This window comes from Promicromonospora sp. AC04, from assembly GCF_003058225.1.
Classification (GTDB): Bacteria; Actinomycetota; Actinomycetes; order Actinomycetales; family Cellulomonadaceae; genus Promicromonospora.
In genome coordinates this window covers 111965-168502 of record NZ_QBUG01000015.1, presented here as the reverse complement: position 1 = coordinate 168502, position 56538 = coordinate 111965, and the positions used below count along the sequence as shown (strand labels likewise).

General features: G+C 72.3%; 49 protein-coding genes. 33 read left to right on the top strand and 16 right to left on the bottom strand.

Going from position 1 to position 56538, the window contains the following annotated elements; genetic code table 11:
* Nucleotides 1-383 precede the first annotated feature (383 nt).
* The 5 genes from C8K30_RS28905 to glcF all read left to right on the top strand — a co-directional run bounded on the left by C8K30_RS28905 (nucleotide 384) and on the right by glcF (nucleotide 7033).
* A complete protein-coding gene (locus C8K30_RS28905) occupies nucleotides 384-1130 on the top strand; it encodes an IclR family transcriptional regulator (RefSeq protein ID WP_199230751.1) in 747 nt (248 codons plus the stop codon).
* 112 nt (nucleotides 1131-1242) lie between these two features.
* Nucleotides 1243-2829 carry a malate synthase A gene (aceB, locus tag C8K30_RS28900; RefSeq protein ID WP_108496345.1) on the top strand — a complete coding sequence of 529 codons (1587 nt, stop codon included), beginning with the start codon at nucleotides 1243-1245 and terminating at the stop codon, nucleotides 2827-2829.
* A gap of 99 nt (nucleotides 2830-2928) precedes the next feature.
* Nucleotides 2929-4422, top strand: coding sequence for an FAD-linked oxidase C-terminal domain-containing protein (locus C8K30_RS28895; RefSeq protein WP_233257550.1), 1494 nt, complete (start codon nucleotides 2929-2931; stop codon nucleotides 4420-4422).
* Nucleotides 4422-5714, top strand: coding sequence for an FAD-binding oxidoreductase (locus C8K30_RS28890; RefSeq protein ID WP_108496344.1), 1293 nt, complete (start codon nucleotides 4422-4424; stop codon nucleotides 5712-5714). Before C8K30_RS28895 ends, C8K30_RS28890 begins: the two co-directional genes overlap by 1 nt.
* The gene (glcF, locus tag C8K30_RS28885; protein ID WP_108496343.1) at nucleotides 5714-7033 is read left to right on the top strand and encodes a glycolate oxidase subunit GlcF; all 1320 of its coding nucleotides are present in this window, start codon (nucleotides 5714-5716) and stop codon (nucleotides 7031-7033) included. Before C8K30_RS28890 ends, glcF begins: the two co-directional genes overlap by 1 nt.
* Nucleotides 7034-7136: 103 nt before the next feature.
* Here the strand turns inward: glcF and C8K30_RS28880 are convergent, their stop codons facing one another.
* Nucleotides 7137-8702: a hypothetical protein gene (locus tag C8K30_RS28880; RefSeq protein WP_108496342.1), complete on the bottom strand. Its 1566-nt coding sequence runs from the start codon at nucleotides 8700-8702 to the stop codon at nucleotides 7137-7139.
* A 3-nt stretch (nucleotides 8703-8705) separates the two neighbouring features.
* On the opposite strand from C8K30_RS28880, the gene C8K30_RS30845 reads away from it, so the two are divergent.
* The 14 genes from C8K30_RS30845 (at nucleotide 8706) to C8K30_RS28815 (ending at nucleotide 24783) form a co-directional block, all read left to right on the top strand.
* Complete coding sequence (locus C8K30_RS30845; protein WP_158281160.1) at nucleotides 8706-9722, top strand: hypothetical protein; 1017 nt, start codon at nucleotides 8706-8708, stop codon at nucleotides 9720-9722.
* Nucleotides 9719-10726, top strand: coding sequence for an HAD-IIA family hydrolase (locus C8K30_RS28870; protein ID WP_108496341.1), 1008 nt, complete (start codon nucleotides 9719-9721; stop codon nucleotides 10724-10726). Before C8K30_RS30845 ends, C8K30_RS28870 begins: the two co-directional genes overlap by 4 nt.
* A 339-nt stretch (nucleotides 10727-11065) precedes the next feature.
* The gene (locus C8K30_RS31075) at nucleotides 11066-11242 is read left to right on the top strand and encodes a hypothetical protein (RefSeq protein WP_165919737.1); all 177 of its coding nucleotides are present in this window, start codon (nucleotides 11066-11068) and stop codon (nucleotides 11240-11242) included.
* Nucleotides 11243-11253: 11 nt separating this feature from the next.
* Complete coding sequence (locus tag C8K30_RS28865) at nucleotides 11254-12291, top strand: TlyA family RNA methyltransferase (RefSeq protein WP_108496367.1); 1038 nt, start codon at nucleotides 11254-11256, stop codon at nucleotides 12289-12291.
* Nucleotides 12288-13235 (top strand): NAD kinase, encoded by a 948-nt coding sequence (locus C8K30_RS28860; protein ID WP_108496340.1) that lies wholly within the window; start codon nucleotides 12288-12290, stop codon nucleotides 13233-13235. Before C8K30_RS28865 ends, C8K30_RS28860 begins: the two co-directional genes overlap by 4 nt.
* An 8-nt stretch (nucleotides 13236-13243) precedes the next feature.
* Nucleotides 13244-14998, top strand: a complete 1755-nt coding sequence (gene recN, locus C8K30_RS28855; protein ID WP_108496339.1) for a DNA repair protein RecN — start codon at nucleotides 13244-13246, stop codon at nucleotides 14996-14998.
* Nucleotides 14999-15003: 5 nt separating this feature from the next.
* Nucleotides 15004-16227 (top strand): putative cytokinetic ring protein SteA, encoded by a 1224-nt coding sequence (steA, locus tag C8K30_RS28850; RefSeq protein WP_108496338.1) that lies wholly within the window; start codon nucleotides 15004-15006, stop codon nucleotides 16225-16227.
* Nucleotides 16228-16318: 91 nt separating this feature from the next.
* Complete coding sequence (locus C8K30_RS28845) at nucleotides 16319-17272, top strand: copper transporter (RefSeq protein ID WP_108496337.1); 954 nt, start codon at nucleotides 16319-16321, stop codon at nucleotides 17270-17272.
* Nucleotides 17273-17386: 114 nt separating this feature from the next.
* Nucleotides 17387-18412 (top strand): hypothetical protein, encoded by a 1026-nt coding sequence (locus C8K30_RS28840; RefSeq protein ID WP_233257549.1) that lies wholly within the window; start codon nucleotides 17387-17389, stop codon nucleotides 18410-18412.
* Nucleotides 18409-20163, top strand: a complete 1755-nt coding sequence (gene murJ, locus C8K30_RS28835; protein ID WP_108496336.1) for a murein biosynthesis integral membrane protein MurJ — start codon at nucleotides 18409-18411, stop codon at nucleotides 20161-20163. Before C8K30_RS28840 ends, murJ begins: the two co-directional genes overlap by 4 nt.
* A gap of 126 nt (nucleotides 20164-20289) precedes the next feature.
* Complete coding sequence (locus C8K30_RS28830) at nucleotides 20290-21966, top strand: CTP synthase (protein ID WP_108496335.1); 1677 nt, start codon at nucleotides 20290-20292, stop codon at nucleotides 21964-21966.
* A gap of 85 nt (nucleotides 21967-22051) precedes the next feature.
* Entirely contained in the window at nucleotides 22052-22684 is a 633-nt protein-coding gene (locus tag C8K30_RS28825; RefSeq protein WP_108496334.1) for an NUDIX domain-containing protein, read from the top strand.
* Between the two features lie 269 nt (nucleotides 22685-22953).
* The gene (locus tag C8K30_RS28820; RefSeq protein ID WP_158281159.1) at nucleotides 22954-23736 is read left to right on the top strand and encodes a DUF4230 domain-containing protein; all 783 of its coding nucleotides are present in this window, start codon (nucleotides 22954-22956) and stop codon (nucleotides 23734-23736) included.
* Nucleotides 23737-23799: 63 nt separating this feature from the next.
* A complete protein-coding gene (locus C8K30_RS28815; RefSeq protein ID WP_233257548.1) occupies nucleotides 23800-24783 on the top strand; it encodes a hypothetical protein in 984 nt (327 codons plus the stop codon).
* A 96-nt stretch (nucleotides 24784-24879) separates the two neighbouring features.
* Here C8K30_RS28815 and C8K30_RS28810 read toward each other — a convergent pair whose 3' ends face one another.
* Nucleotides 24880-26970 carry a glycoside hydrolase family 48 protein gene (locus C8K30_RS28810; RefSeq protein ID WP_108496365.1) on the bottom strand — a complete coding sequence of 697 codons (2091 nt, stop codon included), beginning with the start codon at nucleotides 26968-26970 and terminating at the stop codon, nucleotides 24880-24882.
* Nucleotides 26971-27131: 161 nt separating this feature from the next.
* Here C8K30_RS28810 and C8K30_RS28805 point away from each other — a divergent pair, with 161 nt between their 5' ends.
* Together C8K30_RS28805 and C8K30_RS28800 are read left to right on the top strand one after the other, a co-directional pair.
* Nucleotides 27132-28307 carry an FAD-dependent monooxygenase gene (locus C8K30_RS28805; protein ID WP_108496332.1) on the top strand — a complete coding sequence of 392 codons (1176 nt, stop codon included), beginning with the start codon at nucleotides 27132-27134 and terminating at the stop codon, nucleotides 28305-28307.
* A gap of 158 nt (nucleotides 28308-28465) precedes the next feature.
* Nucleotides 28466-32065 (top strand): BTAD domain-containing putative transcriptional regulator, encoded by a 3600-nt coding sequence (locus C8K30_RS28800; protein ID WP_108496331.1) that lies wholly within the window; start codon nucleotides 28466-28468, stop codon nucleotides 32063-32065.
* Between the two features lie 32 nt (nucleotides 32066-32097).
* Here the strand turns inward: C8K30_RS28800 and C8K30_RS28795 are convergent, their stop codons facing one another.
* The 5 genes from C8K30_RS28795 to C8K30_RS28775 form a co-directional block, all read right to left on the bottom strand.
* Nucleotides 32098-32919 carry an ABC transporter permease gene (locus tag C8K30_RS28795; protein ID WP_108496330.1) on the bottom strand — a complete coding sequence of 274 codons (822 nt, stop codon included), beginning with the start codon at nucleotides 32917-32919 and terminating at the stop codon, nucleotides 32098-32100.
* Nucleotides 32916-33920: an ATP-binding cassette domain-containing protein gene (locus C8K30_RS28790; protein WP_108496329.1), complete on the bottom strand. Its 1005-nt coding sequence runs from the start codon at nucleotides 33918-33920 to the stop codon at nucleotides 32916-32918. The genes C8K30_RS28795 and C8K30_RS28790 overlap by 4 nt, the downstream gene beginning before the upstream one ends.
* 61 nt (nucleotides 33921-33981) lie before the next feature.
* Nucleotides 33982-34716 carry an ABC transporter permease gene (locus C8K30_RS28785; protein ID WP_146197636.1) on the bottom strand — a complete coding sequence of 245 codons (735 nt, stop codon included), beginning with the start codon at nucleotides 34714-34716 and terminating at the stop codon, nucleotides 33982-33984.
* Nucleotides 34713-35501, bottom strand: coding sequence for an ABC transporter permease (locus C8K30_RS28780; RefSeq protein WP_108496327.1), 789 nt, complete (start codon nucleotides 35499-35501; stop codon nucleotides 34713-34715). Before C8K30_RS28780 ends, C8K30_RS28785 begins: the two co-directional genes overlap by 4 nt.
* Nucleotides 35498-36211: an ABC transporter ATP-binding protein gene (locus tag C8K30_RS28775; protein ID WP_108496326.1), complete on the bottom strand. Its 714-nt coding sequence runs from the start codon at nucleotides 36209-36211 to the stop codon at nucleotides 35498-35500. The genes C8K30_RS28780 and C8K30_RS28775 overlap by 4 nt, the downstream gene beginning before the upstream one ends.
* A 131-nt stretch (nucleotides 36212-36342) precedes the next feature.
* Between C8K30_RS28775 and C8K30_RS28770 the strand changes: the two genes are divergently transcribed.
* Both C8K30_RS28770 and C8K30_RS28765 read left to right on the top strand, forming a co-directional pair.
* Complete coding sequence (locus tag C8K30_RS28770; protein ID WP_199230750.1) at nucleotides 36343-37278, top strand: sensor histidine kinase; 936 nt, start codon at nucleotides 36343-36345, stop codon at nucleotides 37276-37278.
* Nucleotides 37275-37979 carry a response regulator transcription factor gene (locus tag C8K30_RS28765; protein WP_108496324.1) on the top strand — a complete coding sequence of 235 codons (705 nt, stop codon included), beginning with the start codon at nucleotides 37275-37277 and terminating at the stop codon, nucleotides 37977-37979. Before C8K30_RS28770 ends, C8K30_RS28765 begins: the two co-directional genes overlap by 4 nt.
* A gap of 12 nt (nucleotides 37980-37991) precedes the next feature.
* Here the strand turns inward: C8K30_RS28765 and C8K30_RS28760 are convergent, their stop codons facing one another.
* The 4 genes from C8K30_RS28760 to C8K30_RS28745 all read right to left on the bottom strand — a co-directional run bounded on the left by C8K30_RS28760 (nucleotide 37992) and on the right by C8K30_RS28745 (nucleotide 42526).
* Entirely contained in the window at nucleotides 37992-38915 is a 924-nt protein-coding gene (locus tag C8K30_RS28760) for a heme A synthase (RefSeq protein WP_108496364.1), read from the bottom strand.
* A 173-nt stretch (nucleotides 38916-39088) separates the two neighbouring features.
* Nucleotides 39089-40315 (bottom strand): S8 family peptidase, encoded by a 1227-nt coding sequence (locus C8K30_RS28755; RefSeq protein ID WP_108496323.1) that lies wholly within the window; start codon nucleotides 40313-40315, stop codon nucleotides 39089-39091.
* Nucleotides 40316-40622: 307 nt separating this feature from the next.
* Nucleotides 40623-41414 (bottom strand): ABC transporter permease, encoded by a 792-nt coding sequence (locus C8K30_RS28750; protein ID WP_108496322.1) that lies wholly within the window; start codon nucleotides 41412-41414, stop codon nucleotides 40623-40625.
* Nucleotides 41411-42526 carry an ABC transporter ATP-binding protein gene (locus tag C8K30_RS28745; protein ID WP_233257547.1) on the bottom strand — a complete coding sequence of 372 codons (1116 nt, stop codon included), beginning with the start codon at nucleotides 42524-42526 and terminating at the stop codon, nucleotides 41411-41413. The genes C8K30_RS28750 and C8K30_RS28745 overlap by 4 nt, the downstream gene beginning before the upstream one ends.
* Before the next feature lie 220 nt (nucleotides 42527-42746).
* On the opposite strand from C8K30_RS28745, the gene C8K30_RS28740 reads away from it, so the two are divergent.
* The 10 genes from C8K30_RS28740 to C8K30_RS28695 all read left to right on the top strand — a co-directional run bounded on the left by C8K30_RS28740 (nucleotide 42747) and on the right by C8K30_RS28695 (nucleotide 51472).
* Nucleotides 42747-43538, top strand: coding sequence for a metalloregulator ArsR/SmtB family transcription factor (locus C8K30_RS28740; protein WP_199230749.1), 792 nt, complete (start codon nucleotides 42747-42749; stop codon nucleotides 43536-43538).
* The gene (gene sufB, locus C8K30_RS28735) at nucleotides 43538-44974 is read left to right on the top strand and encodes a Fe-S cluster assembly protein SufB (protein WP_108496321.1); all 1437 of its coding nucleotides are present in this window, start codon (nucleotides 43538-43540) and stop codon (nucleotides 44972-44974) included. Before C8K30_RS28740 ends, sufB begins: the two co-directional genes overlap by 1 nt.
* 1 nt (nucleotide 44975) lies before the next feature.
* Nucleotides 44976-46181, top strand: a complete 1206-nt coding sequence (gene sufD / locus C8K30_RS28730; RefSeq protein ID WP_108496320.1) for a Fe-S cluster assembly protein SufD — start codon at nucleotides 44976-44978, stop codon at nucleotides 46179-46181.
* Nucleotides 46178-46522 carry a non-heme iron oxygenase ferredoxin subunit gene (locus tag C8K30_RS28725; protein WP_108496319.1) on the top strand — a complete coding sequence of 115 codons (345 nt, stop codon included), beginning with the start codon at nucleotides 46178-46180 and terminating at the stop codon, nucleotides 46520-46522. Before sufD ends, C8K30_RS28725 begins: the two co-directional genes overlap by 4 nt.
* Before the next feature lie 46 nt (nucleotides 46523-46568).
* A complete protein-coding gene (sufC, locus tag C8K30_RS28720) occupies nucleotides 46569-47339 on the top strand; it encodes a Fe-S cluster assembly ATPase SufC (protein WP_108496318.1) in 771 nt (256 codons plus the stop codon).
* Nucleotides 47340-47369: 30 nt separating this feature from the next.
* Nucleotides 47370-48707: a SufS family cysteine desulfurase gene (locus C8K30_RS28715; protein ID WP_233257546.1), complete on the top strand. Its 1338-nt coding sequence runs from the start codon at nucleotides 47370-47372 to the stop codon at nucleotides 48705-48707.
* Between the two features lie 28 nt (nucleotides 48708-48735).
* Nucleotides 48736-49215 carry a Fe-S cluster assembly sulfur transfer protein SufU gene (gene sufU, locus C8K30_RS28710; RefSeq protein ID WP_108496317.1) on the top strand — a complete coding sequence of 160 codons (480 nt, stop codon included), beginning with the start codon at nucleotides 48736-48738 and terminating at the stop codon, nucleotides 49213-49215.
* A gap of 10 nt (nucleotides 49216-49225) precedes the next feature.
* The gene (locus C8K30_RS28705) at nucleotides 49226-49606 is read left to right on the top strand and encodes a metal-sulfur cluster assembly factor (RefSeq protein ID WP_255415799.1); all 381 of its coding nucleotides are present in this window, start codon (nucleotides 49226-49228) and stop codon (nucleotides 49604-49606) included.
* Between the two features lie 392 nt (nucleotides 49607-49998).
* Nucleotides 49999-51144, top strand: a complete 1146-nt coding sequence (gene xerC, locus C8K30_RS28700; RefSeq protein ID WP_158281158.1) for a tyrosine recombinase XerC — start codon at nucleotides 49999-50001, stop codon at nucleotides 51142-51144.
* Between the two features lie 106 nt (nucleotides 51145-51250).
* The gene (locus C8K30_RS28695) at nucleotides 51251-51472 is read left to right on the top strand and encodes an excisionase family DNA-binding protein (protein WP_108496315.1); all 222 of its coding nucleotides are present in this window, start codon (nucleotides 51251-51253) and stop codon (nucleotides 51470-51472) included.
* A gap of 264 nt (nucleotides 51473-51736) precedes the next feature.
* Here C8K30_RS28695 and C8K30_RS30550 read toward each other — a convergent pair whose 3' ends face one another.
* The 5 genes from C8K30_RS30550 to C8K30_RS28675 form a co-directional block, all read right to left on the bottom strand.
* Nucleotides 51737-52498, bottom strand: a complete 762-nt coding sequence (locus C8K30_RS30550; protein ID WP_146197635.1) for a hypothetical protein — start codon at nucleotides 52496-52498, stop codon at nucleotides 51737-51739.
* Between the two features lie 133 nt (nucleotides 52499-52631).
* Nucleotides 52632-53255: a hypothetical protein gene (locus tag C8K30_RS28690; protein WP_108496314.1), complete on the bottom strand. Its 624-nt coding sequence runs from the start codon at nucleotides 53253-53255 to the stop codon at nucleotides 52632-52634.
* Between the two features lie 693 nt (nucleotides 53256-53948).
* Nucleotides 53949-54524, bottom strand: coding sequence for a hypothetical protein (locus C8K30_RS28685; RefSeq protein ID WP_108496313.1), 576 nt, complete (start codon nucleotides 54522-54524; stop codon nucleotides 53949-53951).
* 150 nt (nucleotides 54525-54674) lie between these two features.
* Nucleotides 54675-55769, bottom strand: coding sequence for a hypothetical protein (locus C8K30_RS28680; RefSeq protein WP_146197634.1), 1095 nt, complete (start codon nucleotides 55767-55769; stop codon nucleotides 54675-54677).
* 210 nt (nucleotides 55770-55979) lie between these two features.
* Nucleotides 55980-56510: a hypothetical protein gene (locus tag C8K30_RS28675; RefSeq protein ID WP_146197633.1), complete on the bottom strand. Its 531-nt coding sequence runs from the start codon at nucleotides 56508-56510 to the stop codon at nucleotides 55980-55982.
* Nucleotides 56511-56538 lie beyond the last annotated feature (28 nt).

Genomic DNA, 56538 nt, shown 5'->3' with positions numbered 1-56538 from the left:
GGCCGAACCGAATGTTGCACGCCCTCCGGGGGATCGGACCGAAGGTTGATGGTCCACACGGGCGGCGATCGACGCGCGTCCTGCGGCTCGGCCACTGCGACGACCGGCAAGTTGCGGTTCGGCCGCTGGGACGGCCGGCAGGTTGCGGTTCGGCCGCTGGGACGACCGGCGCGTTGCGGTTCGGCGTCTGCGACGACCGGCAGGTTGCGGTTCGCCCGCTGGGGCGGTCGGCAGGTTGCGGCTCGGCCGCTGGGGCGGTCGGCAAGTTGCGGCTCGGGCCTGGGTTCTTGCTGGGTTCGGGGGCCTCGGCGTCCGCAGGTTCCGCCTTGTGGAATGCTGTTTCCGTCAACCGGTAGTTCCGGGGTTCCGATGGGGAGGGTGACGTGGCAGAGCCTGGCGTGCAGTCGGTCGAGCGAGCGCTCGATCTGCTCGAGATTCTGGCGGAGGTCGGCGGTGATGCCGGCCTGAGCGAGCTCTCGGAGCAGTCGGGCCTCCCGCTGCCGACGATCCATCGGTTGATGCGCACCCTGGTCGCCCGTGGTTATGCCCGGCGGCTTCCTTCGAGACGTTATGCGCTCGGTGCTCGGATGATGGGCCTTGGCGATGCGGCCGGCCGCCAGCTCGGAGCCGGCGCGCGGCGACACCTGGCGCGCGTCGCACGGGAGCTGGGGGAGACGGCGAACCTGGCGATGCTCGACGGAGAGATGGCCGTGTACGTCGCGCAGGCGGCGTCGTCGCACTCGATGCGGATGTTCACCGAGGTGGGGCGACGAGTGCACCTGCACAGCACGGGCGTCGGGAAGGCGCTCCTGGGCGAGCTGCCCGACGCGACGGTGCGCGACATCGCGATACGAGCGGGCCTTGAGCCCGCGACGGACCGGACGATCACCGACGTCGAGGCGCTCTTGGCGGCGATGGCCGAGATACGCGAGCGCGGGTACGCCGTGGACGACGGCGAACAGGAGATCGGTGTGCGGTGCTTCGCCGTCGTCGTGCCGGGTGCGCCCGTGCCGACGGCGCTGTCCGTGTCGGGTCCTGCGGCGCGGGTCTCGTTCGAGTTCGGGGAGCGGGCAGTGCCGTTGCTGCACGAGGTTGCAGGGCAGGTCGCCGCGGAGCTGTCCGGGGGCTGAGCCCGCGTTGACCCGGCGCCATCGGGCACCTAGTGTTTTCGCTAGGAAGTATTTGGTTTCCGTATCGTGGAATTGCGGCCCGGAGCCAAGTCGCTCGACCAAGGGAAGACACGTGGATACTCCAGAGGGCCTCACCATCACAGGCGACATCGCGCCGCGCGCGGAGGAGGTGCTGACACCCCAGGCGCTGGAGCTGATCGTCGCCCTCCACCGCGAGCTGGACGACCGTCGGCTCGAGCTCCTCGCAGCCCGGCAACGGAGGGTCGAGAACCTTGCGGCGGGCGGCACCCTGGACTTCCTGCCCGAGACCAAGCACATCCGCGACGATCCGACCTGGCGTGTCGCCCCGCTGGCGCCCGGGATCGAGGACCGTCGCTGCGAGATCACCGGTCCCACCGATCGCAAGATGACCATCAACGCGCTGAACTCCGGCGCGAAGGCGTGGCTCGCGGACCACGAGGACGCGAACACCCCGCAGTGGAGCGCCGTGGTGGGCGGGCAGCTCAACCTGCTCGACGCGATCAACCGCACCATCGACTTCACGGGCGACAACGGCAAGCACTACGCGCTGAAGCCGGACGAGGAGCTGGCCACGATCATCGTGCGCCCGCGCGGCTGGCACCTGCCGGAGAAGCACATCCTGGTGGACGGCCGACCGGTGTCGGGCAGCCTGGTGGACTTCGCGCTCTACCTGGCCACCGCGGGGCTGCGGCAGAACGAGAAGGGGCAGGGGCCGTACTTCTACCTGCCCAAGATGGAGTCGCACCTGGAGGCGCGGCTATGGAACGACGCGTTCGTGCTGGCCCAGGACTTTCTCGGGATCCCGCAGGGCACCATTCGCGCCACCGTGCTCATCGAGACCTACCCCGCGGCGTTCGAGATGGAGGAGATCCTCTACGAGCTGCGGGAGCACAGCTCCGGCCTGAACGCGGGCCGCTGGGACTTCATGTTCTCCGTGATCAAGTCGTTCCGGACGCGCGGCACTGAGTTCATGCTGCCCGACCGCAACGCCGTCACGATGACCGTGCCGTTCATGCGGGCCTACACCGAGCTGCTGGTCAAGACCTGCCACACCCGGGGCGCGCACGCGATCGGCGGCATGGCCGCGTTCATCCCGAGCCGCGACGAGGCGGTCAACACGGCCGCGTTCGCGAAGGTGCGCGACGACAAGACCCGCGAGGCGAACGACGGCTTCGACGGGTCCTGGGTTGCGCACCCCGGCATGGTCGACCTGTGCAAGGAGGTGTTCACCTCGGTGCTGGGCGACAAGCCGAACCAGATCGACCGTACGCGCGAGGAGGTGCAGGTCACCGCGGCGCAGCTGCTGGACGTCGCCGCGACGCCCGGGGACGTGACCGAGGCGGGGCTGCGGAACAACATCTCGGTGGGCATCCAGTACCTCAAGGCGTGGCTCGGCGGGCTCGGCGCCGTCGCGATCTTCAACCTCATGGAGGACGCGGCGACCGCCGAGATCTCCCGGTCCCAGGTGTGGCAGTGGCTGCACAACGACGTGACTCTCGCCGATACCGGCCACCAGGTCACGCGCGAGCTGATCGACCGGATCGTCGAGGAAGAGATCGCCAAGCTGCCGGGTGAAGAGGCAGACTACACGGAGGCGAAGCAGACGTTCCTCGAGGTGGCGGTGGCTGACGACTACGCGGACTTCCTGACCCTCCCGGCATACGAACGCATGCCTTGACCCGGTGTTGAGTGCTGGATATTCGCCCTCCAGGCGGTCCCTGGAGGGCGAATATCCAGCACTCAACGACAGAAGTGGCCAGCGACGAGGAGGTTGCACATGCCCGCGAGCATGTCGATGACGCCAGGCGGGCCTGCGGCGCTGGACGCCGTTATTGCCGAGCTTGTTGCTGAGCTCGGCGGTGAGCAGGTGATCACGGACCGGCAGCGCCGTCGTACCTACGAGTGTGACGGGCTGGCGGCGTACCGGGTGGTCCCGGGCGTGGTGGTCCTCGCGCAGGATGCGGGCGACGTCGCGACGGCGGTGCGGGCCTGCGCGCGGCACGGCGTGCCGTTCGTCGCGCGCGGGTCGGGCACGGGCCTGTCGGGCGGGGCGCTGCCGCACGCCGCGGGGGCGCTCGTGGTCATGTCGCAGATGCGGGCGATCCGGGAGGTGGATGTCGAGGGCCAGCGCGCCGTCGTCGACCCCGGGGTGATCAACCTGCAGCTCACCGCCGCGACCAGCCCGGACGGCTACTACTTCGCACCGGACCCGTCGAGCCAGTCCGTGTGCTCGATCGGCGGGAACGTCGCCGAGAACTCGGGCGGCGCGCACTGCCTCAAGTACGGCTTCACCACCAACCACGTCACGGGTCTGGACCTGGTGACGCCCGGCGGCGAGCAGGTCGAGATCGGCGGCAAGGCGCCGGACGCGCCCGGGTACGACCTGCTCGGCGCGCTGGTGGGCAGCGAGGGCACGCTCGGCATCGTCACCGCGGCCACGGTGCGCCTCACGCGCCTTCCGCAGGAGGTCCGGACGCTGCTGGCCGCCTTTCGTTCCATGGACGACGCCGGGGCCGCCACCTCCGCGATCATCGCCGCCGGGGTGATCCCCGCCGCGATCGAGATGATGGACGCCCTTGCGATCGAGGCCGCCGAGGCGGCAGTGCACTGCAACTACCCGGCCGGCGCGGGCGCCGTCCTGGTTGTCGAGCTGGACGGGCCGTCGCCCGACGTCGCGGGCGAGTTCGACGACGTCGTGCGGCTGTGCGAGGCGGCCGGCTCCTTCGAGGTACGGGTGGCGGCCGACGACGACGAGCGCGCCCTGATCTGGAAGGGCCGCAAGTCCGCGTTCGCGGCGGTGGGCAGGATCAGCCCGGACTACATAGTGCAGGACGGCGTGATCCCGCGGACGGCGCTGCCGCTGGTCCTGCGGCAGATCGCCGAGCTCGGCGAGAGCGCTGGGGTGCGGGTGGCGAACGTGTTCCACGCCGGCGACGGCAACCTGCACCCGCTCGTGCTGTTCGACGGCTCGGTCGAGGGTGCCGTCGACCGAGCCGAGGCCGTGGCGGGCGGGATCCTCGACCTGTGCCTGGAGCACGGCGGCTCGATCACCGGCGAGCACGGCGTGGGCGCCGACAAGGCCAAGCACATGCCGCGCATGTTCACCGCCGACGACCTCGACACCATGCAGGCCGTGCGCTGCGCGTTCGACCCGGACGGCATCTCCAACCCGGGCAAGGTGTTCCCGACGCCCCGGCTGTGCGGGGAGCGGCCCGGCCGGCACCAGGGCGCGCACCCGCTCGCCGAGTCCGGCGTGGCGGAGGTCTTCTGATGGCGGACCTGCAGCGGCTCGATGACGCGCTCGAGCAGGACGGTGGTGAGGTCCGCGAAGCGGGTCCGGGGGACGCCGTGGACGGGGTACGCGCGACGGCGGTCGCCCGGCCGGCGTCGGCGGACGGCGTGGCCGCCGTGCTGCGCGAGGCGACCGCCCAGGGGCTGGTCACCTTGGCGCGCGGGGCCGGGACGGCGCTGGACTGGGGCGCGCCGCCCGAGCGCGTCGACCTGATCCTGGACACCACTGGCCTGGACCGGCTCGTGGAGCACGGCGCGGGCGACCTCGTGGTCGTGGCCGAGGCCGGGCTGCCGGTCGCGGCCCTCTCAAAGAGCGTCCGGGCCGCCGCGCAGGAGCTCGTGGTGGACCTGCCGCCGGAGCGGCTGGCCGGCGGCTCTACCGTTGGCGGCGCGCTGTCGACCGGGGCGTCCGGGCCGCGCCGCCTGCAGCGCGGCGGGATCCGCGACCTAGTGCTCGGGGCCACCGTGGTGCTCGCCGACGGGACCATCGCGTCGTCGGGCGGCAAGGTCGTCAAGAACGTCGCCGGGTACGACCTGGCCAAGCTCCTGACGGGCGCGTACGGCACGCTCGGCGTGGTGGTGCGGGCGGCGTTCCGGCTGCATCCGGCCCGGCCGGACCGGGCGTTCGTCGTGGCGACCGGACCGCTGGCCGACGTCGCCGCGCGGGCCCGCGACGTGGTCGCCTCGCAGCTTGCGCCTGCCGCGGTCGAGATCGACCGGCCCGCGGGGAGCGACGACGCCGCCGTGGCGGTGCTGCTGGAGGGTACCGGAGCCGCCGTCGGGCAGCGGGCTGCCGCGGCGGCCGAGCTGCTGGGCGGGCGGGTCCAGGACGAGCCGCCCGCGTGGTGGGCGGCGCTGCCGGGTGACCCGGCGGGTTCTGTGGGCGGGAGCGGCTCGGCCGGTGGGCAGCCGGTCGAGACCCTCGCCAAGGCGACCGCCACGCTGACCGGGGTGGCCGATCTGCTGGCGGCGGCGCGCGACGCCGAGCAGCGGTACGGCGTCGGCGTGGCGCTGCGCGGGACCGCCGCCGGGGTGTTGCATGCCGTGGTGACGGGGACGCCCGAGGCGACCGCGTCCGCCGTCGGGCACCTGCGGGGGGCCGCGCCCAGCCCGCGGGACGGGACCGTTACCGTGCTGCGCGCATCGCGCGAGGTGCGCGCGGCGCTCGACGCGTGGGGGCCTGTTGGCGGGCTCGACCTGATGCGCGCGGTCAAGCGGCAGCTCGATCCCGGGCGCAGGCTCGCGCCCGGCCGATTCGTGGGAGGCATCTGATGACCGAGGCGAAGCCGGACCTGCTCGGCGCCTTCGACGAGCACCATCCGCCCGCCCGGGAGCTGGTCGACGACTGCGTGCACTGCGGATTCTGCCTGCCGGCCTGCCCCACGTACTCGCTGTGGGGCGAGGAGATGGACTCGCCGCGCGGGCGGATCTACCTCATGAAGGAGGGGCTCGAGGGCGAGCCCATGTCGGCGTCGCTGGTGCAGCACGTCGATGCGTGCCTCGGCTGCATGGCGTGCGTGACGGCGTGCCCGTCGGGGGTGCAGTACGACAAGCTCGTCGAGGCGACCCGGCAGCAGGTCGAGCGGCGCGGCGCCGAGCATCGCACGCGCGGGCAGCGGCTGCTGCGGTCGGCGATCTTCTCCCTGTTCCCGCGGCCCGAGCGGCTGCGGCGGGTGCTTCCGCTGCTCGCGCTGTACCAGCGCACGGGGCTGTCGAGGCTGGTGCGGCCGGTGCTTGCCCGGATCTCGCCGACGCTGGCGACGATGGAGGCCATCGCGCCGCCCGTGGGTCCGCGGATCCCGGTGCCGGCGCTGGTGCCGGCCGTCGGGGCGCGGCGGATGACTGTCGGGCTGCTGCTGGGCTGCGTGCAGCGGGAGTTCTACCCGGGCGTCAACGCGGCGACGGCGCGGGTGCTGGCCGCGGAGGGGTGCGACGTCGTCGTGCCGCCCGACCAGGGGTGCTGCGGCGCGCTGTCCGTGCACGCCGGACGCGAGGCCGAGGGACTCGACTACGCGCGGGCGCTCATCGACACGTTCGCGGACGCGGGCGTGGAGCGGATAGTGGCCAACTCGGCCGGGTGCGGGTCGACGATGAAGGACTACGCGGACCTGCTGGCCGACGATCCGGCCTATGCGGAGCGGGCCGCGGAGTTCGCGGCGAAGACCCGCGACATCTCCGAGGTGCTGGCCGAGCTGGAGCCCGTCGCGCCGCGGCATCCGCTGCCGATGACGGTGGCGTACCACGACGCCTGCCACCTGCGGCATGCGCAGGGTGTGAAGGCGCAGCCGCGCGCTGTGCTCGCGACGATCCCCGGGTTGGTGGTCAAGGAGATCGCCGAGGGCGACATGTGTTGCGGGTCGGCCGGCATCTACAACCTCACCAACCCGGAGCCCGCTCGGGAGCTGGGGGACCGGAAGGCTGCGAACGTGGCGGCGACGGGGGCTTCGCTGCTGGTGACTTCCAACCCGGGGTGCTTGTTGCAGATCACGGACGCGCTGCAGCGGCAGGGGCGAGAGATGCCGACGGCGCACATGGTGCTGGTGCTCGACGCGTCGCTGCGCGGTGTGGGGCCGGGGGAGCTGCTGGGTTAGCTGCCAGGGGCGGCTTGGCTTGCAGCGAGCTCGGTTCTGGCCTGCGTGCAGCCGGCCGAGCTCGGCGTCGGCGGGGCAGCTCGGCCGGTCTTGGACGCGCACGTCACAGGCTTTCGACCCCGGGGGATGCCTGCTCGCGTGGGAGAATGTGCGGGCATCTGTCATCGAAGGGAACACCGTGAACGAAACGCCCCGTGACCAGGGGAACGACCGCGAGGGCGACCGCCGCGGCGAGCGCAAGAGCGCCAACCGCAGCGAGGGCCATGGGCCGCGCCGCGAGGACCGCGGCGGGGAGCGCGGTGGTGACCGGGGCCGCCGGTATGACGGCGCCCGTGGCGGTGACACCCACCGGCGCGACGACGACCGCCCGCGCCGGCAGTACGAGGACCGGGGCGCCGCAGGCCCGCGCCGCGATGACCGTGGTACCGGTGGTCCGCGCCGGGACGATCGGGGTGCCGCTGGTCCGCGCCGCGATGACCGGGGCGCCAGTGACCGTTCGCCCCGGCGGAACGACGACCGGCCCCGCAACACCTACGGGGACCGCGACAACCGGGGCGGCCGCGACGACCGCGGCGCACGCTCCGACCGCTCGTATCGCGGGAACGACGGCGACCGGCCGAGCCGGCCGTACGAGGCCCGGGACAACCGTGGTGGCGACCGTCCCGCGCGCCGGGACGACGACCGTCCCCGTCGAACCTTCGACCGTGACGACAAGCCGCGCCGCTCGTTCGGCGACCGTGATGACCGCCCGCGCCGTAGCTTCGAGGACCGCGGCGGGAGCCGTCCGGCTCGTCCGGACCACGACCGTCCGCGCCGCTCCTTCGACGACCGCGGCGGCAGCGACCGCCCGCGCCGCGACGACCGCAGCGACCGCCCGCGTCGGGATGACGGTGGCGCCGACCGCCCTCGTCGGGACGACCGTGGCGGCGACCGTCCGCGTACCAGTGACCGTGGTGGTGACCGTCCGTTCCGCCGGAACGATGACGACCGGCCTCGCCGTTCGTTCGGTGACCGTGATGACCGTCCGCGCCGCTCGTTTGACGACCGTGGTGGTGACCGTCCGCGTCACGATGACCGTGCCGGTGACCGTCCGCGTACCGGTGACCGCGGTGGTGACCGCCCGTTCCGCCGGAACGACGACGACCGACCCCGCCGCTCGTTCAACGACCGGGACGACCGGGGCGCTCGGGACAGCCGTGGCCGGGACGACCGTGGCGCCCGTCCGTTCCGGGGCAACGACGGCGACCGGCCGCGTCGTGACGACCACCGCACTGGTGGTCCGCCCCGGGATGACCGGGGTACCGGTGGTCCGCGCCGGGATGACCGAGGTAGCGGTGGTCCGCGCCGGGATGACCGCGGCACCGGTGGTCCGCGCCGTGATGACCGCGGCACCGGTGGTCCCCGCCGCGACGACAGGGGCACCGACCGGCCCCGTCGCGACGACCGTGGTGGCGACCGTCCGCGTCAGGACGACCGCGGGCCGCGCCGCTCGTTCGGCGACCGCGACGACCGGCCGCGCCCGGACAAGCGCGATGAGCGCGAGGAACGCGCTCCCCGGCCCCCGGAGCCGGAGATCGCCGAGGACGTCTCGTTCAGCCAGCTCGACCGTGACGTACGTTCGCGCCTGCGCGGGCTGAGCAAGGAGCACGCCGAGTACGTCGGGCTGCACCTGGTGATGGCGGGCCGGCTGCTCGACGTCGACCCGGAGCGTGCCTACGAGCACGCCCAGGCGGCGGTGCGCGGCGCGGGCCGCATCGACATCGTGCGCGAGGCCGCCGGCCTGGCCGCGTACCACACCAACCGCTTCGCGGAGGCGCTGCGTGAGCTGCGCACGGTCCGCCGGCTGAACGGCTCGTCGGAGCACCTGCCGATCATGGCCGACGCCGAGCGCGGCCTCGGCCGCCCGGAGCGCGCACTGGCGCTCGCCGCGTCGGAGGAGGCCGCGACGCTCGACGCGACCGGACGCGTCGAGCTCGCGATCGTCGCGAGCGGTGCCCGCTCGGACCTGGGCGAGCACGACGCCGCCCTGGCCGTGCTGGACAAGATCGCGGCCGAGGACGCCAAGGGCGATCTCGGGCTGCGTGTGTTGCAGGCGCGAGCCGTGGCACTCGAGGTCGCGGGCCGGGCCGACGAGGCCGCCGCCCTGCTGGCGTCGGTCGACAGCAAGGCGCTCGAACGGGCCATCGGTGCGGAGGCTCCGGACGAGGACATCACGGTGTTCGACGTCGAGGAGGACGCGGCGCTCGCCGAGGAGGAGTACGCCGCCGACCATCCCGAGGAGTTCGCGGACGACGAGGAGCCCGACGACGAGGACGACTCTGACGAGGACGACTCTGACGAGGACGACTCTGACGAGGACGACGAGCCGGATGACGAGCTCGACGACGAGTCCGCGGACTCGGCCGACTCGCCAGACTCTGCGGATTCCCCGGACTCTCCGGATTCCGCTGACTCCGCCGATTCTGCTGACTCCGCCGACTCGCCCGATTCTGCCGACTCGCCTGACGAGCTCGAGCCGGAAGACGACGAGGACTCCGAGGACGATGGCCCCGCGGACGATGCGGACAGCGACGACGTCGCGGACGAGCCCGAGGCGGACGCCCTGGACGAGCCGAGCGCCCCGGAGTCCGACGAAGGGGCCGACGACGAGCCGGCCGCAGAGTCCGACGCCGGGCAGGAGAAGGCGTGAGCGCGAGCGCCGGCCTCCTGGCGAGCGACGTCCCGCTCGCCGCGGCCTTTGACCTCGCGCTCGTCGACCTGGACGGCGTGGCGTACCGGGGGCACCTGCCGATCGAGCACGCGGCGGTGAGCCTGGCCGCGGCGCGGTCGGGCGGGATGCGCCTGCTGTTCGTGACGAACAACGCCTCGCGTGAGCCGGAGGACGTCGCGGGCCAGCTCACGGGCCTGGACATCCCGACCGACCCGGACGAGGTCATGACTGCCGCGCAGGCGTGCGCCGCGCTGCTCACGACCCGGCTGGACTCGGGTGCGAAGGTGCTCGTGGTGGGCGGCAAGGGGCTGGTGACGGCGGTGCGGTCGGCGGGCTTCACGGTGGTGGAGTCGGCGGACGACGAGCCGGACGCCGTCGCGCAGGGCTACGCACCCGAGGTGGGCTGGGCCCAGCTCGCGGAGGCTGCTTACGCGGTGGGCCGTGGCGCGTGGCACGTGGCGAGCAACCTGGACCTGTCGCTGCCGACGGCGCGCGGGTTCGCGCCGGGGAACGGCGCGCTGGTGGGCGCCGTCGTGTCGGCGACGGGGGTCACGCCCGACAGTGCAGGCAAGCCGTCGCCAACGATGTACCGGCTCGCGGTCGAGCGGGCCCGGGCGAGCCGAGCGCTGGTGATCGGGGACCGGCTCGACACGGATCTCGCCGGCGCGCGCGGCGGCGGGTATCCGGGGCTGCACGTGCTGACGGGCGTCTCGACGGCGCGCGACGCCGTGCTCGCGGTACCGGGGGAGCGCCCGTCGTTCCTGGGTGCGGACCTGCGGGCGCTGCTCGAACCGCATCCGGCGCCGGTGCTCGCGGACGGCTGGCACGTGTCCGGTGGTGCGGCCGCCCAGGTGGCCGACGGCGGGCTGCGGCTCGACGGCTCCGGGATCGACCTGGTCCGCGCTGCGTGCGCCGCGGCGTGGGCCGCCGTCGACGCGGGGGAGACCCTGGACCCCGAGACGGTACCCGAGCTCACCGCCTGAGCCTGAGGTGCAGGGCAGGGTGCGGGTCGAAGAACGAGGCACGCGCCCGAAGTGGAACCGCAGGTTCGGGCGGGCAGGTGGAGCCTGATCCGAGGGTGGTGCCGGGGGCGACTGTACGAATTCGGAGTGTGTTGCTCTGCGTGGACAATGTCGACGCAGAGCAACACACTCCGCAGACGTAGGCACTTCCCCGGCCACCACCAACAGGACCCGGCCGATTCCTCCAGGGTTCTGTCGGAGGCGACGGGTACCGTGTCTTGCAGCAGGCCGACGGCCCGTGGGTAGCGGGCGTTGGGTGGCCGACGAGCACGGACGAGCACAGTGGAGCGTTGACGCACGATGGACGAGTTCTACGAGATCGAGGAACCCGCGAGTGGCCCGGCTGACCCCGAGGTGGGCGTCCGGCACGCGCTCGACGCGCTCGACGGGCTCGACGACCTGCCCCCGGCCGACCACGTCGCCCGGTTTGAGGCGGTCCACGACGCTCTGCGGGCGCACCTGAGCGGTGACGCCTGACGGTGGTGACGATGACAGCGAGCACGCGCGTGGACGCGGAGCTGGTCCGCCGTGGGCTGGCCCGTTCGCGGCGGCACGCCGCCGAGCTCGTCGCGTCCGGCCGCGTGTCGGTGGCGAGCCGGGTGGTGGCCAAGCCGTCGTCGGCGGTGTCCGACGGCGAGGAGGTGTCGGTCGCTCCCGGGCCCGACCCGGAGCACGAGTTCGCGTCGCGCGCCGCCTTGAAGCTGGCCGGTGCGCTGGACGCGCTGGCCCGCGTGCCGGGCGGGCCGGTGGTCGAGGGCGCGTTCTGCGCGGACCTCGGTGCGTCGACGGGTGGCTTCACGGACGTGCTGCTGCGCCGGGGCGCTGCCCACGTGGTCGCGGTCGACGTGGGGCACGACCAGCTCGTGCCGGCGCTGCGCGCCGACGACCGGGTGACTGTCGTCGAGGGCTTCAACGTACGCGACCTGACCCCGGGCGATCTCGCCCGGCTCCCGGATCTCGTGGTCGCCGACCTCTCGTTCATCTCCCTGACCGTGGTGCTGCCCGCCGTGGCTGGCGTGCTGCGCCCGGGGGCGCAGGCGCTGCTGATGGTCAAGCCGCAGTTCGAGGTCGGGCGCGAGCGCCTGGGCAGCGGGGGCGTGGTGCGCGACCCGGCGCTGCACGCCGAGGCGGTGACGACCGTGGCGCGCGCGGCGGAGGGCCTGGGCCTGCGGGTGCGTGCGGTCGTGCCGAGCCCGCTCCCGGGGCCGAGCGGGAACCGCGAGTTCTTCGTGTGGCTGACGCCCGCCGCCGGCCCACGTCCAGGCAGCCAGTCAGGTAGCCGGTTGCGCGGCCAGGCAGTCAACCAGACCGACGAGCGCGAGCAGGCGCTGGCCGTCGCCGTCGGCGCGGCGGTGGCCTGGGACCCGGCGCAGGGCGAGCCCGCCGGCCGGCCCGGCCACCCGCCGGAGCCGCCGGCCGCCGTCGTGCGCGAACCGCAGAGCACCGGACGAAGGACCGGGCGGGATTCCGAGCAGAGCCCCCAGGAGAGCACCCAGCAGGCCGAGCAGAAGGAGCGGGAACCGTGACCCGGCGCGTCCTCATCGTGACCCATGGCGGGCGCCCCCGGGCGGTCGCCGCACTGGCCGAGGCGCTTCGCGAGCTGAAGGCCGCGGGCTTCGAGTACACGCTGCACGACGACGCGCTCGCGGAGGAGTTCGGCGACCACATGGCCGCCAAGCGTGTCGCGGAGGGCGTGCACAACGCCGAGGCGGTGATGGTGCTCGGCGGCGACGGCACGATCCTGCGCGCGGCGGAGCTGACCCGGGGCACGGACGTGCCGCTGCTCGGCGTGAACCTGGGGCACGTGGGCTTCCTCGCGGAGTCGGAGCGCGAGGACCTGCGCGCCGCCGTCCAGCGGCTCGCGGCACGGGACTACGACGTGGAGGAGCGCGCCACGGTCGACGTGACGGTGCACCTGCCCGGCACGGCGGAGCCGGTGGTGGGCTGGGCGCTGAACGAGGCCACCGTCGAGAAGGCCACGCGCGACCGCATGCTCGAGGTGGCTATCGGCGTGGACGGCCGTCCGCTGCTGTCGTTCGGCTGCGACGGCGTGGTGATGTCAACGGCCACGGGCTCCACGGCGCACGCCTTCTCGGGCGGCGGGCCGGTGATCTGGCCGGACGTCGACGCCGTGCTGATGGTGCCGTTGTCGGCGCACGCGCTGTTCGCGCGGCCGCTCGTGATCGGCCCGCGGTCGCGGTACACGGTCGACGTGCTGCCGCAGTCGACGGTCGAGGGAGTGCTGACCTGTGACGGACGCCGGGAGATCCGGCTGCCCCGCGGGTCTCGCGTCGTCGTGCGCCAGGGCGGTACGGTGCGGCTCGCGCGGTTGTCCAACGCGCCGTTCGCGGACCGCCTCGTGTCCAAGTTCAATCTTCCCGTATCGGGCTGGCGGGACCGTGTCGGGTCGGGGCATCCAACGGGGCAGGATGTACCTTCTGACCCAGCCGACACCACACCAGAGAATTAAGGAGTCAGGTGCTCGAGGAGATCGCTATCGAGAACCTGGGCGTCATCCGCTCGGCCCGGGTACCCCTGTCCGACGGCCTGACCGTCATCACGGGTGAGACGGGTGCGGGCAAGACGATGGTGCTCACGGGCCTCAACCTGCTCATGGGCGCCAAGGCGGACCCGCAGTCGGTGCGCCCGGGCGCGTCGTCGGCGGCGGTCGAGGGCCGGGTGCGCGTCTCCGGGCGCGACGCCGTCCTGGGCCGCGTCGACGAGGCGGGCGGTGAGGTGGAGGACGACGGCACCGTCGTGATCCTGCGCACCATCGCCGACGGCCGGTCGCGCGCCCACCTGGGCGGCCGTGCCGTGCCGCAGGGCGTGCTCGCGGAGATCGCCGAGGACCTGTTCACCGTGCACGGCCAGGCGGACCAGCTGCGGCTGCGCACGTCGGCCAAGCAGCGCGACGCCCTGGACACCTTCGTGGGCCCGGCACACCAGCGGGTGCTGGCCGCCTACCGCGCGGCGTGGAGCGAGCGCGGCGGCCTGCTGACCGAGATCGCGAACCTGGAGGCGCGCAGCGCCGAGCGGTCGCGCGAGGTGGAGCTGCTGCGCATCGGCCTGGAGGAGATCGAGCGGGTCGACCCGTCGTCGGGCGAGGACGCCGAGCTGCAGGCCCTGATCGAGCGCCTGTCCAACGCGGAGGGGCTGCGCACGGCTGCCACCGAGGCGCACGAGGCGGTGGCCGGCGAGGACGCCGATGGTGCGCGGGAGAACGCGCTGGCGCTGGTGGAGCGGGCGCGACGCGCGCTGGACTCGGCCGCACACTCCGACGCCGCGCTCGGCGCGCTCGCCACGCGGTTCGCCGAGGTGGGCTACCTGCTGTCCGACGTCGCGACCGACGTCGCCGCGTACGTCGACGACCTGCAGGCGGACCCGGCCGGCCTGGAGACAGCGCACAACCGCATGGCGGAGCTGAACGCCCTGACCCGCTCCTACGGCGAGACCATCGACGACGTGCTGCAGTGGGCCAGCGACGCGGGCCTGCGCCTGCTCGACCTGGACGACGGCGGCGACCGCCTCGACTCGATGCGTGCCCGCGTCGCCGAGCTGGACGGCGAGCTGGCCCGGCTGGCGGAGATCCTCACGGCCGAGCGCACCCGGGGCGCGTCCGAGCTGGCCGCGGCCGTGACGAACGAGCTGCACGGCCTCGCGATGGGCGGCGCCCACCTCGTGGTCAACGCGGAGCGGCTCGAGCAGCCCGGCCCGTTCGGGGCGGACCAGGTCACGTTCCTGCTGGTGCCGCACCCGGGAGCGCCAGAGCGGCCCCTCGGCAAGGGCGCGTCCGGCGGTGAGCTCTCGCGCGTGATGCTCGCGCTCGAGGTGGCGCTGGCGACGTCGGGTGGCGCGGCGGCCGCCCGCACCGCCGACACGCCGCGCAGCACGTTCGTGTTCGACGAGGTCGACGCCGGCGTCGGCGGCCGGGCGGCGGTCGAGGTGGGCCGCCGTCTGGCGCAGCTGGGGCGCAGCACCCAGGTGGTCGTGGTGACCCACCTGGCCCAGGTCGCGGCGTTCGCGGACGCGCACCTCGTGGTCACCAAGAGCTCGGACGACGAGGCCGGATCGGCCGACGGCGACGACGGGATGATCACGGTGACCGGTGTGCGCGAGGTCACTGCGGACGCCCGGGTCCGGGAGCTGGCGCGCATGCTCTCCGGCCAGGACGACTCGGAGACGGCACGTACCCACGCGCTGGAGCTCCTGGAGTCCTCGGTCGTGGGACGATAGGCCGGATGAAGCTGATCTCTCGACCCGAGAAGCGCGCCGACAAGGCCGCAGCGAAGAGCGCGGCCGCGCAGGCCCTGGTACTTCAGGCGGCCGTGGCGCACGGCCCCGCCCGGATCGGAGCGCGCACCAAGGAGCTCACGTCCCGGCTGAACCACGGCGACGTCGCCGTGATCGACCACGTGGACATCGACCGGGTCGCGGCGGACGCCCTCGTGTCCGCCGCGCCCGTCGCCGTGCTGAACGCCGCTCCCTCGACGTCGGGCCGGTACCCCAACACGGGCCCGAACATCCTGGTCGACGCCGGGATCGTCCTGGTGGACGACCTGGGCCCGTCGGTCATGGGGATCGACGAGCACGCGGTCATCGAGATCGTGGGTGGCGAGATCGTCGTCGACGGCGTGGTCGTGGCCAAGGGCACGTTCCAGACGCCGAAGACGGTGGCCGAGAACATGGCGGCCGCCCGTGAGGGCCTGTCGGCCGAGATCGAGCGGTTCGCCGAGAACACCATGACGTACCTGCGCCGCGAGCGGGACCTCCTGCTCGACGGCGTGGGCGTGCCCGACATCCGGACCCCCATCGAGGGCCGCCACGTGCTGATCGTGGTGCGCGGCTACCACTACCGGGAGGACCTGGCGCTGCTGCGGTCCTACATCCGGGAGAACCGGCCCGTCCTGATCGGCGTGGACGGCGGCGCGGACGCGATCCTCGACGCGGGCTGGCAGCCCGACATGATCGTGGGCGACATGGACTCCGTGTCCGACCGCGCGCTGGCCTGCGGCGCGGAGATCGTGGTGCACGCCTACCGCGACGGCAAGGCCCCCGGGCTGGAGCGCGTCAAGGCGCTCGGCGTGGAACCCGTCGTGTTCCCCGCGACGGGGACCAGCGAGGACATCACCATGCTGCTGGCCGACGACAAGGGTGCCGAGCTCATCGTCGCCGTCGGCACGCACGCCACCCTCGTCGAGTTCCTCGACAAGGGGCGCGCGGGCATGGCCTCGACCTTCCTCACGCGGCTCCGGGTCGGTGGCAAGCTGGTGGACGCCAAGGGCGTGTCCCGGCTGTACCGCACGCGGATCTCGAACACCCAGCTCACGGTGCTGTCGGGCGCGGGTGTCGCGGCGGTGCTCGCGGCGCTGGCCTCGACCTCGGCCGGCCAGACCTTCTTCGGACTGATGGGGGCACGCTTCGACGACGTCGTGTCCTGGATCGGTAACCTGTTCGGCGGCTGACCGGCCCGGAGCCCCCTCCTGGACCTCACGCCGCCCCGACCTGATGCCGGGCTTCTACCGCCCGGAACATGCTTAAGGACTCCTCCGTACCGTGATCGACTTCCGATACCACCTCGTCTCGCTCATCTCCGTCTTTCTCGCCCTCGCCGTCGGCATCATCCTCGGTGCAGGCCCCCTGCAGGGCGCGATCGGGGAGACGCTGACGGAACAGGTGGACGCGCTGCGCGAAGAGCGCACCAACCTGCGCACCGAGCTGGACGCCACGCAGAGCGCCCTCGACGGCGACGAGCGCTACATCGAGGCGGTGGGCACGCGGCTCGTGCCGGGGTCGCTCGAGGGTAACCGCGTGGCCGTGGTGCAGCTCGGCGAGGTCTCCGACGAGGTGCGGGAGGGCGTGCTGAACCAGCTGGACACGGCGGGCGCCACGGTCGTGTCCGAGTCGGTGCTCACGGACGCGTGGACCGACCCCGACGAGGAGTCGTCGCGCGAGACCGTCGCCGAGGGCCTGCGCGCCAACCTCGGCGCGGCCGCCCCCGAGGGCGACGCCCCGAGCGCCGTGCTCGGCGCCGCGGTGGCCCTCGCGCTCACGGGGAGCGACGGCGCGGCCGACCGCAGCGCGCAGGCCACGGACCTCGAGGCGCAGCTGGAGCGGTTGGGCTTCGTGGAGCCGGGCGACGAGCAGACCGAGGCCGCGCAGGCGCTCGTGCTCCTCGTGGGCCCGGCCGGGCAGCCGCAGGAGACCGCCGACGGCTCCACCGAGGAGGCGGAGCCGACCCCTGACGTGTGGACCGCCTTCACGCTGGCCGCGCAGCAGGTCTCCGGCGCCGCGGTGCTCGCCGGGCCGACGGAGGACCCGGGCGACGCCGTCCAGGCCGTGCGGGACGACGAGGAGATCGCCGCCGAGGTCACCACCGTCAGCGGCGTCGACCGGCTCGCGGGCCGCATCAACGTCCCGCTCGCGGTCGCGGCGCGGCTGGGCGGCGTCGTCGGCCAGTACGGCCTGGAGGACGACGCGACGGCGGTCCTGCCGCCGCCCGCCGGCTGAGCCGTGGCGCAGCGCGGGGTGCTCACCCCAAGCGGAACCGCAGGTTCAGCCGGTACAGGTGGGGCCTGACCCGAAGCACAGACTCGAAGAATCGACACAGACCGAGGGGTACTCATGGGTGCAGGCAGGTTCATCGCCGCGGGCATCGTGGCCGGCGTCGCGACGGCGCTCGCGCGCCGCAAGCTCGACGAGAAGGTCGCCGAAGGTGCCCTCGGTGGTGCGGACATGTGGACGCGGACCAACCACCGCGGCGAGCCGATCAGCCTGCTGGAGGGCCCGGCGGTCGCCGTGGGCCTCGTGGCCGGCGCGGCGGTCGGGGGCGGCACGGCCCCGGGTGCGACGGCGTTCGCCACGGCCGCCGCGGGCGGCTTCGGCCTGGTCGACGACCTCGCCGAGGACACCTCCGTGCGCACCAAGGGTCTGCGGGGCCACCTCGGCGCGCTCAAGGAGGGCAAGCTGACCACGGGCGGCCTCAAGGTGCTCGGCATCTCGGGCTCCGCACTTGTCGCCTCGGCCGTCGGCACGCCCCGTACGGCGCGCAGCGCGTTCGGCCACCTGGTCGACGTCGGCCTCAACGGCGCCCTCATCGGCGGCACCGCCAACCTGATCAACCTCTTCGACCTGCGGCCCGGCCGGGCGCTCAAGGCCGGCACTGCGGCGAGCCTGCCGTTCGCGCTCGCGGGCACCGGCGCGGCGGGCGCCGTGCTGGGCGCGGCCGCCGCGGCCGCGCCCGGCGACCTGGGGGAGAAGGACATGCTGGGCGACGGCGGCGCCAACGCGCTCGGAGCGCTGGTCGGCAGCCAGATCGCGTTCAACGCGCCCCGGTCGGTGCGGTGGGCGGCGCTCGCCGGCGTCGTCGGGCTCATGCTGGCCTCGGAGAAGGTCAGCTTCTCCAAGGTCATCGCCGGGAACGAGTGGCTCAACAGGGTCGACATGCTCGGCCGGCGTCCGGCGGCGGACTCGCCCGCCGAGCCCGTCGAGCCGGCCGGGCCGGCCGAGCCGGCCGGGCCGGCCGGGCCCGCCGAGACCCAGGACGAGGTCTCGGCGAGCTCGGCCGTCGGTGTGGGGCCGACCAGCGGTGTCGGCCCGATCAGCGGTGCTGGTCCGACCAGCGGACCCGTGGCTTCCCCGGGCGCGTGAGCCGAACCGGAAGCCTGGCGAGCGCGGCACTGCTCGTCACGGTAGTCACCCTCGCCAGCCGCGTGGTCGGCTTCGGCCGCTGGCTCGCGCAGGGCGCCTGGCTCGGGTCCGACGGCGTCGGGACGGTCTTCAACTCCGCCAACCAGCTGCCCAACCTGCTGTTCGAGGTCGCGGCGGGCGGCGCGCTCGCCGGCGCCGTCGTGCCGCTGCTGGCCGGGCCCCTGGCCCGGGCCGCGTTCACCGCCGACGGCACAGCGGCCTCGAAGGAGCAGGCGTCGCGGATCGCGTCGGCGCTGCTGGGCTGGACGCTGGTCTTGCTGGTGCCGCTGGCCGCTCTGATGGCGCTCCTCGCGCGCCCGATCATCGGCCTGACCGGGCTCGACGACCCGGTGCACGTGGACGTCGCCACGGCCTTCCTGCGGGTGTTCGCGGTACAGGTGCCGCTCTACGGCCTGGCCGTCGTGCTGGGCGGCATCCTGCAGGCGCACAAGCGGTTCTTCTGGCCGGCGTTCGCGCCGCTGGTCTCCAGCCTCGTCGTGATTGTGGTCTACGGGGTCTTCGGCCTGCTGGCGAACGGCGACCAGCAGGACGTCGCCGCGCTGTCGGCCCAGGCGCTCGAATGGCTGGCCTGGGGCACCACGGTGGGCGTCCTGTTCCTGGCGCTGCCGCTCGTGGTCCCCGTGTGGCGCACCGGGCTGCGGCTGCGGCCCACGCTGCGGTTCCCCGGCGGGGAGGGGCCCCGCGCCGCACGCCTGGCCTTCGCGGGCGTGGGCGCGCTGGTCGCCCAGCAGCTGTCGGTGTTCCTGACGCTGCGCGCGGCCAACGCCGCCGGCGGCGACGGCACCCTCTCGGTCTACCTGTACGCCCAGCAGGTCTACCTGCTGCCCTACGCGGTGCTCGCGTTCCCCATCGCGACCAGCGCGTTCCCGCACTTCGCGGAGCACGCGTCGGCCGGCCGGACGGACGAGCTGCGCGCGCTGGTCGCGCGCACGACGCGCACCCTGCTGCTCGTGACGGCGGTGGGCGTGGCCGCGCTGATCGCGGCCGCTCCCTTCGTCGAGCGGGTCTTCGACCTCATAGTGCTCGGGGACGCCCCCGGCATGGCCGCCGGGCTCGTCTGGATGGCCCCGGGCCTGATCGGGTTCGCGCTGATCCTGCACCTGTCGCGGGCGCTGTACGCCGTCGACCACGGGCGGGCAGCCGTCGTCGCCACCGCGAGCGGGTGGGGCGTCTCCGCGGTCGGCGCGGCCCTCGTGCCGCTGCTGTTCGCGGGCCGGTCGCCGGGGCCGGGCTGCGCCACGCCGTCCTGCTCGGAGTACCTGCTGCGGACCGATGTCATGGCGGTCCTGGGCGCCGTCGGCACGGCGGGCATGGTCGTGGCCGGGCTGGGCCTGCTCCTGGCCGTCCGCAGGCACCTCGGCCCGGCCGCGCTGGGCGGCGTCTGGCGGGCGCTCGCGGTGCTCCTCGTGGCCGCGGGCGCCGGGGCCGCCGTCGGGCTCGGGGTGCCGTTGTGGCTTGCGCCGCAGAGCCGCTCGTCCTTCTGGTTCGCGGACGGGCCGCAGCCCGAGGTGCCGTTCGACGGCGGCGCGTTCGTCGCCGAGCTGGGCCTCGGGCTCGCGGTCGGCCTGCTGGCCGCGCTGGTCACGCTCGTGATCGCCGTGCTGCTCGACCGCGACCTGCGTGGCCCCGTCGGCGTCCGGCTGGGGAGGGCGTGGGCGAAGCTGCGGAGGAAGTTCTCCAGGAACGCCTGATTTAGCGAGCGCGATGGCCGCAGCGGGGGCAGACTCGACCGGAACCAACCGATAAGCCCGTGTGGCGAGCGCGTGTGCTGGCGGTTACACCGCGAGCACGCCGTACCTCGGATAGGATGGAGTTCCGTGGTCGAACACCGAAGCAGTCTCCAGTCCCGTCATCGGTCCGGCGCCTCCACGCCGACCAAGCACATCTTCGTCACCGGTGGTGTGGCGTCCTCTCTCGGCAAGGGGCTGACGGCGTCGTCACTCGGCCGTCTCCTTCGCTCCCGTGGCCTGAGCGTCACGATGCAGAAGCTGGATCCGTACCTCAACGTGGATCCCGGCACCATGAACCCGTTCCAGCACGGTGAGGTCTTCGTCACCGAGGACGGCGCCGAGACCGACCTGGACATCGGGCACTACGAGCGGTTCCTCGACATCGAGCTCCCCGCCTCGTCCAATGTGACCACCGGCCAGGTGTACTCCCGGGTCATCGCCAAGGAGCGCCGCGGCGAGTACCTGGGCGACACCGTGCAGGTCATCCCGCACATCACCGACGAGATCAAGTTCCGGATGCGCGAGCAGGCCTCCGACGACGTCGACGTGATCATCACCGAGATCGGCGGCACCGTCGGCGACATCGAGTCGCAGCCGTTCCTCGAGTCCGCGCGTCAGGTGCGGCACGAGCTGGGCCGCGACAACGTGTTCTTCCTGCACGTCTCGCTGGTGCCGTACATCGGCCCGTCGGGCGAGCTGAAGACCAAGCCGACGCAGCACTCCGTGGCCGCGCTGCGCACGGTCGGCATCCAGCCGGACGCCATCGTGCTGCGCTCCGACCGCGTGGTTCCGGAGAGCATCAAGAACAAGATCGCGCTCATGTGCGACGTCGACAACGAAGCAGTGATCAACTGCGCCGACGCCCCGTCGATCTACGACATCCCGCGCGTCATCCACGCCGAGGGCCTCGACGCCTACGTGGTGCGCCGCCTGGGCATGCCCTTCCACGACGTGGACTGGGACGGCTGGAGCCGGCTCCTGGAGCGCGTGCACGAGCCCGAGCACAACGTCGAGGTCGCGCTCGTCGGCAAGTACATCGACCTGCCCGACGCGTACCTGTCCGTGACGGAGGCGCTGCGCGCCGGCGGCTTCGCCAACGACGCGAAGGTCGCCATCCGCTGGGTCGCGGCCGACAACTGCCAGACGCCGGAGGGCGCGAAGGCATCCCTCGAGGGCGTCGACGCGGTGCTGGTGCCGGGCGGCTTCGGCGTGCGCGGCATCGACGGCAAGGTCGGGGCGCTGCGCTGGGCGCGCGAGAACCTGGTGCCGACCCTCGGCATCTGCCTGGGCCTGCAGTCGATGGTCATCGAGTACGCGCGCAACGTGCTGGGCTGGGCGGACGCGTCGTCCACGGAGTTCCACCCGACCAGCAGCCACCCGGTCGTGGCCACCATGGCCGAGCAGAAGGCGATCGTCGAGGGTGAGGGCGACATGGGCGGCACCATGCGCCTGGGCGCCTACGAGGCGCAGCTGGTCGCCGGCTCCGTGGTGGCCAAGGCCTACGGCAGCGAGAAGGTCACCGAGCGGCACCGCCACCGGTACGAGGTCAACAACGGCTTCCGGGTCGAGCTGGAGGAGGCGGGGCTGCTGATCTCCGGCACGTCCCCCGACTCGTCGCTCGTCGAGTTCGTCGAGCTCCCGGCCGACGTGCACCCGTACTTCGTGTCCACGCAGGCGCACCCCGAGTTCAAGTCGCGCCCCACGCGCGCGCACCCGCTGTTCGCGGGCCTGATCGCCGCAGCGCTCGAGAAGCAGTCCGCATGAGCCGGAGGCGCAGCGCAGCGTGGGGGCCGAGGAACGAGGCACCCGCCCGGAGCGGAGTCGCAGGCTCATGCGGCGAGGGGACAGCATGACCACCGACGAGGTCACCGACGTCATCGACCGGCGCCCCGCGCGGCGCCTGGACGTGCCGTTCCAGGGCGTAGTGGTCGACATGGTCTCCGACGAGGTCGACCTGGGCGAGGCCGGCGGCATCGTGCGCCGGGAGTATGTCGACCACCCGGGGGCGGTGGTCGTGGTGGCGCTGAACGACGACGGCGACGTCCTGCTCCTGCGCCAGTACCGGCACCCGGTCGGCGCCTTCCTCTGGGAGGCGCCCGCCGGACTGCTCGACCTCGACGGCGAGGACCCGCACGTCGCGGCGGCCCGCGAGCTGGCCGAGGAGGCGGACATGAACGCCGGCTCCTGGGACGTGCTCCTCGACCTGCTGCCCACGCCGGGCGGCAGCAACGAGGCCGTCCGCGTCTACCTGGCCCGCGACCTCACGCCCGTGCCCGACGACGAGCGGCACACGCGCGAGGCCGAGGAAGCCGACATGGTCGTGGTGCCGGTGCCGCTGGAGGAGGCCGCTGCGCTGGCGCTCGCGGGCCGGCTGCACAACGCGGCGACGATCGCGGGCGTGCTGGCGGCGGCGATCGGGCGGGCGTCGGACTGGGAGACGCTGCGCCCGGTGGACTCCCCGTGGGAGTACCGCAAGACCTGACCGCGGTCGGCAGGGTAGGGGCCCAGTAGATCTTGGGCAAAGTGTCGGGTCGCGGAGGCGCCGCAACCGACCGATCTCGGAGAAGTCCGCTTCCACCAAGCAGTTGAGCATGCTCCGCGCGGAGAATGCAGGCTCAACTGCTTGGTGGAAGCGGACTTTCGTGGCTGTGGCTGTGGCTGTGGCCGGCCGAGCGGCGCGTGTCGGTGAGGGGCGCTAGCCTTCGGGTCCGGGAGATATGTCGGACATATCTCCAGGAGGGGGCGCTCGTCATGACCAGTACCGGGGCTGATACCGAGCAGGTGGACTCGCAGGCCAGCGCGGTGGGACCGCCGTCGGGCAAGAGTGTTGGGCCGACGGCGGACGGGACCGCACCGCGCCGCCGCATGCCGGCCTGGCTGGCGGGCGTGCTCGGGTTCCTCGTCGGCGTGGCGCTGACGATCGGTCTGGTCGGCGGGGTGCTGTCGGTGCTGCGCGACGACTTCCGCGACGCCTTCCTCCGGGTGCTGCTGGAGGGCCTCAATCCGTTCACGACGAGCGAGGTCGACCGGTCGGAGACGCCGGTGCTGCTCAGCATGAAGGACCTGGCGCGGTTCGTGGCGGGCGAGGCGCAGTACGAGGTGCTCGTCGACCTGGAGAAGGACGTCAAGTACGTGCCGAGCTGGCTCGCGGGGGAGCGCACGGTGCTCGTCGTGAACGGCTCCGTCGAGGCGTACGTGGACTTCACCGGCCTGGACGAGGACGCGATAGAGATCTCGGACGACGGCGCGACGGTCACGGTCACGCTGCCGGAGCCGGAGCTCGCCGAGCCGCGCATCGACCTCGACGCCAGCCACGCCCTGTCGGAGGACCGCGGCCTGGTGGACCGGGTGGGTGACTTCTTCGACACCGACACCGACGCCCGCCAGGAGGCGCTGGCCGCGGCGGAGGAGCAGATCTCGGCCGCCGCTGCGGACTCCGAGCTGGAGGAACGCGCCCGCGCCAGCACGGTCTCGACCCTCGAGGCGATGTTGTCCTCGTTCGGGTACGACCAGGTGGTGGTCGAGTTCGGGTAAGCCGCGCGGATCGCTCACCGGGCGTGTCATAACGACGTCATCGGGCTGCGCTATTCTCCCCGCGTGACCAGCGAACCCGACATGCTTCCCAACGTATCGTCCCTTCCCGCCTGGCTCGTTCCGTCCGTCTACCTGAACTGGTCCGAGGACTGGCTGGGCGAGGCGGTCGCCATCGCGAGCCGTAGCCACGAGCACCGCCTGCCGGGTGGTGCGGACGGCCCGCAGCGCGGCGACGTCGTCGTCACCGTCGTGGGCTCCGAACCGGGCATCGTCGCCGCGGTCGAGCTCATGGGTACCAGCCAGGGCGAGGACTGGGTCAGCGACGAGGTGTTCGGCCCGGACAAGCCAGTGGTCTGGGACGACCTCTTCAACGGCGCCGCCGCGTACGCGCGGTCTTCCGGCTGGCTGCCGCAGGAGCACGCGCGCCTCGTGCTCGACGGCATCGCCCACCAGTACAAGCACGGCGCGACCGGCACGCTCGACGCGGGCAACTGCGAGACCGACGAGCTGTCGCCCAACCTGCACGTGCTGCGCCTCCTGGGGCACAAGCAGGTGGCGGGCACGGACCTGCGCCGCGAGGAGCGCTGCGCCTCGTGCGAGCGGTTCGTCGATGTCATGCAGCTGCACCCGCACGACGACGGCGCCCACAAGGGCCAGACCGGCGAGCGCCCCCTCGCGGAGCTGATCGAGCAGACCTTCCTGCTGTGCGCGCCGTGCCACGCGCTGCTGCACCCGCACGCGGTGCTGTCGCAGCGCGCGCAGATGCGCCCGGCGTGCCCGTCGTGCGGTCAGCGCGGCGCCACCAAGCGCATTGTGTGGGGCCAGGCGATCCACGACAACATGAAGCTGGAGCCGGACGTCGTGTACGGCGGCTTCGACACCCCCGTCCCGACGCCGGACTGGTACTGCCCCGAGTGCTACGCGAACTTCTCGTCGGGTGCGGTGGCCCAGCGCGCGCTCGGCGACCTCCCGGAGGCCGTCCCCGTCGGCGCCGGCGCGGTGGGCACGCCCCCGAACGGCGAGGACCTCTGGACCCCGGAGGTCTGACCTTCCGCCCTCTCCTCTGGCGAGGTAGAACCCTGGCGAAGTAGAACCCCAGCCTCGGCTTCGGTTCTACTTCGCCAGCGTTCTGCTTGCGCGGGGTCAGTCGGTCTCCGCGGCTGCCTCCGCTCCCGCGCCCAGGAGGCGGTCGTATTCCGCCATGGCCGTCGCTACAGCGGTCTGCGCCCAGAAGCGGTGGTAGGTGAACTGCGGCACGTCGCCGCCGTCCAGGTACTCCTGAACCTCGGGGAACATGGGGTCGTCCTCGTAGAACGACCGGATGTCCAGGAACGAGACGCCGGCCGAGACCTGGTCGCCGTTCGGGTAGGTGCCGGTCCAGCCACCCGGGACGTAGACGCCCTGGCCGCCGGCCTGGTACTCGTCGTCGAACCGGCCGAAGTCGGCGCGGGACTCGACCGTGCCGATGCCCTTCTCGTCGCTGTTCTGCTCCCACATGGCGTCGAGCAGGGCCTTGGCGGTGTCCGCCGACTCCTGGTCGCCGGAGGCCGCGGCGTAGTAGATGAGCGTGCGGGCGATGGCGCCGGCCACGCCGACGTCCTGCCCGTGCGAGGTGACCGAGACGTGCAGGCCCGTGTTGGCCCCGGGGCTGGCGGGGTTCCACGTCTCGGGCGCGCCGGTCCAGGCCAGCTCGGACGGCACCTGCCACGAGTCGGCGGTCACCGTGATCTCGTCGAGCACCCAGGGCACCCACTTGTCGAGGATGTCGCGGGCCCGCTCGTCACCCGTCTCGTGGTACAGCTGGGCGATCCGCTCCACGCCCCAGCCCTGCATGCCGAACCACTGGTTCGACGGCGGGTCGTGGTAGACGGGCGCCTCGTCGTACACCATGTCGTAGAACGTGGGCGCGCCCGCCGGGTGCGAGCCGTAGGACCCGTCCACGCTGTTCGTGGCGCCGCCCGCGATGCCGCCCTCGGCCGACTGCAGCCACTGGAAGAACTCGAGCTGCCGGTCCATGCTCGTCGACCAGTCGTCCTGCGCGGTCGGGGAGGCGGGAACCAGGTCGGCGTCGGTGGACAGGGCGTAGGCGGCCAGCGGGTTCTGGTAGCCGAAGTGCGCGTGCGAGGAGCCGATGCGCCACGCCCAGGGGCCGCTCGTGTCCAGGGCGCCGCCCCACGCGTAGTACCAGGACAGCAGGTAGTGCGCCGAGCTGCGCCCGGATCCCGCCGAGCAGCCGGTGGACTCGCAGCCGATCTCCTTGAAGTACTTGTCGAACAGCGAGTACCGCAGGTAGTCGCCCATCTTGGACGCCTTGTCGACGGTGCCGGAGATCTCGCCGCCGGCGCCCTGCTCGTTCGCGAACTGCTTGGCCCAGTACACGGCCTCGACGGCGCGGGCGTCGGCGTCGGGCGCGTTGGTGTACTTCCACTGGCGGGCGTAGCTCGCGTCACCGGTGAACAGGTCCAGGTAGCCGTTCGGGCCGCCGTAGGAGAAGTCGTCGATGGCGGGCTGGGGGATGGTCTCCCAGACGGACTCCTGCGGGCCACGCTGGAAGGTGTTGATGTAGGAGGTGCCCTCGTAGTCCGGGCCCAGCAGCTCGGAGGAGCCGGGCGCGGCGCCGAAGCCGTACACGTTGTCGACGTCGGCCAGCCAGTGCATGCCGTAGATCTCGCTGGTGCCGTAGGTTTGGCGGAGCTCCGCGCCGATCGGGTCCTGGCCCACGTCGATGCCCGTGTCGAGCTGCGCCGGGTAGGCGCTCGGGTGGTTGTGCTCCGGGGCGTACGTGGCCGGTGACGCCGGGTTGTACGCGCCGTTGGTGGGCTGGTTCTCGGTGGTGGGGATCATGTACGCCTCGAGCGTGTCCCACGTGTGGTTGAACGGCTCCCAGTCGCCGGTGATCTGGCCGTAGGACGTCTCCAGCCAGAGCCAGAAGCTGTACGCCTCCGACGTCGTCTCGTGGCCGTAGTCCGGCGCCTCCACCAGGAGCGTCTCGGCCGAGTGGTAGGGGATGCCCTGCGCCGAGAAGTAGCCGTTGGCCGGGTCGTGCATCTTCTCGTACAGCTCCAGGAACCGGTCGGCGTACTCGCCGGCCACGGCCCGGGGCGCGGCCTGTGCGACGGGGTCCGGGTCGGCGCCTGCCGGGCCCGCGGTCGCGGGCAGAACCCCCAGGGCGCCCAGTGACAGTGCTGCCAGTGCTGCGGCGGCTAGGACTCTCCGCCTTCGGACTCGGTTCATGGCGTGGCCTCCGGTGCGTGCGTCGTCGAACGGCGCCCGCGGTGCGGGCACACCTCAGACGGTCGGCGTGCGGGCCCGCGCAGGCAACGGACTTAACTGATTCACCTGGGCCCGGTGCGCAAGACTGCCCAGGTACCGGATGGGCCGGCCGAGGAGGCTTCATGAGCAGGAGTGCGATCGTCGTCGGGGCAGGGATCGCGGGGCTGACCGCTGCCAACGCGCTGACGCGCTGCGGGTGGGACGTGCGGGTGCTGGAGCGCTCGCCCGAGCCGCGCACCACGGGCGCGGGCATCGTGCTGCTCGCCAACGCGCTGCGCGGCCTGGACGCAGCCGGGGTGGGCGACGTCGTGCGCGCCGTCGGGCAGCGGGCCTATCCCGGCACGCTCCGCGACGGCAAGGGGCGCGCGCTGGTGCACGTCTCGGCGGAGCAGATCGCGGAGCGCCTCGGCACCGTGGCCATCGCGTTCCACCGGCCCCGGCTCCAGGAGGCGCTGCTCGGGGGGCTCGGCGACGTCGCGATCACCTACGGCGCCCCGGCGCTCTCCGTGGACCCGGGCGACGCCGCACGCCCCGCCACGGTCACCCTCGAGGACGGGTCCACCCTGAGCGCCGACCTCGTGGTCGCCGCCGACGGTGTCCGGTCGCGCCTGCGCGCCGCGGTCGCCCCGGACGCGGCGGAGCCGGTCTACGTCGGGTCGACGACGTGGCTCGGCGTGCTCGACAACCCCGGGATCACCGAGATGTCCCAGACCTGGGGGCCCGGCGGCGAGGTCGGCCTGATCGCGCTCGGCGACGGGCGGCTGTACTGGTACGCGACGCAGGTCGGCCCGGCGGGCAGCCCCACGGGGGACCCGGCCGCCGACCTGGCCGCCGCCCGCGCGGCGTTCGCCGGCTGGCACGACCCCATCCCGCAGATCCTGGCCGCGACCACTCCCGAGCAGGTGCAGCAGCTCGACCTCTACGGGTTCCCCAAGCCGATCCCGCGCATGGCCCGCGGCCGGGTCGCCCTGGCCGGCGACGCCGCGCACGCCATGCCGCCGAACGTCGGCCAGGGCGGCTGCCAGGGCATCGAGGACGCCGTGGTACTGGCGGCGTCGGTCTCGGGGACGGACTCCGTGGTCGACGGCCTGGCCGCCTACGACCAGGTGCGCCGGCCCCGGACCTCTGGCGTGCTGCGCGCCGCCTGGGCGAGCGCCCGGTTCGGCGAGCAGCTGAGCAACCCGGCGCTCGTCGGGCTGCGCAACGCGGCGCTGAGCGTGCTCCCCGCGCGGGTCATGCTGGACGGCATGTCGCGCTTCGCGAGCTGGACGCCGCCGGCGCTGCCGGTGGTGCGCTGAGCGGCGGCGGTACCGACCGGCTGTACGGGCCGACTGACTCGCCGCACCGGATGCGGCGAGTCAGCAGCCTGGTCCGACCAGCCCACTGACTCGTCGCGCCCGGTACGCCGAGTCAGTTGCGTGGTACCCGATCTGCAACACGGCCTAGAGTGGCGCACATGCTGCCCGTCACCTCCGCCCACGGGCCCGGAGCGCGTGAGGAACGGCAGGCGGTGGCGGTTCTCGGGCCGGTCGCCGTGCTGTCCGACGCCGGTCCGGTCGCGCCGCGAGGCACCCGCGCCGCCGCACTCGTGGCGCTGCTGGCGCTGGCCTCGCCCCGTGCGGTGACGGCCTCGGCACTGATCGACGCGCTCTGGGCCGACGACCTGCCGGCCAACCCGCGCGCCGCGCTCCAGAACCTCGTGTCCAGGCTGCGCTCGCTGGGCCCCGACGTCGTGCGGTCAACGCCTGCGGGGTACGCGCTCGGCGGTCCGAGCGACCTGGACCGCGCCCGCGCGGCAGCGTCGAGGGCGCGGGAGCTGCTGGAGAACGGGCGGGCGAACGGGCTGCGGGACGGCGGGTCCTACGACCCCGCGGCCGACGCCGCCGCGCTGCTCGACGCCGCCCTCGCGCTCTGGCGTGGCGAACCCGGTGACGGGCTGGACGACGCGGCACCAGGCATCACCGCCGAGCTCCAGGAGGCCGCCGGACGGCTCCGCGACGAGCTGACCGCCCTGCGCCGTCGGGCCGCGATCGCAGTCGGCGACCACGCGACGGTGACCGCGCTCGGCGCCGAGGCCCTGGCCGCGAACCCCCTCGACGAGGACGCGGCGCGCGACCTCATGACTGCGCTCGCGGCGTCGGGTCGCCCGGACGAGGCGGTGCGCGTCTTCGGGCGGCTGCGGCACGCCCTGGTCGCCGAGCTGGGTGCCGACCCCGCCCCGGACCTGGTGGCGCTGCACGCGCGGATCGCGCGGGCGGCCGATCGCGTGGACGGCGCGACCCCCGACACCGGAGACACCCAGATGCGCGGCGTCCGCGCCGCCGAGGCGGACGATGCCGCAGCCGGTCGGCCGGGCGCCCGCCGTTTTGTGCGCGGCCTGCGCGCCGCCGCCACGCCGCTGATCGGGCGCGAGGACGACGTGCGCGCGGTCGTCGGCGAGCTTGCCCGGCACCGGGTGGTGACGATCCTGGGCGCGGGCGGGCTCGGCAAGACCCGGCTGGGCCAGGAGGTGGCCCGCACGGTCGCCGCGGACCCGGCCGGGACGACGTCCGGCCCGCTCGGCGGGCTCTCGATAGCGGTGGCCGAGCTGGCGGGCGTGCGCACCGACGACGACGTCGCCCTCGCGATCGCCGACGGCCTCGGCGTGACGTCGGCGGCCGGCTCCGCACGCCTCGCCGACCGCCTGCTGGCCGGCGACCTGCGCGACCGCATAGTGGAGCGCGCCCGGACCGCCCGGACCCTCCTGCTGCTGGACAACTGCGAGCACGTGCCCGACGGCGCCGCCCGCTGGGCGGACACCCTGCTCTCTGCCGCACCCGGGCTGCGGATCCTGGCCACGAGCCGCGCGCCCCTGCAGGTAGCGGCCGAGCAGGTGTACCCGCTGGCCCCCCTCGCCTCCGGGCACGTGGGCGCGCCCGGCGGTGCCCGCGGCCCGGCCGTCGAGCTGTTCCGCCAGCGGGCCCTCGCGGCTCGCCCCGGCGCCCAGCTGCCCGACGTCGTCGTCGCCCGCCTCTGCGACCGGCTCGACGGCCTGCCGCTGGCGATCGAGCTCGCCGCGGCCCGCGTGCGCACCCTGTCGGTGGAGGAGATCGAGCGGCACCTCGACGCCCGGTTCGCGCTGCTGCGCGGCGGCGACCGGACGGTGCCCGACCGGCACCGTACGCTCGAGGCCGTCATCGAGTGGAGCTGGAACCTCCTTGAACCCTCGCAGCGCGAGCTGTGGCGGAGGGTCTCCGTGCTGCCGGACGGGCTGTCGGCTCAGGCGGCGGCCGCGCTGGGGCGGCTCGGGGACGTGGGCGCCGGTCTGGGCGCAGGGCCGGGAGGTGTCGCGGAAGCCGACCCCGGAGGGACCACCCCGCTCGACGTGCTCGACGACATCGACGGGCTCGTCACGCAGTCCCTGCTCGTGGTCGAGGAAGACAACGCCGCACAAGCAGCAGACCCGGCCGGCGGGCCGACCCGGCCGGCCGCCCCCGTGCGGTACCGGATGCTGGAGACGGTGCGCGAGTTCGGCCTCCTGCGCCTGACGGAGGCAGGCGAGGACGACGCCGTCCGCGACGCGCTGCTCGACTGGGCCAAGGGCCTCTCCCGGTACTGCACCGCCCGCATGCTCGGACCCGGCCAGGTCGCCGCGGTCGCCGAGCTGCGGCGCGAGCACGAGAACCTGCTGTTCGCCCTCCGTACGGCGGGGCGCACGGGACGACCGGACGTCGTCGTCCACGGCTACGTCGCGCTCGGCGGGGCGTGGACCCTGCGCGGGGCGGAGGAACGCGCGGCGGACCTGGCCCCCGCCGTGCTCGACGCCGTCACCGGCCGGGCGGTCCCGCCCGGCGAGGCCGACGTCACCGCGCTCGCGCTCGCGTACGCATCGGCCACCACCGCGTTCTCCGGGTCGACGGCGAACCTGCGCGCGCTGGCCCGGCTGCGGCGCGTGCTGCGCGACCACGGAGACGCGGTGAGCTACCGGACTCGCGCGGTCGCGAGCATGCTGCTGGCTCCCACACCGGAGACCGTGGCCCGCCTCGCCGGCTCGGCCGACCCGCTCGTCGCGTTCCTCACCCACCTCGCCGCCTCCCAGGAGGCGGAGAACGCAGGGCGTCTCGACGAGGCGCTGGCCGACGCGGAGCGTGCCTACGACCTGTCGCACGACATCGGCGACGTCGCCTGCCCCGCCGGGGCCGCCATGTTCCTCGCCGGGGTGGCGAGCGAGGCGGGCGACACCCTCACCGCTGCCCGCTGGTCGGGCATCGCCCGCGGGGGCCTGGCGGCGCTCGCGGCCGACGGCGCGCTGCGGCAACTCGACTGGGTGGACCTCGCCGCAGCCCTCGACGTCGACGACCTGGCGGAGGCCGATCGGATCTGCGAGCGCCTCGACCGGGCAGGGAGCAACGCCGACGAGGCCGACCGCGGTGGCGTCGAGTCGCGTGCGGTCGCCGGAGCGGGCCGCGCGGAGATCGCCTATGCCCGCGGCGACGTCGCGGAGGCGCTGGCCCGGTACGAGGAGGCGGTCGGCGCGTTCGCCGGTGTGCCGGGCGTGCGCGCAGGCGACGGCGTCGGCCAGGGGTATGACGTGGGCGTGTGGGCTGCCGCCGAGCCCGGGGCAGACCCGGATCCGGCGGCGCCCTGGGAGGTGATCCTCGGGGCCGCGTGGGCGGTGCGGCTGGTCGGCGCGGGGCAGGACGTGCGGGCGGGCCGGGTGGCCGACGTCGTGCGGCGTCGTGCCGTGCACATGTACCGGGAGTGGATGCGGAACATCGCCGATCACCCGGTGCTGGGCACGGTGTGCCTCGGCCTGGCCGTGGTGCTGGCCCTGGGCGAGCCGCGGTCCGGCGTCGGGCGGCCGGGGCCGGACCGCGGCCTGGAGCTGCTGGCGCTGGCCGAGGTGCTGGGCTCGCGGCAGGACCTGCGGGCGCTGCGCCGCGAGCCGGTCTTCGCCGCGGCTGCCGAGCGGTTCGGGGCGGCGGCGGTGGCGGACGCGCGGGCCGGGGCCGCGGCCATCGACCGCGGGCTCCTCGCCGAGCACGTCCTGACGACGCTGGAGCGCCTGGAGCTGTAGCCCCAGGCGCTCCGTCGTGGTGCGCGTGCCGGTCAGGCCTTGCGCAGGTAGCTGCGGACGGCGATCGGGGCGAAGATCGCCACGACCACTGCCGCGCTGAGCAGAGTCCAGCCCACGTCGGCGGTGACCACGCCCTCGTTCGCGAGGGAGCGCACGGCGGAGACCAGGTGGGACACCGGGTTGACGTTGACGAACGCCTGCATCCAGCCTGGGAGGGTGCTGACCTCGACGAAGGCGTTGGACAGGAACGTCAGCGGGAACAGGACCATGAACGAGACGCCCTGCACGAACGTGGCCGAGCGCGCGATCACGCCGATGTAGGCGAAGATCCAGCTCAGCGCCCACGCGCAGACGATCACGAGCAGGCCGGCGAGCACGACGCCGCCCACGCCGCCGTCGGGCCGCCAGCCCATGACGAGGCCGGTGAGGAACGTGATGGTCGTCGCGACGACGTACCGGACGGTGTCGGCGAGCAGGGCGCCGGCCAGCGGCGCGATGCGGGCGATCGGCAGGGAGCGGAAGCGGTCGAACACGCCCTTGTCCATGTCCTCGCGGAGCTGGACGCCGGTCACGACGGAGGCCGTGATGACGGTCTGCGCCAGGATGCCGGGGATGATCAGCGGCAGGTAGGCGCCGACGCTGCCGGACACGGCGCCGCCGAACAGGTACGTGAACATCAGCGTGAAGATGATCGGCTGGAAGGTCACGTCGATGAGCTGCTCTGGCGTGTGCCGCACCTTGAGCAGGCCGCGGTAGGCCATGGTGAAGGACTGCGAGACGGTGGCGGCCAGGCCGACCCGGGCCGGCTGGATCGTCGCGGTGTGGGGCGCTGGGGCGAGGGTGGCGGTGCTCATGCGTTCACCTTCTTGATGTCGTCGTGGGCGTGGTCAGGGCTGCCGGGCTCGGTGGTGTCGTCGGACGCCGCGTGGCCCGTGAGGTTCAGGAAGACCTCGTCCAGCGTCGGCTTGTCCAGGCTGACCGAAGAGATCGGCACCCCGGCATCCCGGAACCGGACCAGCAGGTCGGCGACCGCCTCGGCGTGGGGGACCGGCACGGTGATGCGCAGCCCCTCCGGCGCGACGACGCCCGCGGCGCCGAAGACCTGCTGCACCAGGCTGAGCGCGGTACCGAGGTCGGCCGGCTCGGCGATGCCGACCTGGAGCGACTGGGCGCCGACGGTGGCCTTGAGCTCGTCGGCGGTGCCCTCGGCGACGACCCGGCCGCGGTCGATGACGGCGATGCGGTCGGCGAGCTGGTCGGCCTCGTCGAGGTACTGGGTGGTGAGCAGCACGGTGGAGCCGTCCGCGACCAGGCGGCGGATCGTGTCCCACATCTGGTTGCGGGTGCGGGGGTCCAGGCCCGTGGTGGGCTCGTCCAGGAAGATGAGCGGCGGCCGGGCGATCAGGCTCGCCGCCAGGTCGAGCCGACGGCGCATGCCGCCGGAGTAGTTGCGCAGCGGCCGCTTGGCGGCGTCGGTCAGCGAGAACTCCTCGAGGAGCTCGGCCGACTTGGCCCGCGCGGCGCGGGAGGACAGGCCGAGCAGGCGGCCGAAGACCACCAGGTTCTCGGTGGCGCTCAGCGTCTCGTCGACCGACGCGTACTGGCCGGTCACCCCGATCAGGGAGCGGACGGCGGAGCCCTCGCGGGCCACGTCGTGGCCGAAGACGCGCGCCTCGCCGGCGTCGGGCCGCAGCAGCGTGGCGAGCATGCGGATGGTCGTGGTCTTGCCGGCGCCGTTGGGCCCGAGCACCCCGTACACGGTCCCGGTGCGCACGGTGAGGTCGACGCCGTCCACGGCGCGGTTGTCGCCGAAGATCTTGACGAGGCCCTGTGCCTCGATCGCGTTCGTGTTCATGACCCAAGCGTGCGCACGGGCCGCTCGCACGGGACTGTCATGCCGCTGTCACGGGTGGCTGTCACGGATCGCACCGGACGAACAGCACGGCGGCAGGGGCGCCGACGAGGACTATCCAGGCGATCATGACGAGCGCTCCCGTGGTCGCGGTGAGCACGGCGTCGGCCGGGTCGTAGAGCTGCATGGCGGCGCGGTCGGGGAGCCAGCGGGCGTGCTCGGTGAGCCCGGCGAGCAGCGGCGAGACGATCAGTACGAGGCTGAGCGTCCCGACGAGCGCGGGAACGAGATGCCGGAGCAGCAGGGCGACCGCATGGGCGAGGAGCCCGACCAGGACGAGATAGGTGGTCGCGCCGAGGACCGGCCACGGACCCCCGCCGTCGTCATCCACCGGAGCGTCGACCAGGTGCCGCGTGAGCGCGGCCGCGACCAGCGAGCCACCGACGGTTGCGGCGGCGGTGAGCGCCACCGCGACGAGCGTCGCGAGGGTCTTCCCGGCCAGCAGCAGCCCGCGACGGGGAACGACGGCGAGCGTGGTGCTCAGCTGGCTGCCAGTGTGCTCGTGAGCCACGGGAAGGACACCGAGCAGGATCAGGCCGGCCTGCACGAACGGGATGGCCTGGATCGTGACGTCGGTGCTGGACACGGGCGTGCCCTGTTCGGCGGCGTAGGCGGCGAGAGCGGCCACCATCGTTGCCCCGATCACCGCCGTACCGACGGCGGCAATGACGAAGACGGGCAGGGTGCGGAGCTTGCCGAGATCGGCGGCGGTGACGTTCAGCAGGCGCATCCCGCTCACGCGTCCCGTCGGGAGAACACCACGCCGGCGACGGCCAGCAGCCCGAGCGTCCAGGCGGCCATCACGAGCGCGCCGGGTCCGGCGTCGAGGCCGCCCTCGACCGTCGACAGCCCGCCGAACAGCCTCCGGCCGGCCAGGTCGGGCAGCCAGTGGGCGAGCGGGGTGATGTTGGTCAGCAGCATGGAGACCGACACGAGCGAACTGTTGGCGATCAGGACGACGAGCGGGACGATCCCGCTCCGGGCGAGGACCGTGATGGCGAAGGCGATCAGCCCGGTCAGCGTCCAGTAGAGGGTGGCGCCGAGGGACCGGACCAGCGCGACGTCGAGCGCGACGGGCTCAGAGGCGTCGCCGCCGATGATGAGGCGGGCGACCCCGACACTGGCAGGAATGGAGACCGCGGCGGTCAGCGCGACGAACAGCGCTACCGTCAGGGCCTTCGCGCCGAGCAGGGCGATCCGCCGTGGGCTCGCGGCCAGGGTGGCGGTGACCTGCCGGCCGCTGCCGGCATCGGTGCTGTTCGCGGCGTACTCGCTGCTCATCGCGACGACACCGATCACCACCGCGCCGACGGTGCCGAGCGGGACGGCCGCGTACCCGGTCTCGAACACGGAGACGAACGACCGGGACTCCGGCGCGCCGGCATCGAGCGCCGCGCGGGTGCCGATGGCGTTGAGCACCGTGATCCCCGCCGAGCCGAGCAGGGTGACCGTGCCGGCGACCCAGCTCGCCGGCAGGGTCGCCGTCTTGCGCAGCTCCGCCAGGAGCGTGCTCCAGAAGCTCATCGCGCCGCCTCCTGCTCGCGGCCGGTGAGCGCGAAGAACGCGTCCTCCAGGCTCGCGTGCCCGGCGGTCACCTCGTCCAGCGTCCCGGCTGAGACGATCCGGCCGCCGGAGATCACCACGAGGTCGTCGGCGATGCCCGCCACCTCACCCATCAGGTGACTGGACAGCAGCACCGTTCCCCCGGCGTCGGCGTGGCCGCGCAACAGGCCGCGGATCCAGCGGATGCCCTCCGGGTCCAGGCCGTTGACCGGCTCGTCCAGCACGAGCGCCTCCGGCTCGCCCAGCAGGGCAGCGGCCAGGCCAAGTCGCTGTCCCATGCCGAGCGAGTACCGGCCCACACGTGTTCGTCCGGCGTCGGCGAGCCCGACCTGCTCCAGCACCTCCCCGATCCGGCGTCCGGGGATGCCGTTGCTCCGGGCCACCCACGCCAGGTGGTCCCGCGCGGTACGGGAACGGTGGGCACCGGACCCGTCGAGCATCGATCCGACCGTGCGGAGCGGATCGCGCAGGCTCCGGTACGGGCGGCCGCGGACCAGGGCACGGCCGCCGTCCGCGCGGTCCAGGCCGAGCAGGATGCGCAGGGTCGAGGACTTGCCGGCCCCGTTCGGGCCGAGAAACGCGGTCACCCGCCCCGACCGGGCATGAAAGCCGATCCGGTCCAGGACGGTGCGAGAGCCGCGGCGCTTGACGAGCTGTTCGATCAGAAGCATGCCTCCATCCCAGCCGCCCGTCCTTGCCGCGTCATCGGCCCCAGGGCAGGACTTCACGCCGTCGCTCGGACCGTGGTCCGTCGGACCCAGGTCCGATGTGCGGCGACGAGCGAAAACCTAGACTCGGGCGGGTGGAACCGACTGCTCGACCCGTGCTGCGCTCGCGCGTGTGGCTGGCCGCCGCCGCCATCCTCGGTGCGCTCGGCCTCGCACTGGCGGCCACCGGCGTCGAGCAGCCCGTCGCCGTGCTGACCACGGTGCTCGTCGCCGCCGGGGTCGCGTTCCTGGTGCTGCTCTGGGCGCTCGCCCGCACCGGGCAGCAACGGCGCGCCTACGAGGAGGACCTGACCACATGGGCCGCCGAGCGCGCGGCCCAGGCCGAGCGACTGCGCATCGCCCGCGACCTGCACGACCTCGCCTCCCACGGGCTCGGCCTCATCACCGTGCGCGCTGCCGCCGCCCGGACCCTCGACGGGCCCGGCGGGGACGCGGAGCGCACGCAGGCGCTCGCGGACATCGAACGGACCGGCCGGGCGGCCACTACCGAGCTACGCCGGATGCTCGGTGTGCTGCGTTCGCCGGGCAGCGAGACCGCCCCGCTCCGGCCTGCCGAGACCCTCGACGACCTGCCCGGCATCGTCGACTCCGCCCGGGCCGGCGGGGTGACGGCGGTCCTGGCGGCCGAAGACCTCGGCGAGGTGTCTGCGGGTGCCCAGCTGACCGTTTGTGCGATAGTCCGCGAGGCTCTCGCCAACATCGCCCGACATGCCGGCCCCGCCGCTGCTCGTGTCGTCGTGCGCCGGGCGGGTGATGCGGTGGTCGTCATCGTCGAGGACGACGGCCCCGTGCACGGCTGGCGGCCCCACCCGGGCGCGGGGCAGGGCCTCACGGGCCTGCTGGAGCGGGTAGCCACGCTCGGTGGATCACTTGAGGCAGACGCCGCCGGCTCAGGTTTCCGCGTCAGCGCGCGTCTGCCGGATCACCCGTCCGACGTCCGGCCGGACGTATCGCCGGGCAAACCGCCGGGCAATCAGCCCGGCAATCAGCCCGGCAAGGTGCACCAATGACAGCCCCGGTCGGCGTGCTCGTCGTGGACGACCAGCCCCTCATCCGGCACAGTCTCCGGCTCATCATCGACGGTGAACCGGGCCTCTCCGTCGTGGGTGAGGCCGACACAGGCGAGGGCGCCGTCACCCGCGCCGCGCAGCTGCGACCCGACGTCGTCCTCATGGACATTCGCATGCCCGGCGGTGACGGCATCGACGCCACCCGCCGCATCGCGGACGACCCCGTGCTGAACGAGACCCGCGTCCTGGTGCTCAGCATGTTCGAGCTGGACGAGTACGTCCACGCCGCCCTTCGCGCCGGGGCGAGCGGCTTCCTCCTCAAGGATGCCGAACCCGCCCGGCTTGTCGACGCCATCCGCCGCACTCATTCCGGCGAGTCGCTGTTCGCGCCGAGCATCCTTGGCCGCCTCGTCGCGCACTACCTGGACCGGCCCGCGCGGCGGAACACGGCACCCCAGGACCCGACACAGCAGACCCTGCGCGGCCCGGACGTCCTCACCGACCGCGAGACCGAGGTACTCACGCAGGTGGGCCGGGGCCTCTCGAACGACGAGATAGCCCAGGCGCTCACCATCTCGATGGGGACCGTCAAGTCCCACATCGGCAACCTGCTGGCCAAGCTGCATGCCCGCGACCGCGCGCAGCTGGTCATCGCCGCGTACGACCACGGACTCGTGGGCGCCGGTCACGCGGGGGAGTAGGTGCTCCCGTGCTCACCGCACCCGCGTCGTCAGCACCACCCGCGTCGTCCCTGCGATCAGCACGGCGGCGCCGATCATGTGCAGCCCCACCAGCAGCTCGGGCAGGTCGGTGAAGTACTGCACGTACCCGATGGCGCCCTGCGCCAGCGTGATGCCGAGCAGGATCAGCGCGGCGCGGCGCACCGCGGCGGGCCCGCGGCGCACGGCGACGAGGTAGGTGACCAGGACGGCCAGGAACGCCCACACCGCCACCGCGTGCAGCTTGGTCAGCAGTGCCGGGTCGATGGCGATCCGGTAGCCCACCTCGGCGTCGCCGCTGTGCGGGCCGGCGCCGGTGGTGAGCACGCCGAACACGACCACGACGACGGTCAGCGCGGCGAGGGCCGAGGCCAGGGCGTGCACGCGCGGCCCCACCACGGGGGTCGGCACCTCGTCGCCCTCACCGTGCCGGTGCAGCACGTAGAGGGACGCGGCCACGAGGGCACCCGAGACGCCGAAGTGCAGGGACACCCAGCCCGGGTGCAGGTCCAGCAGCACCACGACGCCGCCGATCACGGCCTGCGCCAGCACGCCCACGATCGGCACCAGGCCGAGCAGGCGGTAGGACCGCGACCGCTTCAGGTCCGTGCACACCGCCACCGCGACCAGCACCGCGATGACCGACAGCACGCCTGTCAGCGTGCGGTTCCCGAACTCGATGTACGGGTGCAGTGTCGTGGCCTCGTGGAACTGCGGCGTAAAGCTCCCGGGCTCGCACTGCGGCCAGGTGGAGCAGCCCAGACCCGACTCGGTCAGGCGCACGGCGCCGCCGGTCCCGATGATGCCGATCTGGCCGACCAGGTTCGCGATGAGCACGGCGCGGGTCCAGTGGCGGAAGCGGTCGAGGCGGCCGGCGAGCGCGGCGAACCAGGAGGCGGGGGCGGCGGTTGCGGTCACGGTCCCCACGCTAGTGCCCGACGGCGGCGTCGCCTCCCGCGCATGTCCCGCACGCGCTGTGATTCTTACCCGACGAGCTGTCAGGAACGCGACAGGCTCCGCCGTAGACGTGCCAGACCCTCAGGGCACCTCCGGTGGCCTGAGGGTCTGACAGGTGCGAGGGTTGCTGACCCTCAGAGACCGCTGACGTTCAGCAGCAGGTTGGGCGAGCCCGCGCCCGCGTCGTCCACGACGTCCGGCACGGCAGCGCCCGTCAGAGCGTCACCGACCTCGGCCGGGGTGGCGGCTGGGTTGCTGCCGAGCACGAGCGCCGCGGCGCCCGCGACGTGCGGCGTGGCCATCGAGGTACCGCTGATGGTGTTGGTGGCGGTGTCGCCGGTGTACCAGGCCGACGTGATGTCGCTGCCCGGCGCGAAGATGTCCACGCAGGTACCGATGTTCGAGTAGCTGGCACGGGCGTCCGTGTCCTCGGTGGCGCCGACCGTCAGTGCCTCCGGGGTGGAGCCCGGCGAGCCGTCGCAGGCGTCGGCGGCGTAGTCGTTGCCGGCGGCGAGAGCGAAGGTGACACCGTCCGCGACGGCGGCGGACACGGCGTCGTTCACGGCCTGCGAGAAGCCGCCGCCGAGCGACATGTTGGCCACGGCCGGCTCACCGGCGGCGTGGTCGGCGGTCACCCAGTCGATGCCGGCGATCACGCCGTCGTAGGTGCCCGAGCCGCTGCAGTCGAGCACCCGGACCGCCACCAGCGAGACGTCCTTGGCGACGCCGTAGGCAGAACCGCCGACGGTGCCCGCGACGTGCGTGCCGTGGCCCGCGCAGTCGGTGGCGTCGTCGTCGCCGTCCACGGTGTCGGTGCCGCTGACCGCGCGGCCGCCGAAGTCCTCGTGGGTGGTCAGGATGCCCGTGTCGACGATGTACGCCGTCACGCCTGTGCCCGAGTTCCCGTACGTGTACGAGTCGTCGAGCGGCAGGCCCTCCTGGTCGATGCGGTCCAGGCCCCACGAGGGGACGGGCGACTGCGTGTCGGTCGCCGTCATCACGCGGTTCTGCTCCACGTACGCGACCGACGGGTCGGCCTCGAGCTGCTTGGCCTCGGCCGCCGACATCGACGCCGAGAAGCCGCGCACGGCGTTGGTGTACGAGTGGCGCACCTCGCCGCCGTACTCCTGCACCAGGCTGCTGGCCGTGCTGCGGACCTGCTTCTTGGTGACGTCGCTGTCCTTGAGGACCACGATGTACGAGTCCTCGATCGCCGTGCCGGCGACCGGCGCATGCGCCATGTCCGGCGTTGCCGACGGCGCTGCCGACGCCATGGCCGCCGCGGCTGGGGCCGCGGCGAGGGCGATCGCGATACCGGCGCCGACGATCAGCCGACGACGGTTGCTGTGAGTGGAAGTCACGCTGCCTCCCTGGGGAATGTAGGTGAAGCGAACCCTAAATGGGCAAATTTCACCCGCCAACCCTACGAATTGGTCATACCGCCCGGGTATGGGTTTGGGAAATTACTTACCCAAACCCGACGAAACGGCCGGGCGGGATGCAAGGTTGCGGACGCGAGATCGGTCGCTTGCTGCCTCGCCGACCCGAGTTCGGTCGCTTGCTTCGAGATCGGTCAATTAATGGACCGATCTCGAAGCAAGCGACCGAACTCGGTCCACGCTGGGCACCAACGGACCGAACTCGGTCACTCCGAACCGACGGACCGGCTCAGTGCCAGCGGAACAGGCGGGCCGCGCCCGCGCCGAGCGCTGCCGTCCAGGCGAGCAGGACCACCACGGAGAACGGCGGTACGGCACCGTGCAGCAGCGCGCCGCGCATCGCCTCGCCCAGGGCGCCCGACGGCAGCAGCACCGCCGCGTGCGCCAGCGGCCCGGCGAGCTGCTGCGCGGGCAGCAGCACGCCGCCGCCGACGGTGAGCAGCACGAGCACGAGGTTGGCCACCGCGAGCACGCCCTCGGCGCGCAGGGTCCCCGCCAGCAGCAGCGCCAGGGCGGTGAACGCCGCGGTGCCCAGCAGCGCGGCGCCGACGACGGCGGGCAGCGCGCCCAGCTCCGGCCGCCACCCGAGGGCCACCGCGACGGCGGCCACGACGATCACCTGCACCACCTCGACGGCGAGCACCCCGAGCACCTTGCCGGCCAGCAGCCCGGTGCGGCCCAGCGGCGTGGTGGCCATCAGCCGCAGCACGCCGTTGCGCCGGTCGAACGCGGTGGCGATCGCCTGGGACGTGAACGCCGTCGACATCACGGCAAGCGCGAGCACGCCCGGCGTCACGAAGTCGACCCGGGAGTAGCCCTGCGTGTCGAGGTCCAGGAACGAGGTCTGCACCAGGCCCACCAGCACCAGCACGGGCAGCACTATCGTCACGAGCAGCTGCTCGCCGTTGCGCAGGATGGCGCGTGTCTCGAACGCGGCCTGGGCCGCGATCCGGCGGACGGCGGGCGCGGCGGCGGGTGTGGTCTCGACAGGCCCGGCCTGCGGCTCCTGCTGGACGCTCATCGCAGGTTCCTCCCTGTGAGGTCGAGGAAGACGTCCTCGAGGGTGCGGCAGCCCGTCGTGACCGACCGGGCCAGCACGCCGCGGTCGGCGAGCCACCCGGTCACGGCCGCGAGCGCCGCCGGATCAACGGGCCCGGTAAGGGTGTAGACGCCGGGCTCGGCCTCGGCGGCTACCCACCCGTCCCCGCTTCGTTGAGTGCTGGGTACCTGTTGGGCTGGAGTCCCCTGACCCAACGGATACCCAGCACTCAACGGGGCCGGGGTGGGGTCGAGGGTGGTGAGCAGACCCGTCAGGTCCAGGCCCGGCGCGGCCTCGATGCGCACCGTCCCGGGGCCGCTGCTGCCGCCCTCGGTCAGCTCGCGGACGCTGCCGGACGCGATCACGCGGCCGTGGTCCACGACGTGCACGTGGTCGGCGAGGTCGGCGGCCTCGTCCATGAGGTGGGTGGTCAGGACGATGGCGACGCCGTCGGCCCGCAGCTCGCGCACCAGGTCCCAGACGGCGCGCCGGCTCTGCGGGTCCATGCCGGCGCTGGGCTCGTCGAGGAAGACGACGTCGGGCCTGCCGACGACGGCCGCGGCCAGGGCGACCCGCTGGCGCTGCCCGCCGGACAGGCGGCGCACGGTGGTGCGGGCGAAGCCGTGCAGGCCGAGGCGTTCGGCGAGCTCGTCCACGGGGCGCGGCGCGGCGTACATGGCGGCGACGTGCCGCAGCAGCTCCAGGGCGCGCACTCCGGTGGGCAGGCCGCCGTCCTGCAGCATGACGCCGACCCGTGGGCGCAGGAACCGTGCGTCGGCGACGGGGTCGTGGCCCAGCACGCGCACGCTGCCGCCGTCGGGGGAGCGCAGGCCCTCGCAGCACTCGATGGTGGTCGTCTTGCCGGCGCCGTTGGGGCCCAGGACGGCGGTGACTGCTCCTGGGCGGGCGACCAGGTCGAGCCCGTCCACGACGGCGCGGCCGCCGTAGCGTTTGACGAGGCCGCGCACCTCCACGGCGAACCCGTGGTCGGCACTGGCGGCGGCGCCGGCGGGACCGGCTGTGGTGGCGCCCGCGGTGGCCGCCTGGGCGGGATCCATCGCGGTGTCTATCGCGGGCGCGTCGGGCAAGGGCACCGCACAATCGTAGGCGGCGGCGCGCGAGGCGTCGTCGCACGGGGTGACCTGGGTGTGGACCAGGCGTGTGAGATGTGTCGCGATCGGCCCGAACTGAGGGTTGCCTTCCTTGCGCATCTCGAATTAGGGAACAAGGATGTTCTCAAAAGCATTGGCGTCTGCGGAGGCGTGACTACCGGGTGAAGTTCGCCCTCGGACCGACGTGAGGGAGGTGACCAGCATGAGCGCACCGACACAGGTGACAGCCGGGCACCTGGCGAGCCATCACGCGGCGAGCCATGAGACCGACGGCACCACGCGGCGGCACGTGCTCGAGCTCGTCGCCTCCCGTGGCCCGGTCACCGCGGGCGCACTCGCCGCCATCCTGGAGCTGACCGCCCCGGCCGTGCGCCGGCACCTCACCCTCCTGGAGGAGGACGGCAAGATCACCGTCCACGAGGCAGCGCCGTCCGGCACCCCCCGGCGCGGCCGCCCCGCACGCCGGTACGTCGTCACCAGCGGCGGCCAGTCCGAGCTGGCGGGCGGCTATCAGGAGATCGCCCGGCAGGTCCTGCGGTTCCTGCGGGACACGGGCGGCAGCGAGGCCGTGGCCGGCTTCGCGAAGGACCGGTTCGACGCCGTCGCCCGCAGCTACGCACCACACCTCACCGCCCCCGACGCCGAGGGCCGGGCCGCGCAGCTCGTCCAGCTGCTGTCGGCCGACGGTTACGCCGCCTCCGTGCGGCCCGTGCCGTCGCCGCTGACCGGACCGACCGCCGGCGTCGTGGCACCCGCGATCCAGCTGTGCCAGGGGCACTGCCCGGTGCAGCACGTGGCCGAGGAGTTCCCCGAGCTGTGCGAGCAGGAGGCCCGCGCGTTCAGCGAGCTGCTGGGCTCGCACGTCCAGCGCCTCGCGACCATCGCGGGCGGCGCCTTCGCCTGCACGACCAACATCCCCGTGAACGTCTCCGCCCAGCCGGGCGTCGGCGTCCCACGTACCTTCCCCGCGACGACCCCCACCGAAGGAAAGTGATGAGCGCAGAAACGCAAGCGCCAGAGCAGCGCTCCGACGATGAGATCATCGCCAGCATCGGCTCGTACGAGTACGGCTGGCACGACAGCGACGCCGCGGGCATGTCCGCGCAGCGAGGCCTGAGCGAGGAAGTTGTCCGCAACATCTCGGCTCTGAAGAACGAGCCCGAGTGGATGCTGAACCAGCGCCTCAAGGCCCTGCGCCTGTTCGGCAAGAAGCCGATGCCGAGCTGGGGCTCCGACCTGTCGGGGATCGACTTCGACAAGATCAAGTACTTCGTGCGCTCCACGGAGAAGCAGGCCACGTCCTGGGACGACCTGCCCGACGACATCAAGAACACGTACGACAAGCTCGGCATCCCCGAGGCGGAGAAGCAGCGCCTCGTCGCGGGCGTCGCGGCCCAGTACGAGTCCGAGGTCGTCTACCACCAGATCCGCGAGGACCTGGAGGAGCAGGGTGTCATCTTCGTCGACACCGACACCGGCCTGCGCGACTACCCGGAGCTGTTCCAGGAGTACTTCGGCACGGTCATCCCGTCGGGCGACAACAAGTTCGCCGCGCTGAACTCGGCAGTCTGGTCGGGCGGCTCGTTCGTCTACGTGCCGCCGGGCGTGCACGTGGAGATCCCGCTGCAGGCCTACTTCCGGATCAACACCGAGAACATGGGCCAGTTCGAGCGCACGCTGATCATCGCCGACGAGGGCAGTTACGTGCACTACGTCGAGGGCTGCACGGCGCCGATCTACACCTCGGACTCCCTGCACTCGGCAGTGGTCGAGATCATCGTGAAGAAGAACGCCCGCGTGCGCTACACGACGATCCAGAACTGGTCGAACAACGTGTACAACCTGGTCACCAAGCGCGCCACGGCCGCTGAGGGCGCCCAGATGGAGTGGGTCGACGGCAACATCGGCTCCAAGGTCACCATGAAGTACCCGGCGATCTACCTGCTGGGCGAGCACGCCCGCGGCGAGACGCTGTCCATCGCCTTCGCGGGCGAGGGCCAGCACCAGGACGCCGGCGCGAAGATGGTCCACGCGGCGCCGAACACGTCGTCGTCGATCGTCAGCAAGTCCGTGGCGCGCGGCGGCGGCCGCACGTCGTACCGCGGGCTGGTGCAGGTGCTCGAGGGCGCCTCCCACTCCGCGTCCAACGTCCTCTGCGACGCGCTGCTGGTGGACCAGATCTCCCGCAGCGACACCTACCCGTACGTGGACGTCCGCGAGGACGACGTGTCCATGGGTCACGAGGCCACGGTCTCGCGGGTGAGCGAGGACCAGCTGTTCTACCTCATGTCCCGAGGCCTGGAAGAGACCGAGGCCATGGCCATGATCGTGCGCGGGTTCGTCGAGCCCATCGCGCGCGAGCTGCCCATGGAGTACGCACTCGAGCTCAACCGCCTCATCGAGCTGCAGATGGAAGGGTCCGTCGGCTGACATGACTCTCACGACCGATCACTCGCGCGCTGTTGCCGACGGCGCCCACACACACGGCGTCGGCGGCAAGCCCCAGGGCTCCCGCGCAGAGCGCCGCACGTCGTTCTCCCTGGAGGACATCCCCGTCCCCAACGGCCGCGAGGAGGAGTGGCGCTTCTCCCCGGCCGACCGCCTCCAGCCGCTGTTCCAGGCGGACCTCGGTTCCTCGGGCGTCACGGTCCAGGTGACCCCGGCCCCCGAGGTCAAGGTGGAGACCGTCGCCCGCGACGACGCCCGCCTGGGCACCGCCGGCAAGCCCGGTGACCGCACCGCCGTCACCGCGTGGAACGCCTTCGAGCAGGCCACCGTCGTCACCATCCCGGCAGAGGCCGTTGCCTCGGAGGTCACCTCGGTGCGCCTCGAGGGCGTGTCGAAGGACGCGACCGCGGCCCACGTGCTGGTCCGCGCGGAGCGGCACTCCGAGGCCGTGGTGGTCCTCGACCACGCCGGCGTCGGCACGCTCGCCGAGACCGTCGAGATCGTGGTCGAGGACGGCGCGCACCTCACCGTCGTCAGCGTCCAGGACTGGGCCGACGGCGCCGTGCACGCCTCCTCGCACCGGGCCCGCCTGGGCCGCGACGCCAAGCTCAAGCACGTCGTGGTGACGTTCGGCGGCGACGTCGTGCGCGTCACGCCGGACGCAGAGTTCACCGCCGAGGGCGGGGACGTCGAGATGGTGGGCCTCTACTTCGCGGACACCGACCAGCACCAGGAGCACCGCCTCTTCGTGGACCACGCGGTGCCGGAGTGCAAGTCCCGCGTGACCTACAAGGGCGCCCTGCAGGGCTCCGGCGCGCACACCGTGTGGGTCGGCGACGTGCTGATCCGCGCGAACGCCGAGAACACCGACACCTACGAGCTCAACCGCAACCTGGTCCTCTCGGACGGGGCGCGCGCGGACTCCGTGCCGAACCTCGAGATCCAGACCGGCGAGATCGCCGGCGCCGGCCACGCCAGCGCCACCGGCCGGTTCGACGACGAGCAGCTCTTCTACCTCGAGTCCCGCGGCATCTCCGAGACCGAGGCCCGTCGTCTCGTCGTGCGCGGCTTCTTCGCCGAGCTCATCCACGAGATCGGCGTCCCGTCCGTCGAGGAGCGCCTGCTCGCCTCCATCGAGGCCGAGCTGGAGAAGTCGATGAGCGTGATCACCGGGGCACCGGCCGCATGACCGCGCAGCTGGCCTGCATGACCGAGGACCTGGGACCGGAGGAGGCGATGCTCGTGGAGCTCGACGGCGCCGACGGCGCCCCGGTCCCGGTCGCCGTCGCACGTGACGCGGACGGCAACTTCCACGCCATCTCCGACATCTGCTCGCACGGCGCCGTCTCGCTGTCCGACGGCGAGGTGGAGGGCTGCCTCGTCGAGTGCTGGCTGCACGGCTCGCAGTTCGACCTGCGGACCGGCCAGCCCGTCCAGCTTCCGGCGGTGCGCCCCGTGCCCGTCTATCCGGTGACGGTCGACGGCGAGCGGGTGCTCGTCGACATCGACGTAACCGTCCCCGTCTCCTGAACCACTTGAACCACTGACTTCGCAAGCTAACCCTGGAGCAACCGATATGCCCACCCTCGAGATCCGCGACCTGCACGTCAGCGTCGAGACCAAGGAAGGCCCCAAGCCGATCCTGCGCGGCGTCGACCTGACGATCGCCAGCGGCGAGACCCACGCGATCATGGGCCCCAACGGCTCGGGCAAGTCCACCCTGGCCTCGGCCCTGGCCGGCCACCCCAAGTACACCGTCACCTCGGGCACCGCCACGCTCGACGGCGAGGACCTCCTGTCGATGAAGGTCGACGAGCGCGCCCGCGCCGGGCTCTTCCTGGCCATGCAGTACCCGGTCGAGGTCGCGGGCGTGTCGGTCGCGAACTTCCTGCGCACCGCCAAGACCGCCCTCGACGGCACCGCCCCCGCCCTGCGTACCTGGGGCAAGGAGGTCAAGGGCGCGATGGAGAACCTCCGCATGGACCCGGTCTTCGCCGAGCGTTCAGTGAACGAGGGCTTCTCCGGTGGTGAGAAGAAGCGCCACGAGATCCTGCAGATGGAGCTCTTCAAGCCGCGTTTCGCGATCCTCGACGAGACCGACTCCGGCCTCGACGTCGACGCGCTGCGCATCGTGTCCGAGGGCGTGAACCGGGCCAAGGAGAACACCGACATCGGGATCCTGCTCATCACGCACTACACGCGCATCCTGCGCTACATCAAGCCCGACTTCGTGCACGTCTTCGTCGACGGCAAGATCGCCGAGGAGGGCGGCTCCGAGCTGGCCGACCGCCTCGAGGAAGAGGGCTACGACAAGTACGTCGGCGCGAACAAGACGGTCTCGGCCTGACCGACCGCTGAGGCACTTCGAGGGGACACCATGACCACCACCACCGCCACCGTGCGACCGGGAGACCCGGCACCGCAGGTCCAGCCCGCCGACGGCTCGCTCTCCACGACCGAGCTGGCCGCCGTCCGGGCGGACTTCCCGCTGCTCGAGCGCACGGTGCGGGGCGGTCAACCCCTCGTGTACCTGGACTCCGCCGCGACGTCCCAGAAACCGCAGGTCGTGCTCGACACCGAGGTGGACTTCTACGAGCAGCGCAACGCCGCGGTCCACCGCGGCGCGCACCAGCTCGCCGAGGAGGCCACGGAGGCGTTCGAGCAGGCCCGCGCGGCGGTCGCCGCGTTCGTCGGGGCCGACGAGGGCGAGATCGTCTGGCAGCCCGGTGCGACGGCCGCGATCAACGTAGTGGCCTACGCCTTCTCCAACGCGTCCCTGGGACGCGGGGGAGAGGCGGCCGAGCGGTTCCGGCTCGCGGCCGGCGACGAGATAGTCGTCACCGAGGCCGAGCACCACGCCAACCTCGTCCCGTGGCAGGAGCTGTGCGCCCGCACGGGCGCCACCCTGCGCTGGATCCCGGTGGCGGACGACGGCCGGCTCGACCTGTCGGGCCTCGACGAGATCGTCACCGAGCGCACCAAGGTGCTGGCCTTCGGGCACGTGTCGAACGTGACCGGGGCCGTCGCGCCCGTCGCCGCGCTCGTGGCGGCCGCCCGGCGCGTCGGCGCCCTCACCGTGCTCGACGCCTGCCAGTCCGTGCCGAACATGCCCGTGGACTTCCACGAGCTCGGCGTCGACTTCGCCGCGTTCAGCGGGCACAAGATGCTCGGCCCCACCGGCGTCGGCGCCCTGTACGGGCGGCGCGAGCTGCTCGAGGCCATGCCGCCCACCCTCACCGGCGGGTCCATGGTCGAGGTGGTGACCATGGAGAGCACCACGTACGCGCCGCCCCCGCAGCGCTTCGAGGCCGGCACCCAGATGGTCGCGCAGGCCGTCGGCATGGGCTGCGCGGCGCAGTACCTCGGCGAGCTCGGCATGGCCGGCGTGGCCCGGCACGAGACGGAGCTCGCCGCCGAGATGCTCAAGATCGCCGAGATCCCGGGCGTCCGGGTGATCGGACCGCTCGATACGGCCAACCGCCTTGCGGTGGTCTCCTTCGTGGTCGACGGCGTGCACGCGCACGACGTCGGGCAGGTGCTCGACGACAAGGGCATCGCCGTCCGGGTGGGCCACCACTGCGCCCAGCCGCTGCACCGCCGGTTCGGCGTGGCGGCCACGGCGCGCGCATCGGCGTCGGTCTACACCACGGTCGAAGAGGTTGTGGCTTTCCGGGAAGCGTTGGCGGGGGTCCGCGCGTTCTTCGGAGCAGAGTGAGAACTTCAGCACCGAGAAAGGCAGCGTCGTGAGCACGCTCGAGCAGATGTACCAGCAGGTGATCCTGGACCACGCGAAGCGGCCGGTGGGCCGTGGGCTCGTCGACCTCGCCTCGGCGGAAGGCCACCGAGCGGGGGAGTCGCACCAGGTGAACCCGACGTGCGGTGACGAGGTGACCCTCCGGGTCGACGTCACCCCCGAGGGCACTGTGGCGGGCGTCTCGTGGGAAGGGCAGGGATGCTCGATCTCGCAGGCGTCGGTGTCGGTCATGACCTCGTTGGTGGAGGGCGCGCCGCTGGCCGAGGTGGCGCGGCTCGACGGCCTGTTCCACGACCTGATGTCATCGCGAGGCAAGGGCCTGGGCGACGACGACGCGGAGGACTCCCTCGGCGACGCGACCGCCTTCACGGGCGTGTCCCAGTACCCCGCCCGAATCAAGTGCGCGCTGCTCGGCTGGGCGGCGCTCAAGGACTCGCTGGCGCGCAGCGGCGCGCTGGCAACGAGCTGAGGAGAGACCCATGACCGAGGCGAGCACCGACGTCGGGCAGGAAGAAGCCCAGGCCGCTCCCGCGCAGGGAGTGGGCCCTTCGCCCACCACAGTGGTGGACGTCGAAGAGGCGATGCGCGACGTGATCGACCCCGAGCTGGGCATCAATGTCGTGGACCTGGGCCTGATCTACGGCATCCAGGTGGACCAGAACAACCACGCGACGATCGACATGACGCTCACGTCGGCGGCCTGCCCGCTGACGGACGTCATCGAGGACCAGAGCGCGCAGGCGCTCGAGGGCATCGTTGACGGGTTCCGCGTGAACTGGGTCTGGATGCCGCCGTGGGGTCCGGAGAAGATCACGGACGACGGCAAGGAGCAGCTGCGGATGCTCGGGTTCAACGTCTGAGGATCGAGTGGGTTGGGCGGCGCGTCCCTGAACTGGGGAAATGCCGCCTGACCTGCGGATTCTCTTTCGGGCCTGTGGGACGGAAGTGGACAGGGATGGCCTCGTGAGGCCATCCCAAGTCCCACTGAAGTCCCACGGGTTCGGGGATGGATCCGCAGGTGGCGGGCCATTCTCGGGTTGTGTGCGGGTGTGTCGAAGTCCCACCGAGGACGGCTGGCGCGGTGGGCGCACCTGGTGGGCGAGAGGACCCACCCATGGCACGCAGACCTACACGTCGTACCTTCGGTCTCTTGGAGGAGCGCAGGAGCCCGGTGACCGGCGCGGTCACGAGTGTCCGGGCGCGGTACGTCGGCCCGGACACGGAGAAGCACGGCCGTTCCTTCGGCGACAAGATGGCGGCCGAGGCGTGGCTCAACGCGGAGCGAATCGTCATCGACCGCGGTGAGTGGAAACCGCCGAAGGCCCGTGAGCTGGAGGCCCGCCTCGCGCAGCAGCGTTCCATCACGTTGCGTGAGTGGGCGCGACGATCGATCGAGGGCAAGCGCCTGCGCAACGGCACGCGGAACCGGTACGAGACGGCGCTGGAGAAGCGCATCCTTCCGGAACTGGGCGACATCCCGCTGAAGGACCTGACCCGGTTCGACGTGGCCAGTTGGTACACGAAGCTAGCTGCGACGCTTGCGGAGGAAGCGCGGTCGCGGACGTGGCGCGGTCAGGAGAAGTCCGACGGACGTGGCGCGTTGTACTCGGCCTATCAGACGCTGTCGTCGATCCTGAACGACGCCGTCGACCACGAGTTGCTCGACGCATCGCCGGCGAAGGTCAAGGGTGCTCTTCGGTACAAGGCAGTTCACGAGCCGATCGTGGTGACGGCCGACAAGATGTGGCGGATGGCCGAGCTGATGCCGGACTATCTTCAGGCGATCGTGCCGCTGGCTGTTGCCACGGGTCTGCGAAACGGCGAACTGCGAGCGTTGCAGCGGCGCCACCTTGACCTCACGGACCCGACTCGGGCAAAGGTAGCGGTGCGGGGGACCGTGGCGAACCAGAAGGTCGCGGGCAAGTATAACCAGATCGGCCCGCCGAAGACTGATGCCTCCTATCGAGAGGTGGCAATCCCGTCGTTCGTCGTGCCGATCCTCAAGGAGCACCTGGCAAAGTTCTCTCGGCCGGGACCGGACGGGATGGTCTTCCCGGCGAAGCGAGGTGGTGTGCTGCACGCTTCGATCATCGAGCGGAACTGGGCCGTGGTTCGAACCGCCGTGGGGCTCGACGAACTGCACTTCCACGACCTGCGGCACACCGCCCTGACCTGGGCAGCGCGGTCGGGGGCTACATTGGCGGAGCTGATGGCGATCGCGGGGCACAACAACCCCACGGTGGTTCTTCACTACCAGCACCTCGGGGACGAGGAGCGTCGGCACAACATCGCCGAGAAGCTTGGGTCTGTGTTCCAGGACGAGGTCGCCGAGCGAAGGCTGCGCAAGGGGAAGGGCGTCGCCGGCGGGTACGCAGGGGAAGCGGGTCGGCTCGGCTGAGGCCACCTGCCTAGGTCTGGCGTGGACACTCTTGGCCCGTGATGGACGAGGTTGCGCACCTTGGTGGTGACGACGGCCGACGGCGCCGTGGGAGAGGAGTACGGCGATGAGTTCCCGGAACCCTTCCGTCAGGGCTGAGAAAAGTGTGCCAAGCGGTCGCCTCGTATCCCTCGCCGCGGCGGCCGACGACCTCAGCGTCTCGGTGAAGACGATTCGGCGCCGGATTGCCGACGGGTCGGTTCGGGCCTACCGGATCGGACGGCTGATCCGGATCGACCTCGACGAGGCGAGGGCAAAGTTGCTGATACCCGTGTCGAGCGCGCGGTGAGCGGTGGAACGTCTGTGGTCCACGCCGTGTGTCGAGCCAGTGGCCTGTGTCAGGGAAGCACCGACGGCACGGGCTATAGCGGCCAAGGGTCAAAGGTCGAGTGGGGGAGTCGAACGAGACGAGGATCGGTGCTGTTCCGGGCTGTGCTGCTCGGAAGGCTCTGGAGAAGGCCCAGTTCTGGGCTGCTGTGCGATCAGAACGCCGTTGGCGCGCAGTGGTGTGCTGATGCCTGCCAGGACGTTGTTGGCGATACGACGGGCGGCCTCACCGATCGTGAGAACAAGTCGGGCGCCGTGGTCGGGGTCTGGCGCGACGGCGAGCTGCGTGGTCGGGAACAGCGCGGTGCGTGGGTCCAGGCCGGTGGAACTCAGGACGAGGTGCGCCGCCGAGGAGGCGATGACGTCGATCGCGCCGTGCTGGGCGTCGCGTGCTTGCTCCATCACCAGCCGCAATACTGCGCCCCGTCACGATGTGTGCAAGGTCGGCGACGCGCTGACTGAGCGGTTGCCAGCCCGGCATGCGAACCGACCGGGCCTGGTGGTCGACGAGGGTCCGGGGCTGGTTGGCGTCGTAGGTGTAGGTCAGGCCGTAGCCGAACCGTTCGCGCCGTACCGACAGGTCGTTCCACACGCGCTGCCTGAGCCGATGGGCTCCGATCGTGTCGGCAGGTTCGACGCCGACGAACTCTGCGTCGTTGCGCGAGTCTTCTGGCCCGGTTTCGGCCAGGCTGAACATCTGCGTGCTGGGGTCTCTTGGACTGTTGAACGTGTCGTAGCCGAGGGCGTGGTCGAGCACCTGACGTCCGGCCAGGTGCCATTGGGCGGTACTGCCCAGAAGCCGTGGGAATGGTTCGGCCGGGTCTCGTTGCCCTGTGCTGATGTGCTCCTCGTGCTGCTGAGCGACATTGAGGATGTCCGCGAACGTGTGCCCGCGGAGCCAGGCCACGTTGCCGAGCATCTCTCCCCAGGATCCTGCCGGGTCGAAGGTCGCTACGGGCCAGGAGGTCCGGCTGGGTTCGGTGTCCATGGGAGAAGTCCTTTTCGCTCGAACGGATGGGGCGGTCCTGGGGTAGGTATGCACATGGATTCGGCAGACCCGGAACTCAGCTCTGACGTAGGACGTCGGCACCTAGTCCGGCGCGCCGGCGGTTCTGGGTTGTCTAGATTCCGAGCAGGTCCGGGCCCGGTGCGGGTGGCCGACCAAGCGGTGGCGGAGCGGAGGACCGCCCCCGCACCGGTCGTACCTGGGCTGTCGTCTCGTGGTGGACGGCTACTTCGGTGATCCCGTACAGGACGTCGCTCAGGTGCGGTTCGAAGTTCCCGTTCGCGGGTGCCACGGTCGTCAGGTCAGGGTCGATCGGGTCCGGGACGATGGTGCCCAGGGCGAACCAGGGGGTATCGGAGTAGCAGGCGTTGATGAGCATGTCCGGCCGGCCGTGGACGTGGACGAGGCTGCGTTCGATGAACGGCAGGCCGCTTGCTGGGTGGCCGGGCTCGCGACGTCGTAGCAGGAGCAGATCGGCGTTCAGAACGAGGCCGTCCTCGCAGGGGCCGACTCCCTGCTCGGTCCGGGGCGCGTCCGGGGGGTGACCGGCCAGCAGATCCGCGTCCTGCCCACCTGCCAGGAGGTGACCGGAGGTGCATCCGAGGGCTTTGATCTGTGCCCACAGATGGATGGCGATCTTCGTGTGCGCGTCAGTGGTAGGCGCTCGGACGTGCCAGTCGTAGGCGATTTCGTCCAGTGCCTTGAGCCGGGCGGAGTCATCGCTGTCGGCGCTCTGCATGATTGTCCTCGCTTCCTTCTTCCACTGGTGGTCGTGTCTTGCGGCGGTTCTGGGTCGGACAGGTGAGGCGTCGTTACTGCCGAGATCGGCTCACCGGTCAGACACGCGTCGCGTTGACGCGGCTGGGTGGCCGCAGTGCCGGGAGCCGCGCGCTCGTCCCTCTCGGTGGGCGGGACTAAGGGGTGGGGAGGTCGAGCCCGGTACCTGGTGGTGTCGTGTCATCTGCTCGGGCAGATCGCGGCAGAATGCTGGTTGCTCGGTGAGGGCGTTGGTGCCTGGTGAGGCGTGTGTCGCGCTGGGCCTTCCAGGTGGCGTCGACTCGCTCAAGGGCTGGCCGCGCTGTGCGAACGATGATCTGGCGTAGATCGTCGGGATGGATCTGCCGCTCGATCGCGGTCGACACGAGTGCAGTCAGCGGTTTGAACGCTTCTGCGTGTCGTAGGAGCCTCAGGACTGGTCGTCGGGGCCAGTGGGTGAGGAACGCGGCAGCGGCCGCGGTGGTGGCCATGGCAGGTCGCTGTGGGAGCGGTGCTGCACGGAAGGTGCGGACGAGCGCGTTGGTGCGTGCGTGGCGTTGCCGGCCGGTGACGGCGTGCATGAGTACTGCGTCCTGGACGGTGATGTCGGAGCTGATCAGATGTGCCAGGAGCTGCATCTGGGCCGGGTCGTCGGGCCGTCCCGCGGACAGACGCTTCAAGGCTTGCACCGCGATACGGGTTCGTGCCCGGGGCGAGGAGTGCTCCGGCGAGGTGGTCGGGTCCGGTTCGAGCTCGTCGAACAGGGGCGTGTCAGGGGGTCTGCCGGGTTCAGCGTCTGGTCCAAGGCTCTGGCAGTCACGGCGAGCTCGGTCAGGTCGGCCGCGATGATGTCGGGCGGTAGTGGGTGAGTGGGGCCCCACCCGTCGGCGGTCAGCGCTTGTGTTCGCCAGGTGTTGGCTTGCACGTGGATCTGCCCCGGGGTGACAGGGAGGAGCCCGTGGAGCGCGGTGACGAGCCAGGTGCTTCGGTCCTGCCCTGTCCTGCCGTATTCGATCACCAGCATCCGGGCGATCTCGTCTTGACGCTCCAGGCTCTTTGCTAGGTGATGCGCAAGATCGTTGGCCACGTTGTGGTGCGGGAGGTATGGATTCCACCGGAGACCGGTGTGCGTGATCGCCCGCCCGTCGCCATCGAAGGCAGCCACGACGAGGTCCGGGTCATTCCGGTCGAGGGCGAGCGAGTACGGCAGCGTCGCGAGGTACTGGCCGAGTTCTACCTGTTGGTCATCCATCGAAACTGTCCTCTCGTGTCCTGGCTGGTGGTGTCGGGGCCGTGTTCGCGTTCGCTCGTCGGGTCGAGTGAACGTCCGGCTGAGGTGCCGAGGGGCCCGTGCGAGACGGGTGCGCCGACGGCCGGCCCGGGGCTCTGAGGCACGGTCGGTTCAGAGCCCGGGCGTCTCCGGGTCGCCGTGGGTCTCCCGAGCGCGCTGGGCGGGATCGGAGGACGTGGTCGGACGCGTGCTGCGACGCTGGGCACGCCGTCGTCCCACGACAGCGCGTGCTTCGTCCAGCTCCCCGACCGGTCTCTCCGCGTTGACGCGTGGGATCTGCGTTTCCGGCTCGGTGATGCTGTACCCGATCGGTGCGTCCAGGTCGGCGGCAGCGGGCTGGGTGATCAGCTTGCGGGTGTGAGCGCTGCTGGTGATGTCGTTTAGTGCTGCCTGCAGCTGCGGCAGCAGGTCGCCGGGGTGGGGCACGACTGTCGTGGTGGGTGATCCCCAGGGGTTGGTCTGGCTGGTCAGGGTGCCCAGGACGTGCTCGGGGTGGTCGTTGAAGTATTCGGCCAGGTGCACGGTGGTCCCGTCGAGCGTGACGGGCCACGAGTCGGCGAACGTGGTCGTGACCGGCCAGGTGCGGAGCATCAGGAGCAGGTCCACCGGTCCGTCGTTGCCTGGCGTGCGGCGTAGGGCTCCGGCGGGCAGTCGAACTGCTCCGAGCAGGTCGACGGCTCCCTCCATCTGGAGGCGTGTGCGCTGGTCGGGGTGGTCCAGCAGCCTGCTGGAGGCCAGGAGCGCGATGATGCCGCCCGGGCGGGTCAGCCCTATTGCTCCAAGGACGTGGAGCTGTTGGTATTCGAGGTGCTTTTCGGATGCCTCGGTGGACCGCAGGACCATGTCGTTGGACGGGATGTTGTCGATCACGACGTCGAACGGGTCGGGGTCCAGGTTCAGGGGTCGGCGCAGCGGGAGCCCGGTGTGTGGCCAGCGCGTCGAGGGGACGGGTGCGGTCAGCTCGGCTGTCGTGCCGTGAGGGATTCGTCGCTCCGTGGCGGGCAGGCCGGCGTAGACCTCCGGGTCCTCGCCCAGGATGAGCATCTGCCCACCGGTGACACCGAGCTGACGCAGCGCCACCCAGAGCGCAGAGGCGATCTGTTCGTGGCGCGCGGTCGCGTCTTCCTGGTCGTGGTCATGCGTGGCAGCCAGATCCGCTTGGACGGCAAGGTCGGGGTCGGGCACGGGGCCTGGGTTCGGTTCCATCGTCACCACGCCAGCCCTTTCGTCGGCCCAGGGTCTGGCCGACTGCCTGGTCCGGTCTCGGCGTGGTCCTGGTGGGTGCGTTCGTTGGTGGTCATCGCGATGCTCCTGTCCCGGGCGTGCAGGGTGTACCGGTAGGTGCGCCGGCGCCGCCACGCTCTAGTGCCCGTGAGCCCTTTGGAAATGCCTGCGCTTGAGGGTTGGCACTACTGGTCAGAACGGGGGCTCGATGCCCGGGAGGTGGGATGGCTTCGGGTGCTGCGGGTAAGCGGGCGTGAATCCGAAGATGACGGCTTGCCCCGGCGTGCGGCGTGGGATGAGGCCTCGGATCTCCAGCTCGGCGCGGATTTGCGCCGCCTCCCGTGCGGCGGCCCGGTAGTCGTAGATGGTCGGGCGGACGCTGACCCAGCGGTCGCCGTCCTCGTCGCTCCGGGCCTCCTCCCGAGGCCCTCGTCCCATGTTTTCCAGGACCTGGCCGGCGAAGTCGGGGGCATCGAGGACGCGTTGGATGTTTCCTTTGGCCCGGATCAGCCGGGGCAGGCAGAACGGCGGGCCGGGGTCTGGGTCGACGGATCCGAAGGAACGGGCGTAGAGCGCCTCCCTGAAATCGAGGTACTCCTCCTGGACGCGGCGTGCGGCGCGCAGCCGAGACGCGTCAGCTCCTGCGCTCATCCCCGGGATACCGAGGGTGAGCGCGTGCCAGCGGTCGACGGCCATGGCCTGGACGAAGTTCATGGCGGGCATGACGGGGCCTCTTCTCAGATCGGCGTGC

Bases quoted from the DNA above. Each gene is read 5' to 3' on its own strand.
- C8K30_RS28895 (WP_233257550.1), top strand. From the start codon at position 2,929: ATGCCCGCGAGCATGTCGATGACGCCAGGCGGGCCTGCGGCGCTGGAC.
- C8K30_RS28890 (WP_108496344.1), top strand. From the start codon at position 4,422: ATGGCGGACCTGCAGCGGCTCGATGACGCGCTCGAGCAGGACGGTGGT.
- glcF (WP_108496343.1), top strand. From the start codon at position 5,714: ATGACCGAGGCGAAGCCGGACCTGCTCGGCGCCTTCGACGAGCACCAT.
- C8K30_RS31075 (WP_165919737.1), top strand. From the start codon at position 11,066: ATGGACGAGTTCTACGAGATCGAGGAACCCGCGAGTGGCCCGGCTGAC.
- C8K30_RS28865 (WP_108496367.1), top strand. From the start codon at position 11,254: ATGACAGCGAGCACGCGCGTGGACGCGGAGCTGGTCCGCCGTGGGCTG.
- steA (WP_108496338.1), top strand. From the start codon at position 15,004: ATGAAGCTGATCTCTCGACCCGAGAAGCGCGCCGACAAGGCCGCAGCG.
- C8K30_RS28840 (WP_233257549.1), top strand. From the start codon at position 17,387: ATGGGTGCAGGCAGGTTCATCGCCGCGGGCATCGTGGCCGGCGTCGCG.
- C8K30_RS28825 (WP_108496334.1), top strand. From the start codon at position 22,052: ATGACCACCGACGAGGTCACCGACGTCATCGACCGGCGCCCCGCGCGG.
- C8K30_RS28820 (WP_158281159.1), top strand. From the start codon at position 22,954: ATGACCAGTACCGGGGCTGATACCGAGCAGGTGGACTCGCAGGCCAGC.
- C8K30_RS28810 (WP_108496365.1), bottom strand. From the start codon at position 26,970: ATGAACCGAGTCCGAAGGCGGAGAGTCCTAGCCGCCGCAGCACTGGCA.
- C8K30_RS28805 (WP_108496332.1), top strand. From the start codon at position 27,132: ATGAGCAGGAGTGCGATCGTCGTCGGGGCAGGGATCGCGGGGCTGACC.
- C8K30_RS28800 (WP_108496331.1), top strand. From the start codon at position 28,466: ATGCTGCCCGTCACCTCCGCCCACGGGCCCGGAGCGCGTGAGGAACGG.
- C8K30_RS28795 (WP_108496330.1), bottom strand. From the start codon at position 32,919: ATGAGCACCGCCACCCTCGCCCCAGCGCCCCACACCGCGACGATCCAG.
- C8K30_RS28790 (WP_108496329.1), bottom strand. From the start codon at position 33,920: ATGAACACGAACGCGATCGAGGCACAGGGCCTCGTCAAGATCTTCGGC.
- C8K30_RS28780 (WP_108496327.1), bottom strand. From the start codon at position 35,501: ATGAGCTTCTGGAGCACGCTCCTGGCGGAGCTGCGCAAGACGGCGACC.
- C8K30_RS28775 (WP_108496326.1), bottom strand. From the start codon at position 36,211: ATGCTTCTGATCGAACAGCTCGTCAAGCGCCGCGGCTCTCGCACCGTC.
- C8K30_RS28765 (WP_108496324.1), top strand. From the start codon at position 37,275: ATGACAGCCCCGGTCGGCGTGCTCGTCGTGGACGACCAGCCCCTCATC.
- C8K30_RS28750 (WP_108496322.1), bottom strand. From the start codon at position 41,414: ATGAGCGTCCAGCAGGAGCCGCAGGCCGGGCCTGTCGAGACCACACCC.
- C8K30_RS28740 (WP_199230749.1), top strand. From the start codon at position 42,747: ATGAGCGCACCGACACAGGTGACAGCCGGGCACCTGGCGAGCCATCAC.
- sufB (WP_108496321.1), top strand. From the start codon at position 43,538: ATGAGCGCAGAAACGCAAGCGCCAGAGCAGCGCTCCGACGATGAGATC.
- sufD (WP_108496320.1), top strand. From the start codon at position 44,976: ATGACTCTCACGACCGATCACTCGCGCGCTGTTGCCGACGGCGCCCAC.
- C8K30_RS28725 (WP_108496319.1), top strand. From the start codon at position 46,178: ATGACCGCGCAGCTGGCCTGCATGACCGAGGACCTGGGACCGGAGGAG.
- sufC (WP_108496318.1), top strand. From the start codon at position 46,569: ATGCCCACCCTCGAGATCCGCGACCTGCACGTCAGCGTCGAGACCAAG.
- C8K30_RS28715 (WP_233257546.1), top strand. From the start codon at position 47,370: ATGACCACCACCACCGCCACCGTGCGACCGGGAGACCCGGCACCGCAG.
- C8K30_RS28705 (WP_255415799.1), top strand. From the start codon at position 49,226: ATGACCGAGGCGAGCACCGACGTCGGGCAGGAAGAAGCCCAGGCCGCT.
- xerC (WP_158281158.1), top strand. From the start codon at position 49,999: ATGGCGGCCGAGGCGTGGCTCAACGCGGAGCGAATCGTCATCGACCGC.
- C8K30_RS28695 (WP_108496315.1), top strand. From the start codon at position 51,251: ATGAGTTCCCGGAACCCTTCCGTCAGGGCTGAGAAAAGTGTGCCAAGC.
- C8K30_RS30550 (WP_146197635.1), bottom strand. From the start codon at position 52,498: ATGGACACCGAACCCAGCCGGACCTCCTGGCCCGTAGCGACCTTCGAC.
- C8K30_RS28690 (WP_108496314.1), bottom strand. From the start codon at position 53,255: ATGCAGAGCGCCGACAGCGATGACTCCGCCCGGCTCAAGGCACTGGAC.
- C8K30_RS28685 (WP_108496313.1), bottom strand. From the start codon at position 54,524: ATGGATGACCAACAGGTAGAACTCGGCCAGTACCTCGCGACGCTGCCG.
- C8K30_RS28680 (WP_146197634.1), bottom strand. From the start codon at position 55,769: ATGGAACCGAACCCAGGCCCCGTGCCCGACCCCGACCTTGCCGTCCAA.
- C8K30_RS28675 (WP_146197633.1), bottom strand. From the start codon at position 56,510: ATGCCCGCCATGAACTTCGTCCAGGCCATGGCCGTCGACCGCTGGCAC.